The 57671-nt window shown below is 61.0% G+C and carries 49 protein-coding genes (2 of these 49 only partly in view); 23 read left to right on the top strand and 26 right to left on the bottom strand.

Translation table 11 applies throughout. The annotated features are described in order from the left end of the window. The 3 genes in view from BXA01_RS13905 to BXA01_RS13895 are tightly spaced (at most 44 nt apart) and all read left to right on the top strand, a layout consistent with a single transcriptional unit that may run on beyond the window. A protein-coding gene (locus BXA01_RS13905) for a putative bifunctional diguanylate cyclase/phosphodiesterase (protein WP_041476777.1) crosses the window boundary here: on the top strand, positions 1 to 406 show its end. It extends 1718 nt beyond the left edge of the window; 406 of the gene's 2124 nt are visible here — the last part of the coding sequence; the start codon falls outside the window, past its left edge; the stop codon is at positions 404 to 406. Positions 407 to 450: 44 nt separating this feature from the next. Then, entirely contained in the window at positions 451 to 945 is a 495-nt protein-coding gene (locus tag BXA01_RS13900; RefSeq protein WP_073476602.1) for a YgjP-like metallopeptidase domain-containing protein, read from the top strand. Between the two features lie 18 nt (positions 946 to 963). Next, the gene (locus BXA01_RS13895; RefSeq protein WP_016772794.1) at positions 964 to 1260 is read left to right on the top strand and encodes a winged helix-turn-helix domain-containing protein; all 297 of its coding nucleotides are present in this window, start codon (positions 964 to 966) and stop codon (positions 1258 to 1260) included. Positions 1261 to 1383: 123 nt separating this feature from the next. Here BXA01_RS13895 and BXA01_RS13890 read toward each other — a convergent pair whose 3' ends face one another. Next, the gene (locus BXA01_RS13890; protein ID WP_076564408.1) at positions 1384 to 1836 is read right to left on the bottom strand and encodes a GNAT family N-acetyltransferase; all 453 of its coding nucleotides are present in this window, start codon (positions 1834 to 1836) and stop codon (positions 1384 to 1386) included. A gap of 255 nt (positions 1837 to 2091) precedes the next feature. Between BXA01_RS13890 and BXA01_RS13885 the strand changes: the two genes are divergently transcribed. Continuing rightward, entirely contained in the window at positions 2092 to 2829 is a 738-nt protein-coding gene (locus BXA01_RS13885; protein WP_076564407.1) for a substrate-binding periplasmic protein, read from the top strand. 78 nt (positions 2830 to 2907) lie between these two features. Here the strand turns inward: BXA01_RS13885 and yccS are convergent, their stop codons facing one another. The 9 genes from yccS to betI all read right to left on the bottom strand — a co-directional run bounded on the left by yccS (position 2908) and on the right by betI (position 17018). Beyond that, on the bottom strand, positions 2908 to 5082 hold the full coding sequence (gene yccS, locus BXA01_RS13880; protein WP_076564406.1) for a YccS family putative transporter: 2175 nt from the start codon (positions 5080 to 5082) through the stop codon (positions 2908 to 2910). 262 nt (positions 5083 to 5344) lie between these two features. Beyond that, positions 5345 to 6523 carry an NAD(P)/FAD-dependent oxidoreductase gene (locus BXA01_RS13875; protein ID WP_041476773.1) on the bottom strand — a complete coding sequence of 393 codons (1179 nt, stop codon included), beginning with the start codon at positions 6521 to 6523 and terminating at the stop codon, positions 5345 to 5347. 153 nt (positions 6524 to 6676) lie between these two features. Next, on the bottom strand, positions 6677 to 8062 hold the full coding sequence (gene dbpA, locus BXA01_RS13870; RefSeq protein ID WP_024014613.1) for an ATP-dependent RNA helicase DbpA: 1386 nt from the start codon (positions 8060 to 8062) through the stop codon (positions 6677 to 6679). A gap of 292 nt (positions 8063 to 8354) precedes the next feature. Continuing rightward, complete coding sequence (mdtD, locus tag BXA01_RS13865; RefSeq protein ID WP_041476772.1) at positions 8355 to 9782, bottom strand: multidrug transporter subunit MdtD; 1428 nt, start codon at positions 9780 to 9782, stop codon at positions 8355 to 8357. 190 nt (positions 9783 to 9972) lie between these two features. Further along, positions 9973 to 11310, bottom strand: coding sequence for a TldD/PmbA family protein (locus BXA01_RS13860; protein ID WP_076564405.1), 1338 nt, complete (start codon positions 11308 to 11310; stop codon positions 9973 to 9975). Then, entirely contained in the window at positions 11310 to 12752 is a 1443-nt protein-coding gene (locus BXA01_RS13855; RefSeq protein ID WP_076564404.1) for a TldD/PmbA family protein, read from the bottom strand. Before BXA01_RS13855 ends, BXA01_RS13860 begins: the two co-directional genes overlap by 1 nt. Before the next feature lie 263 nt (positions 12753 to 13015). After that, complete coding sequence (gene betA / locus BXA01_RS13850; RefSeq protein WP_076564403.1) at positions 13016 to 14719, bottom strand: choline dehydrogenase; 1704 nt, start codon at positions 14717 to 14719, stop codon at positions 13016 to 13018. Between the two features lie 144 nt (positions 14720 to 14863). Then, positions 14864 to 16336 carry a betaine-aldehyde dehydrogenase gene (gene betB / locus BXA01_RS13845; protein WP_076564402.1) on the bottom strand — a complete coding sequence of 491 codons (1473 nt, stop codon included), beginning with the start codon at positions 16334 to 16336 and terminating at the stop codon, positions 14864 to 14866. Between the two features lie 88 nt (positions 16337 to 16424). After that, entirely contained in the window at positions 16425 to 17018 is a 594-nt protein-coding gene (betI, locus tag BXA01_RS13840) for a transcriptional regulator BetI (RefSeq protein ID WP_008085771.1), read from the bottom strand. 486 nt (positions 17019 to 17504) lie between these two features. Here betI and BXA01_RS13835 point away from each other — a divergent pair, with 486 nt between their 5' ends. Beyond that, positions 17505 to 19445: a BCCT family transporter gene (locus BXA01_RS13835; protein WP_231991047.1), complete on the top strand. Its 1941-nt coding sequence runs from the start codon at positions 17505 to 17507 to the stop codon at positions 19443 to 19445. Positions 19446 to 19698: 253 nt separating this feature from the next. Here the strand turns inward: BXA01_RS13835 and choV are convergent, their stop codons facing one another. The 3 genes from choV to BXA01_RS13820 all read right to left on the bottom strand — a co-directional run bounded on the left by choV (position 19699) and on the right by BXA01_RS13820 (position 22744). After that, positions 19699 to 20877: a choline ABC transporter ATP-binding protein gene (choV, locus tag BXA01_RS13830; RefSeq protein WP_016772804.1), complete on the bottom strand. Its 1179-nt coding sequence runs from the start codon at positions 20875 to 20877 to the stop codon at positions 19699 to 19701. Next, the gene (choW, locus tag BXA01_RS13825; RefSeq protein WP_016772805.1) at positions 20874 to 21719 is read right to left on the bottom strand and encodes a choline ABC transporter permease subunit; all 846 of its coding nucleotides are present in this window, start codon (positions 21717 to 21719) and stop codon (positions 20874 to 20876) included. The genes choV and choW overlap by 4 nt, the downstream gene beginning before the upstream one ends. Before the next feature lie 77 nt (positions 21720 to 21796). Continuing rightward, on the bottom strand, positions 21797 to 22744 hold the full coding sequence (locus BXA01_RS13820) for a choline ABC transporter substrate-binding protein (RefSeq protein ID WP_016772806.1): 948 nt from the start codon (positions 22742 to 22744) through the stop codon (positions 21797 to 21799). A gap of 435 nt (positions 22745 to 23179) precedes the next feature. On the opposite strand from BXA01_RS13820, the gene BXA01_RS13815 reads away from it, so the two are divergent. Together BXA01_RS13815 and BXA01_RS13810 are read left to right on the top strand one after the other, a co-directional pair. Beyond that, positions 23180 to 24556 carry an L-serine ammonia-lyase gene (locus BXA01_RS13815; protein ID WP_076564401.1) on the top strand — a complete coding sequence of 459 codons (1377 nt, stop codon included), beginning with the start codon at positions 23180 to 23182 and terminating at the stop codon, positions 24554 to 24556. A gap of 538 nt (positions 24557 to 25094) precedes the next feature. After that, a complete protein-coding gene (locus BXA01_RS13810) occupies positions 25095 to 26198 on the top strand; it encodes a GlxA family transcriptional regulator (protein WP_007949927.1) in 1104 nt (367 codons plus the stop codon). A 73-nt stretch (positions 26199 to 26271) separates the two neighbouring features. Here BXA01_RS13810 and BXA01_RS13805 read toward each other — a convergent pair whose 3' ends face one another. The 6 genes from BXA01_RS13805 to BXA01_RS13780 all read right to left on the bottom strand — a co-directional run bounded on the left by BXA01_RS13805 (position 26272) and on the right by BXA01_RS13780 (position 31822). Then, positions 26272 to 26535 carry a hypothetical protein gene (locus tag BXA01_RS13805; protein WP_016772808.1) on the bottom strand — a complete coding sequence of 88 codons (264 nt, stop codon included), beginning with the start codon at positions 26533 to 26535 and terminating at the stop codon, positions 26272 to 26274. A gap of 371 nt (positions 26536 to 26906) precedes the next feature. Further along, positions 26907 to 28070, bottom strand: a complete 1164-nt coding sequence (locus BXA01_RS13800; protein ID WP_076564400.1) for a gamma-butyrobetaine dioxygenase — start codon at positions 28068 to 28070, stop codon at positions 26907 to 26909. 23 nt (positions 28071 to 28093) lie between these two features. Then, positions 28094 to 28570, bottom strand: a complete 477-nt coding sequence (locus BXA01_RS13795) for a thioesterase family protein (protein WP_076564399.1) — start codon at positions 28568 to 28570, stop codon at positions 28094 to 28096. Between the two features lie 135 nt (positions 28571 to 28705). Then, the gene (locus tag BXA01_RS13790; protein ID WP_076564398.1) at positions 28706 to 29671 is read right to left on the bottom strand and encodes an L-carnitine dehydrogenase; all 966 of its coding nucleotides are present in this window, start codon (positions 29669 to 29671) and stop codon (positions 28706 to 28708) included. A 211-nt stretch (positions 29672 to 29882) separates the two neighbouring features. Beyond that, on the bottom strand, positions 29883 to 30770 hold the full coding sequence (locus BXA01_RS13785; protein ID WP_076564397.1) for a 3-keto-5-aminohexanoate cleavage protein: 888 nt from the start codon (positions 30768 to 30770) through the stop codon (positions 29883 to 29885). Positions 30771 to 30877: 107 nt separating this feature from the next. After that, positions 30878 to 31822: a choline ABC transporter substrate-binding protein gene (locus BXA01_RS13780; protein ID WP_076564396.1), complete on the bottom strand. Its 945-nt coding sequence runs from the start codon at positions 31820 to 31822 to the stop codon at positions 30878 to 30880. 191 nt (positions 31823 to 32013) lie between these two features. Here BXA01_RS13780 and BXA01_RS13775 point away from each other — a divergent pair, with 191 nt between their 5' ends. Further along, a complete protein-coding gene (locus BXA01_RS13775; protein ID WP_076564395.1) occupies positions 32014 to 33003 on the top strand; it encodes a GlxA family transcriptional regulator in 990 nt (329 codons plus the stop codon). Between the two features lie 143 nt (positions 33004 to 33146). Here the strand turns inward: BXA01_RS13775 and BXA01_RS13770 are convergent, their stop codons facing one another. From BXA01_RS13770 to BXA01_RS13755, 4 genes are all read right to left on the bottom strand, one after another. After that, entirely contained in the window at positions 33147 to 33563 is a 417-nt protein-coding gene (locus tag BXA01_RS13770) for a DUF3010 family protein (protein ID WP_016772815.1), read from the bottom strand. 28 nt (positions 33564 to 33591) lie between these two features. Next, entirely contained in the window at positions 33592 to 33915 is a 324-nt protein-coding gene (locus BXA01_RS13765; protein ID WP_042606630.1) for a helix-turn-helix domain-containing protein, read from the bottom strand. Further along, entirely contained in the window at positions 33899 to 34153 is a 255-nt protein-coding gene (locus tag BXA01_RS13760) for a type II toxin-antitoxin system RelE family toxin (protein ID WP_076564394.1), read from the bottom strand. Before BXA01_RS13760 ends, BXA01_RS13765 begins: the two co-directional genes overlap by 17 nt. 197 nt (positions 34154 to 34350) lie before the next feature. Further along, positions 34351 to 34752 carry a lysozyme inhibitor LprI family protein gene (locus BXA01_RS13755; protein ID WP_073476459.1) on the bottom strand — a complete coding sequence of 134 codons (402 nt, stop codon included), beginning with the start codon at positions 34750 to 34752 and terminating at the stop codon, positions 34351 to 34353. Positions 34753 to 34983: 231 nt separating this feature from the next. On the opposite strand from BXA01_RS13755, the gene BXA01_RS13750 reads away from it, so the two are divergent. The 6 genes from BXA01_RS13750 (at position 34984) to etfB (ending at position 42709) form a co-directional block, all read left to right on the top strand. Further along, positions 34984 to 35961 (top strand): dipeptidase, encoded by a 978-nt coding sequence (locus tag BXA01_RS13750; RefSeq protein ID WP_007962626.1) that lies wholly within the window; start codon positions 34984 to 34986, stop codon positions 35959 to 35961. 78 nt (positions 35962 to 36039) lie between these two features. Continuing rightward, complete coding sequence (locus tag BXA01_RS13745; protein ID WP_076564393.1) at positions 36040 to 36570, top strand: 4-vinyl reductase; 531 nt, start codon at positions 36040 to 36042, stop codon at positions 36568 to 36570. Positions 36571 to 36585: 15 nt separating this feature from the next. After that, a complete protein-coding gene (gene dgcA / locus BXA01_RS13740) occupies positions 36586 to 38646 on the top strand; it encodes a dimethylglycine demethylation protein DgcA (protein WP_076564392.1) in 2061 nt (686 codons plus the stop codon). Positions 38647 to 38759: 113 nt separating this feature from the next. Beyond that, on the top strand, positions 38760 to 40709 hold the full coding sequence (gene dgcB, locus BXA01_RS13735; protein ID WP_076564391.1) for a dimethylglycine demethylation protein DgcB: 1950 nt from the start codon (positions 38760 to 38762) through the stop codon (positions 40707 to 40709). Further along, positions 40709 to 41929 carry an electron transfer flavoprotein subunit alpha gene (etfA, locus tag BXA01_RS13730; protein ID WP_076564390.1) on the top strand — a complete coding sequence of 407 codons (1221 nt, stop codon included), beginning with the start codon at positions 40709 to 40711 and terminating at the stop codon, positions 41927 to 41929. Before dgcB ends, etfA begins: the two co-directional genes overlap by 1 nt. Positions 41930 to 41938: 9 nt before the next feature. Beyond that, positions 41939 to 42709: an electron transfer flavoprotein subunit beta gene (gene etfB / locus BXA01_RS13725; RefSeq protein ID WP_076564389.1), complete on the top strand. Its 771-nt coding sequence runs from the start codon at positions 41939 to 41941 to the stop codon at positions 42707 to 42709. 874 nt (positions 42710 to 43583) lie between these two features. On the opposite strand, the gene gbcA is transcribed toward etfB, so the two are convergent. Then, positions 43584 to 44879: a glycine-betaine demethylase subunit GbcA gene (gene gbcA, locus BXA01_RS13720; RefSeq protein ID WP_076564388.1), complete on the bottom strand. Its 1296-nt coding sequence runs from the start codon at positions 44877 to 44879 to the stop codon at positions 43584 to 43586. 296 nt (positions 44880 to 45175) lie between these two features. Between gbcA and gbcB the strand changes: the two genes are divergently transcribed. Then, positions 45176 to 46276: a glycine-betaine demethylase subunit GbcB gene (gene gbcB / locus BXA01_RS13710; RefSeq protein ID WP_016772824.1), complete on the top strand. Its 1101-nt coding sequence runs from the start codon at positions 45176 to 45178 to the stop codon at positions 46274 to 46276. 65 nt (positions 46277 to 46341) lie between these two features. On the opposite strand, the gene BXA01_RS13705 is transcribed toward gbcB, so the two are convergent. Both BXA01_RS13705 and BXA01_RS13700 read right to left on the bottom strand, forming a co-directional pair. Then, the gene (locus tag BXA01_RS13705) at positions 46342 to 46875 is read right to left on the bottom strand and encodes an REP-associated tyrosine transposase (RefSeq protein WP_076564387.1); all 534 of its coding nucleotides are present in this window, start codon (positions 46873 to 46875) and stop codon (positions 46342 to 46344) included. A gap of 444 nt (positions 46876 to 47319) precedes the next feature. Continuing rightward, on the bottom strand, positions 47320 to 48360 hold the full coding sequence (locus tag BXA01_RS13700; RefSeq protein ID WP_016772826.1) for a threonine aldolase family protein: 1041 nt from the start codon (positions 48358 to 48360) through the stop codon (positions 47320 to 47322). A gap of 126 nt (positions 48361 to 48486) precedes the next feature. Here BXA01_RS13700 and BXA01_RS13695 point away from each other — a divergent pair, with 126 nt between their 5' ends. From BXA01_RS13695 to fdhA, 8 genes are all read left to right on the top strand, one after another. Then, positions 48487 to 49197, top strand: a complete 711-nt coding sequence (locus tag BXA01_RS13695; RefSeq protein WP_076564386.1) for a TraX family protein — start codon at positions 48487 to 48489, stop codon at positions 49195 to 49197. Between the two features lie 250 nt (positions 49198 to 49447). Continuing rightward, a complete protein-coding gene (glyA, locus tag BXA01_RS13690) occupies positions 49448 to 50701 on the top strand; it encodes a serine hydroxymethyltransferase (protein ID WP_024014589.1) in 1254 nt (417 codons plus the stop codon). 21 nt (positions 50702 to 50722) lie between these two features. After that, positions 50723 to 51973 (top strand): sarcosine oxidase subunit beta, encoded by a 1251-nt coding sequence (locus BXA01_RS13685; RefSeq protein ID WP_016772829.1) that lies wholly within the window; start codon positions 50723 to 50725, stop codon positions 51971 to 51973. A 14-nt stretch (positions 51974 to 51987) separates the two neighbouring features. Then, positions 51988 to 52317: a sarcosine oxidase subunit delta gene (locus BXA01_RS13680; protein WP_016772830.1), complete on the top strand. Its 330-nt coding sequence runs from the start codon at positions 51988 to 51990 to the stop codon at positions 52315 to 52317. Beyond that, the gene (locus BXA01_RS13675) at positions 52314 to 55331 is read left to right on the top strand and encodes a sarcosine oxidase subunit alpha (protein ID WP_041476748.1); all 3018 of its coding nucleotides are present in this window, start codon (positions 52314 to 52316) and stop codon (positions 55329 to 55331) included. Before BXA01_RS13680 ends, BXA01_RS13675 begins: the two co-directional genes overlap by 4 nt. Before the next feature lie 142 nt (positions 55332 to 55473). Beyond that, entirely contained in the window at positions 55474 to 56106 is a 633-nt protein-coding gene (locus BXA01_RS13670) for a sarcosine oxidase subunit gamma (protein WP_041476747.1), read from the top strand. Positions 56107 to 56327: 221 nt separating this feature from the next. After that, positions 56328 to 57185 (top strand): formyltetrahydrofolate deformylase, encoded by an 858-nt coding sequence (purU, locus tag BXA01_RS13665; RefSeq protein ID WP_016772833.1) that lies wholly within the window; start codon positions 56328 to 56330, stop codon positions 57183 to 57185. 119 nt (positions 57186 to 57304) lie between these two features. Beyond that, positions 57305 to 57671, top strand: the 5' portion of a protein-coding gene (gene fdhA / locus BXA01_RS13660) for a formaldehyde dehydrogenase, glutathione-independent (protein WP_016772834.1). It continues 833 nt past the right edge of the window; 367 of the gene's 1200 nt are visible here — the first part of the coding sequence; the start codon lies at positions 57305 to 57307; the stop codon falls past the right edge of the window.

The raw sequence follows: 57671 nt of genomic DNA, 5'->3' as shown, positions 1-57671 counted from the left end.
AGTCACCGAAGAAGCGTTGATGCAAGACCCGGACGAAACCCGCAAGCAACTGCGGCTGCTGCGTCATCTCGGGGTGCGCGTGGCGCTGGATGATTTTGGTTCGGGGCCGTGCTCGCTGGCGCATCTGCGCGATCTGGAACTGGACACGCTGAAGCTCGACCGCCACTTGATCGCGCGCCTGCCGGACTCGCCACGGGATGCGGCGCTGGTGCGCATGGTCATCGACCTGTGCAAGCAATACGGTCTGCTGGTGATTGCCGAAGGAGTGGAAACCCTCGAGCAATATCAGTGGCTGCAAGCCCATGGCTGCGAATACGTGCAGGGCTTCCTCGTCGCGCGGCCGTTGATCGCCGAAGACGCGGTCAGCTTCGTTGAACCGTTTGACTGGAGCGCGCTGCCCGGTTGAATTCGCTACACTGGCGGACCTTTTTCGAACCGCGTCGCTTGTCCATGACTGTATTGAAGTACCTCCAAGCCTACCCCGCACAATTGCAGGATCAGGTGCGCCAACTGATAGCTGAAGGGCGCCTGGGTGAATACCTGAATCAGCGCTATTCAGGGCGACACGACGTGCAGAGCGACAAGGCCTTGTACAGCTACGCGCTGGATCTCAAACAGCAGTACATGCGCAATGCTCCGGCCATCGACAAAGTGCTGTTCGACAACCGCCTCGACCTGACCCACCGCGCGCTCGGTCTGCACAGCACGGTGTCACGGGTGCAGGGCGGCAAGCTCAAGGCCAACAAGGAAATCCGCATCGCCGCGCTGTTCAAGGACGCCGCGCCGGATTTTCTGAAGATGATCGTGGTGCACGAGCTGGCGCACTTCAAGGAATCGGATCACAACAAGGCGTTCTATAAACTGTGCGAGCACATGCTGCCGGGGTATCACCAGATCGAGTTCGATCTACGTGTGTACCTGACGTGGCGGGATATGCAGGCTTGACCAATCAGGAAGGTGTGGATGGACGTCAGCAAGACCAAGAGCAGTTTCTATCGCCGTTTGTACGTGGCTTATCTGATCGATAGCGGCCTGGCGCCGAGTGTGCCGACGCTGACCGAAGTCACCGGCATGCCGCGACGCACGGCGCAGGACACGATTGCCGCGCTGGCCGATCTGGACATCATCTGCGAGTTCGAACAGGAAGAGGGCGCACGCAATCATGCCGGGCGCTATCGGATTCGCGAGTGGGGAGCGATTGATCGCGGCTGGATCGAGCGCAATTTGCGGCAGATAAAAGCGGTGCTGGAATACCCCTGAATCCAGCCGCGCCTGAACTGACGCAATCGCTGGCAAGCCAGCTCCCACAGGGATCTCCAGCGAACACGGTTTTCGTGAACGAGCGATGAACCTGTGGGAGCTGGCTTGCCAGCGATGAGGCCCTCAAGAACGACGCATGCCGATATGTGGAATGTCATCCTCAAGATATTCCTCACCCACCACGACAAACCCGTACTTGCCGTAATACCCCTGCAGATGCGCCTGCGCCGACAAATAGATCGGCACCTGCGGCCAGTGCTTTTCGGCCTGCTTCAGCGCCTGTTCCATCATCGCGTGGCCCAACCCTTTGCCACGGCCGGCGGGCGCCGTCACCACGCGGCCAATCACCACGTCGCCGCCTTGGGATTCCGGGTCCAGCAGGCGCAGATAAGCCATCAGTTGATCATCCTCCCAGCCCATCAGGTGATGGGTATCGCCCTCCAGATCCTGGCCGTCGAGATCCGGATAGGCACACTTCTGTTCGACCACGAATACGTCAGAGCGCAGCTTCAACAAGGCGTACAACTGCTCTTTGCCCAGATCACGATGATGTTTGCAGATCCACTCGATTGTCATTTTTCGATTCCTTGACCATGTCGCCCGATACTAAGCGCAGCTGCGCCATATGTCTGTATGGCGCAACAGTCTGTGATAAAGGTCAAAATGCCACCATTCCTTTCTCGCGCCCGCCGAGACTTTGTGTAATCTGCTCAAGAGCACTGCGCACTGGTTCCCATGAGCTAATGTTCAATGCTTGGGTTTTGCCGGTAAGGGGCCTTGGGTTTTGACGTGAAACCACGTCGGGCGGTTGCCCGCTGAGGATGTTCAAGCATGCTGCGATTGCTTCAAGCCGTTGCTTTGATCGGACTGCTGGTGCTGGGCCAGGATGCTGCGGCGCAGAAGCTGCGGCTGGCGTTCGATAACTGGCCGCCGTTTACCGACGATGCACTGGTCAACGGTGGACTGGCCACCGACATTGTCAGCACTGCACTGGCTCGCGCCGGTTATGCCAGCGGTTACGAGCAAGTGCCGTGGGCGCGCGCATTGCTGGGGATTGGCGAGGGGCGATACGACGTACTGGTCAACGCCTGGTACAACGACGAGCGCACGCAGATCGGTCAGTTTTCCGGTGAGTACCTGATCAACCGCATCCGCTTCCTCAAGCGCAAAGACGCACCCATCGACTACAGCAACCTCGAGCAACTGCACACTTACCCGATTGCCGTGGTGCGCGGGTACGCCTATTCCGCACCTTTCGATGCCGATACGGCGATGCAGAAAGTCCCTGTGCACAACTTCGCCATGGGCGTGCGCATGCTCGCGGCGGACCGGGTCAAGCTGACGCTTGAGGATGAGTACGTAGCGAAGTATTACCTGGCACGGGAATCGGCCAAGGTGCGCAATTCGGTGGAGTTTTTACCCAAGCCGTTGAGTGAGAACAGCCTGCATATTCTGGTCAGCCTGAAGAACCCGCAGCATGAGCAGATCGTCGCCGGGTTTGACCGGGCGATTGCAGCGATGAAGGCTGACGGGACTTATGAGAAGTTATTGCGGCGGCATGGAATGTAGTGGGGAGCTACAAGTTTCAAGCTGCAAGCTTCAAGTTAGAAGCCGGGTTGCGTTCGGCTTGTAGCTTGCAGCTTGCAGCTAGACTTCTTTGATCAAATGCGCCGCCAACGTCCGAAGCGGCCCCAACTGCCGGCAAATCAGGGCCAGCTGCGTCTGCACCAACCGCTGCCCTTCATCGATTTCATCCGGCATCTGCTCCAGCTCATTGGCCAGCGCTTCTTCTTCATCACTCTGAATCGCAATCGGCTGCTTGCTCGCGAGGCCTTGGGCGATTTCGTCGATGCTGGTCGCCAATTTCACCCCGGCGCCTTCGATCAGATGCTCGCGCACATCCGCTGGCAACTGTGTTTCACGGTGCGCGCCGAGCCCTGACAAATAGCTGAGCAGGGTGTGCGACAGCACCAGGAAGCGGAAGCCGACATCCGCCTCCTTACGGAAGTGTCCCGGCTCCATGAGCATGTTCGCCAGTGTCGTCGACAGCGCCGCGTCAGCGTTATGGGCGTTGCGTCGGGCCAGGCGATAGGCGAGGTCATCGCTCTTGCCAGCGGCGTATTGCTGCATGATCTGGCGCAGGTAGATGCTGTTGCAGGTCAGGGTGTTGGCCAGCACTTTGTTCAGGCGCCGGCCCTGCCAGTCCGGCAGGAACAGGAACACCGCCAGACCCGCGATCAGGCTGCCGAGCAAGGTATCGAACAGCCGTGGCAGGAACAGCCCGTAGCCATCGCCGACCTGATTGAAGCAGAACAGCACCATGATGGTGATCGCCGCCGTTGCCAGGGTGTAGCGGGTGGTGCGGTTGGTAAAGAACACCACACCGGCAGCGATGGCGAAGCACGATTGCACCACCGGGTTGGGGAACAGATCGAACAGCGCCCACGCCACCGTCAGACCAATGGCCGTGCCGATGATCCGCTGGCCGAGTTTGCGCCGGGTGGCGCCGTAGTTCGGCTGGCAGACGAACAGCGTGGTGAGGATGATCCAGTAGCCTTGCGACGGGTGAATCAGGTGCACCATGCCGTAGCCAATGCTCAGTGCCAGCGGTAGGCGCAGGGCATGACGGAACAGCAGCGAGGTCGGCGTCAGTTGCGTACGCAGGCGAATCCATACGTCCTTGAGATTGCGCGGTGAGCGGTCGAGCAGGCTGCTGTCGGTGGCGTCCGCCAGGGCATCGGGGTTGCTGGCATCGCTGAGCAGGCGGTCGAGGGTGCCGAGGTTGGCCGCCAGTGCGCGCAGCGAGCGCAGCAGGCCGCGCCATGCCGGGTTGCTCTGGATGCGCAAGTGTTCGAGGGAGGCATGCAGGTCGTTCAGGGCTTCGGCGAAACTGGCGTCATAGATGAACGGCTGGCGCATCTGGATGGATTCGGCCAAGGCCCGGCAGGCCTTGCCCTGCTGGCGCAGCAGGCGCTGGCAGCGGAACAGCACGTCGCTGTGGAAGAACGCCTCGGCCAGCGCGTTATACGGGTAGTGCGAAGAGCTGGCGCGTTCGTGAATATCCTGCGCGAGGAAATACAGCTTCAGATAACGGCTGACTTTCGAGCCCGGTCGACCGTTGCCGACCCGGTGCAGGATGATTTCCTTGGCCGTGTTCAGGGCGGCGACCACCCGGCCATTCTGTTGCGCCAGTTCGAGGCGGCGGGCTTCGACGTCCATCTGCCGGATCGGCTCGAACAGCGAGGATTTCAGCTTCAGATACAGGCCCAGTTCGCGGAACAGCCGCGCCAGACTTTGCTGCACCGGTTGATTGGAAAACAGCGCCTGCCACAGCACCGAGAGCAAGCCATACCACGCCGCGCCGGCGACCAGCAGCATCGGTTCGTGCCAGAAATCAGTGACCGCGCCGCCGCGCTGATCAACGCCGATCATCGTGTACACCGACAGAATCAGCGTCGCCGAAGCGATCGCGCCGTAACGCTCGCCCAGCGCACCGAGCATGGTCAGGCCGAAACTGGCCAGTGCCAGGGCCACGGCGAAAATGATCGGGTAGGGAAACAGCAATTCCACCGACAGCGCGGCGATGCTGAAACACACCAGTGTCACCGCGAGGGCGTTGAGACGACCCTGCCAACTGTCGTCGGTCTCGGCCAGGGCGCTGGCGATGATGCCGAGGAACAACGGGATCAGCAGGCCCATTTCATCCTGATACCAGCACAGCGCCATGCTGCCGGTCAGGGCGATGAATACCCGCACGCTGTAGCTGAATTTATCCAGCGCCCACAGGCGCCGCAAAGACTGACGAAACGAGGTCGAGGACATGAAGTGCGAAGGCCTTCCGAGGCGATGCCGCTAAATTGAGCCAGTAATGACGCCGACGCAATGGCGCCGAGCACATCTGACAGCAAAAAGTGTTCCTGACTGCTTTTTTGCCGAACTCAATTTGGGAATTGGCACAAAACCTGTGGGAGCTGGCTTGCCAGCGATGGCGTCCTGGCATACAACATCGGTGTTGAATTTGCCGGCCTCATCGCTGGCAAGCCAGCTCCCACAGGGACTGCATTTCACATTTGAAAGACGTGGATCAAACGAACTGCGCCGCAGCGTAACCAGAGGCCCAGGCCCACTGGAAATTGAAGCCGCCCAGATGCCCGGTGACGTCGAGCACTTCCCCAATAAAGTACAGGCCCGGGCTTTTCAGCGATTCCATGGTCTTCGACGACACCTCGCGAGTGTCGACGCCACCCAGAGTCACCTCAGCCGTGCGATAGCCTTCAGTCCCCGCCGGCACAACCTTCCAGCTGCCGAGCTTTTCGGCAATCTCCGCCAGTTCAGCATGGGTGTACTGCTTCATCGGTTTGGAGACAAACCAGTTGTCCGCCAGCAGATTGGCCATCTTCTTGGTGAAGATCTCGCCAAGCAAAGTCTTCAGCTCGCTGTTCGGACGCTCGGCGACTTGCTGTTGCAGCCAGCTCGCGGCGTCGTGATCCGGCAGCAGGTTGATCTCCACCGTGTCGCCGGGTTCCCAGAACGAACTGATCTGCAAGATCGCCGGGCCACTGAGGCCACGATGAGTGAACAGGATGTTCTCGCGAAAGCTTTGCTCGTTGCAGCTGACCAGACAATCCACCGAGGTGCCGGACAGCTCTGTGCACAACTCCTTGAGCTGGTCGGTAATGGTGAATGGCACCAGCCCGGCGCGGGTCGGCAGCAGTTCATGGCCGAACTGTTTGGCGACCTGGTAACCGAAACCGGTAGCGCCCAGGGTCGGAATCGACAAGCCGCCGGTGGCGATCACCAACGATTGGCACTGGACCTGACCGAGGGTGGTGTCGAGCAGGTAGCCGCTGTCGGTTTTTTCGATGGTCTGGATTGAGGTGTCCAGGTGCAGCTCGACGCCGGCCTGATCGCATTCATCAAGGAGCATGCCGAGGATGTCGCTGGATTTGTTATCGCAAAACAGCTGGCCGAGTTTCTTCTCGTGGTACGGCACGCCATGTTTGCCGACCAGGCCGATGAAATCCCACTGGGTGTAACGCGCCAGCGCCGATTTGCAGAAATGCGGATTCTGCGAGAGGAAGTTGCTCGGTTCGGTGTACATGTTGGTGAAATTGCAGCGACCGCCGCCGGACATGAGGATTTTCTTGCCGGCCTTGTTCGCGTGGTCGAGCAGCAACACCTGACGCCCGCGCCCGGCGGCGGTCAGGGCACACATCAAGCCGGCGGCGCCAGCGCCAATGATCACGACTTCGGTAGAGCGCAAAACGGTGTCCTCTTGGTGGGTCGCTACAAAACAAACTGTGGGAGCGAGCCTGCTCGCGAAAGCGCTGTGTCATTCAACAATGATGTCGACTGACAGATTGCATTCGCGAGCAGGCTCGCTCCCACAGGGGATCTCCTCTGGATGGAAGATCGCTTACAGAATGCGTACGCGCAACGAGCGGCCCTTGATCTTGCCGTCGTTCAGGCGCTGCAAGGCCTGCATGGCCACGGTGCGTTCAACGGCGACGTAGGCCTGGAAATCGAAGATCGCGATCTTGCCGACCTGCGCACCGGGAATGCCCGCTTCGCCGGTCAGTGCGCCAAGAATGTCGCCCGGGCGCACTTTGTCTTTACGGCCAGCGCCGATGCACAGGGTGGTCATCGGCGGTTGCAGCGGCGCCAGGCCCTGGGACTTGAGGTTGTCGATCTGATCCCAGTTCAGCGGCGCTTTCTGCAGTTGTTCGATGGCTTGCGCACGATGCGCTTCGGACGGCGCGACCAGGCTGATGGCGATGCCTTTCTCGCCCGCGCGACCGGTACGGCCGACGCGGTGGATGTGGATTTCCGAATCGCGCGCCAGCTCGACGTTGATCACCATGTCCAGCGCATCGATGTCCAGACCACGGGCTGCAACATCGGTGGCGACCAGCACCGAGGTACTGCGGTTGGCGAACATTGCCAGCACCTGATCGCGATCACGCTGTTCCAGATCGCCGTGCAGTCCGACGGCGGAAATGCCTTTGGCGGTCAGGTGGTCGACGGTTTCCTGCACTTGCTGCTTGGTGAAACAGAACGCCACGCAGGACGCCGGACGGAAGTGATGCAGGACCTTGGTCACCGCGCTCATGCGTTCTTCCGGCGAGATCTCGTAGAAGCGCTGCTCGATCTGCGTGTCGTCGTGGAAGGCTTCAGCCTTGACGGTCTGCGGATCGCGCATGAATTTCGAGGCCAGTTGCTTGATGCCCACCGGGTACGTGGCCGAGAACAGCAGAGTCTGCCGGCGCTCCGGGGTCTTGATGATGATGTCTTCGATCGCGTCGTAGAAGCCCATGTCGAGCATGCGGTCGGCTTCGTCGAGGATCAGCGTGTTCAGGCCATCGAGCACCAGCGAACCCTTGCGCAGGTGCTGCTGAATGCGCCCCGGGGTGCCGACGATGATGTGCGCGCCGTGCTCCAGCGAAGCGATCTGCGGGCCGAACGACACGCCACCGCACAGGGTCAGGACCTTGATGTTGTCTTCGGCGCGGGCCAGACGACGGACTTCCTTGGCCACCTGGTCGGCCAGCTCACGGGTCGGGCAGATCACCAGCGCCTGGCACCCGAAGTAGCGCGGGTTGATCGGGTTGAGCAAGCCGATGCCGAACGCGGCGGTCTTGCCGCTGCCGGTCTTGGCTTGGGCGATCAGGTCCATCCCCTTGAGGATCACCGGCAAGCTCTGCGCCTGGATCGGCGTCATCTGGGCATAACCGAGTGATTCGAGGTTAGCCAGCATGGCGGCGGACAGCGGCAGAGTATTAAAAGCGGTGGCGATGGTGGTCACGGGACTGGCCTGCAAAACAAAATGTCGCGCAGTGTAGCAGCCCCTTGCCAGTTTGCTCGACAGTTCTGGACGAACAGCGATTGAACCCGAGGCAGGGATTACCTGTGGCGAGGGGATTTATCTGTGGCGAGGGGATTTATCCCCGATAGGGTGCGCAGCACCCCCAATACCTGCCACCTCGATTCATCCGGCTGACCGCATCCAACCTTTTTGGGGCTGCTGCGCAACCCAGCGGGGATAAATCCCCTCGCCACGGAAGTCCTTCAGCAGCCACAGAAGTTTTTCAGCAGAATCAGTGTTCGATGTGCTCCTGCGGCCGTTTCGCCCGGCGGCCGTCTTCCTTGGACAGCTGCGAGAAGATTGTCGCCGCCAGCATCGCCATCACACCGACCGTGACGAAGGTCAGCTGGAACGCGCCGAGTACGGTTTCCACGCCATCGTTGCCGACCTTCGCAGTGAAGCCACCCAGCAGCGCACCGGCGCAAGCCACGCCGAGGCTCAGCGACAACTGCGCGACCACCGACAGCAAACTGTTGCCGCTACTGGCGCTGGCATCGTCGAGGTCGATCAGCGTCACCGTATTCATCGCGGTGAATTGCAGCGAGTTGATCGCACCGAGCACCGCCAGCAGGCACAGCAGCAGCCAGTACGGCGTCTGCTCGCTGACCAGGCCCATGCTCGCCAGCATGATCCCCAACGCCAGCGTGTTGCCGGTGAGGACGATGCGATAGCCGAGGCGTTCGATCAGCGGCCGCGCGACCCACTTGGCGACCATCGCCGCAGCGGCCAGCGGCAACATGCTCATCCCGGCTTGCGACGGCGAATAGCCCAACGCGACTTGCAGCAGCAGTGGCACCAGAAATGGCAGAGCACCGCTGCCCAGTCGCGCAAACAGGTTACCGAGAATGCCGACGGCGAAGGTGCGGGTCTTGAACAGTGACGGCGCAAACAGCGGATTCTCGATATGCCCGGCGCGCAGCCAGTACGCCGCCAGACAGGCCATGCCGGCGAACAGCAGCAACATTACCCGCAAGTGCGGCAGGTGCAGTTCACCAAGACCTTCCATGGCAATGGTGATGAGGATCATCGCCGCGCCGAACAGCAGAAAACCGAGGCTGTCGAAGCGCGTGCGCTCCGTACCGCGCAGGTCTGGAATGAACTTCCACACCGCATAACAGCCGATCACCCCGACCGGCAGATTGATCAGGAAGATCCAGTGCCACGTCACGTATTCCACCATCCAGCCGCCCATGGTCGGGCCGATCAGCGGGCCGAGCAGGCCGGGAATGGTGATGAAACCCATGATCCGCACCAGTTCCGAGCGCGGGTAGGCACGCAGCACCACCAGCCGCCCGACCGGCAACATCAGCGCACCACCAAGGCCCTGAATAACCCGTGCACCGATGAGCATGCTCAGGCTGCTGGATAACGCGCACAGCAACGAGCCCAAGCTGAACAGCAGAATCGCGCCGAAGAAGATTTTCTTGGTGCCAAAGCGGTCGGCGATCCAGCCGGAGGCCGGGATCAGCAGGGCCACGGTGAGCATGTAGGCGATGATCACACCCTGCATGCGCAACGGGTCTTCGGCCAGATCGCTGGCCATGGCCGGCAGCGCGGTGTTGAGGATGGTCCCGTCGAGGGACTGCATGAAGAACGCAATGGCGACGACCCACGGCAACCAGCGGGCGGTGATGGCGTCGAGAGGCGGGCGGTTGGGCATGGAACCTCTAGTGGGTGGTTAATCCAGATTTTTGTTCAAACATGAAACCCTGTGGCGAGGGGATTTATCCCCGCTGGGTCGCGCAGCGGCCCCAAAAAAGCGGGACTGCTGCGCAGTCCATCGGGGATAAATCCCCTCGCCACAGTTTCTATTCCAACAGTTGATCCCCTGTGTGCCGGGGAGCTTTGTTTTACAGCGTTAGGGTCAACCGGCTGACCAGCGCCCCCGGCAACAGCGATGACGAGGTATTGCGCTGGCTGTACGTACTCGCCGAGAGCAGCAGCTCACGCTCGGTGGTCAACGCTTCCAACTGCGAACCGAGCAGGTTATAGGCGCTGTCGTCGAAGCGCATGGTGCTGACCGGCGCCTGGATTTCGCCGTTCTCGACCCAGAAGGTCGCGAAGCGGGTCATGCCGGTCATGCGCGCCGCCGGTTGATCCGAGTAGTTCAGGTACCACAGGTTGCTGATGTACAGCCCGGTGCCCAACTGCTTGAGGATCTGTTCTTGCGACAGATCACCGGCGGCCATGTTCAACGCACTGGGCATCTCGCCGCCGCCCGCGCCGTTCGCCGCCAGACCATATTCGGCGGCGCTGCGCGAGCCGACCAGTTGATCACCGGCCCGGCCTTCGATGATCAGACGCAGATCGCTGCGCGGATATCCCTCGGCGGAAAACGCCGGGCTCAGGGATTCGCTGACTTTCTCATCCAGCGACACCAGCGGACTGAACGCCTGATCGCCGACGTAGAGCTTCTGCAACGGGCTGCTCTTGCTGGCGATCGATTGCGCCGAGAACCCGCCCCAACTGAGCATGCCCATGATTTCTTCCAGTGCCGCCGGCGCCAGATAGGCGCGGTACTGTCCCGGTGCCAAAGTGCGTAACGGTCGGCCGAGAAACTCCAGCTGTTCGCGGGCCTGGGCGAAACGCCGGGCAAACCCTTCGTCGCTCCAGTCGTGCCCGGCGTAGCAGGCCTTCACCGCTTCGCCGTTTTCGTGGAACAGGCTGAAGTCGAAATTGAAGCTGTTGGCTTCATGCCAGCCGAACGCGCCGGCGGAGCTGGCGAACCCGCGACTGATCGGGCCGGCAGCATAGAAGCCGACCAGATCCAGACCTTCAGCGGCAGCGCAGATTTGCCCGACGACATCTTCGGTGTCCGGCAGCGGATGCGCTTGTACGTGCGTGCTCTGCCAGCTGTTGTGATTGAGCAGCAGGTACGGATCCTGCGGCAGCAGCGGCAGGGTTTCGCGCAGTTGTTGCAGGCCCTCGGCGAGCCGTTGCAGATCGGCTTCCTGATCCCCGGACAAGGTGATCTGCAGGTCGGCGTGGCGACCGTCGTCGATCAGTTTCAGGCCGACGTTGGCCTGCTGTACTTGCCCGGCCTGGCGCACCTTGGCGTGATTGAAGCGCACGAACGCCGAGGCTTCTGCGGCGTAGCTGAGCGTGAACTGTTCCGGCTCGCGCACGCTGTCGCGCAGCCAGTTGACCATGACCTTGAAGGCGTCGGACTGACGCTTCGAAATGCTCATCAGGCGTCTCCCCCAAACACATCAATGTTGCTGAATACGCAGGCCGGCGAAGCGTGGCCGACGCGAATCACCTGGTTCGGTTCGCCCTTGCCGCAGTTCGGCGTGCCCAGCACCTTGACGGTGTTGGCATCGCCGACGGCGCGCAGGCTCTTCCAGAAGTGCGCGGAAATGGCCCGGTAGTTGGGATTTTTCACCACGCCTTTAAGTTCACCATGCTCGATCAACTGGCCCCATTCGCAGCCGAACTGGAATTTGTTGCGCGCATCGTCGATCGACCACGAGCGGTTGGTGCTCATCAGAATGCCGTGCTCGATACCACCGATCATCTGCTCAAGCGTCTGATCGCCCGGCTCGATGTTGAGGTTGGCCATGCGGTCGATCGGTGGCCGGTTCCAGCCGCAGGCGCGGCTGTTGGCAACGCCTTCGAGGCCGGCACGATACTGCGACAGTGCCCCACCCAATGGGCGCAGCAACAGGCCGTCGCGGATCAGGAATTGTTTGCTCGCCGCAGTGCCGTCGTCGTCATGGCCGTAGCTGGCGAGTTCTTCCGGGATGCCCGGGTCGAAGGTTACGTTGAGCAGGTTGGAGCCGTATTGCAGGCTGCCGAAATCGCTGGTCTTGACGAAACTGGTGCCGGCGTAATTGCGCTCATCGCCGAGGATGCGGTCGAGCTCCAGCGGGTGACCGATGGATTCATGGATCTGCAGCATCATCTGATCAGGCATCAGCAGCAGGTCGCGCCGGCCTTGCGGGGTGTTCGGCGCGAGCAGCAGTTGCAGGGCCTGGTCGGCGACTTGCGGACCGGCACCGACCAGGCCGCAACGGCTGATGACATCGGCGCCACCCTGCTGGCCGAAGTTCTCCCGGCCGAGGCTGCGGGTCTGGCTGTCGTTGCCGTCGTAGGCGGTGACGTCGAGGCTTGGATAAACGAAGCGCTGGGCCTGGCGCAATTCGGCGCCGGCGCTGCTCAGGTAGATCTGCTCGACGTTAGTGATGCCGATGCTCACCTGCCAATTGACCAGGCGTTCATCCTTGGGCACCGAGGCGGACTCCGCACCGAGCAGATCGAAGCATTCGCTCAGGGACGGGAAGGGCTGTTCGAGGTTGGGTGAAAAATAATCAGCGCGGTCACTGGAAAGCGGCTGCTCGCGCAGATCGAGCAAGGCGTGCGGCTTGAGCCGGCGGGCCTGTTGCTCGGCGCGATCGAGGGCGGCTTGCAGGCCTTGTTGCGAGAGGTCATTGGTCGCCGCGTAGGCTTCGACGCCATTGACGCGCACGGTGAGCATCGCCCCTTCATCGCGGCTCAGGCTAGGCGGTTCGGCGACGTTCTTGCGCACCGACAGAAACTGTCCGGACTCGCGCACATACCGCAGGGAAAAAAATTCAGCGCCCGTGCGCAAGGCAGCAAAGCGCTGCTTGAGCTGGGGGTGGAAATCGAACATTCGGGAACCTCCTTGTAATGGAGTAGCGGCATGGCGACAGCGGGGAGGGGGGAAACGGTTGCGCGAGGTCTAGAGTAGGCCTGCGTGGGGGTAGGATCAAGTGAAGAGGGGTGTAGGCGGTTTTACTATGCCCGACAGCAGATCATTCCCACGCTCTGCGTGGGAATGCCGCCATGGACGCTCTGCGTCCGCTTTGGGACGCGGAGCGTCCCGGGATGCATTCCCACGCGGAGCGTGGGAACGATCAGGGGAGTTATTACGACTTACTGCGTAACCGGGGTGATATCCCGCATTGGCTTGCCTTTGACCGGTGCGCCGTTCGCGACGTAATAAGCAGCGGTGCTGCGCGGCAGCGGCTTGCGGCCGCGGATCTTGTCGGCGATTTTCTCGGCCATCATGATCGTCGGCGCGTTGAGGTTGCCGGTGGTGATGATCGGCATGATCGAGGCATCGACCACGCGCAGGCTCTGCATGCCGTGCACACGACCTTCGCCATCGACCACGGCCATCTCGTCGGTGCCCATCTTGCACGAGCAGGACGGGTGGAACGCGGTTTCGGCGTGCTCGCGGATGAACTTGTCGAGCTGCTCATCGGTTTGCACGTCGATGCCCGGGCTGATTTCGCGACCACGGAACGCGTCGAGGGCCGGCTGCTGCATGATTTCGCGGGTCAGGCGGATGCCGTCGCGAAATTCCTGCCAGTCCTGCTCGGTGGCCATGTAGTTGAAGAGGATGCTCGGGTGCTGGCGCGGGTCCTTGGATTTGACCTGGATGCGACCACGGCTCGGCGAACGCATGGAACCCATGTGCGCTTGGAAACCGTGCTCTTTCACACCGTTGCTGCCGTTGTAGTTAATCGCCACCGGCAGGAAGTGGTACTGGATGTTCGGCCACTCGAATTCCGGACGCGAACGGATAAAACCGCCGGCCTCGAACTGGTTGCTGGCGCCGATGCCGGTGCCGTTGAACAGCCACTCGGCACCGATCGCTGGCTGGTTGTACCAGAGCAGTGACGGGTACAGCGAAACCGGTTGGGTGCAGGCGTATTGCAGGTACAGCTCGAGGTGATCCTGCAGGTTTTCACCGACGCCCGGCAGATCGTGGACCACCGGGATGTCGAGGCTTTCCAGCAGTTTCGCCGGGCCGACACCGGAGCGCTGCAGAATCTGCGGCGAGGCGATGGCGCCGGAGCACAGCAGGACTTCCTTGCGCGCCTTGGCTTCAACACGTTCTTCAGCGTCGCCGATCAGGTAGCGCACGCCGACCGCACGCTTGCCTTCAAAGAGAATCTTGTCGGTCAGGGCGTGGGTGACGATGGTCAGGGTCGAGCGTTTTTTGGCGATGTCGAGGTAGCCACGCGCGGTGGAAGCACGGCGGCCGTTCGGCGTCACGGTGCGGTCCATCGGGCCGAAGCCTTCCTGCTGGTAACCGTTGAGGTCTTCGGTACGCGGGTAACCGGCCTGCACGCCGGCTTCAACCATGGCGTGGAACAGCGGGTTGTTGCCGGCTTTCGGTGTGGTCACGCTGACCGGGCCGTCGCCACCGTGGTAATCGTTCGGGCCGATGTCACGGGTTTCGGCTTTGCGGAAATACGGCAGGCAATCGAGGTACGACCAGTCTTCCAGGCCCGGCAGTTTCGCCCAGCCGTCGTAGTCCATCGCGTTGCCACGGATGTAGCACATGCCGTTGATCAGCGAAGAGCCGCCAAGGCCTTTGCCGCGACCGCATTCCATCCGGCGACCGTCCATGTGCGGCTCTGGATCGGTTTCGTAGGCCCAGTTGTAGCGACGACCCTGCAGCGGGAACGCCAGCGCAGCGGGCATCTGGGTACGGAAGTCGAGGCGGTAGTCCGGCCCCCCGGCTTCGAGCAGCAGAACGGTGACGCCTTCGTCTTCAGTCAGACGGGTGGCAAGTGTGTTACCTGCAGAGCCGGCGCCTATGATGATGTAGTCGTATTCTTTAGTCATAAATTCTCCTGCGGGAGCTACAAGCCACTAGCTTCTAGCTGCAAGGAAAAGCAGCGAGCGGTGGCTTCGAAATCGGGGAGGGCGGCAAGCCCAAACTGCTTTTACTTGCAGCTTGAAACTTGCCGCTTGCAGCTGATCAGCTAATCAAAATACCGAAACGTACTCACCCAGCTCGACTTGCACGGACTTGATGCGCGTGAAGTTATTGAGCGAGCTGATCCCGTTCTCACGGCCCACACCCGACTGCTTGTAGCCGCCGACCGGCATTTTTGCGTCGGACTCGCCCCAGGCGTTGATCCAGCAGATACCGGCTTCCAGTTGATGAATCACGCGGTGCGCGCGGTTCAGGTCTTTGGTGACGATACCGGCGGCCAGGCCGAAGTCGGTGTCGTTGGCGCGGCGGATCACTTCTTCTTCGGTTTCGTAGGAGAGGATCGCCATCACCGGGCCGAAGATTTCTTCGCGCACGATGGTCATGTCGTCGGTGCAGTCGGTGAACACGGTTGGCGCCACGAACGCGCCTTTGGCGAACTCGCCGTCGGTCAGTCGACCGCCGCCGCACAGCACGCGTGCGCCTTCTTCTTTACCCTTGGCGATGTAAGCCAACACGCTTTCCATGTGCGGGAAGCTGACCAGCGGGCCGAAGTTGGTGTTTTCGTCTTCCGGGTTGCCGACGCGGATGCGCGCAACGCGCTCAACGATCTTGGCCTCGAACGCGGCTTTCAGGTGCGCCGGTACGAACACGCGAGTGCCGTTGGTGCAGACCTGACCGGAGCTGTAGAAGTTGGCCATCATCGCCGTGTCGGCGGCGCGATCGAGATCGGCGTCGTCGCAGATGATCAGCGGCGACTTGCCGCCCAGTTCCATGGTCACGTCCTTGAGCGACGAAGCCGAAGCGCTGGCCATCACCTTCTTGCCGGTGTCGGTGCCGCCGGTGAAGGAGATTTTCTCGATGCGCGGGTGCTCGGTCAGCCAGGTGCCGACTTCGCGGCCGCTGCCGGTCAGGACGTTGAACACGCCGTTCGGTACGCCGGCTTCGGTGTAGATCTCAGCCAGTTTCAGGGTGGTCAGCGAGGTGACTTCGCTTGGCTTGAAGATCATCGCGTTACCGGCCGCCAGGGCTGGAGCGGACTTCCACAGGGCGATCTGGATCGGGTAGTTCCACGCGCCGATACCGGCGACCACGCCCAGCGGTTCGCGACGGGTGTAAACGAAAGAGGTGTCACGCAGCGGGATCTGCTCGCCTTCGATGGCGGGCACTAGGCCTGCGTAGTATTCCAGCACGTCAGCGCCGGTGACGATGTCGACGTACTTGGTTTCGGAGAAGGATTTGCCGGTGTCCAGGGTTTCCAGCGCGGCCAGCTCATCGTTGCGCTCGCGCAGGATGTCGACGGCGCGACGCAGGATGCGCGAACGCTCCATGGCGGTCATCGCGGCCCAGATTTTCTGGCCCTTTTCGGCGCTGACCACGGCGCGCTCGACGTCGTCTTTGGTCGCACGTTGCACCAGTGCGAGGACTTCACCGTTCGCCGGGTTGATGGCTTCGAAGGTGGCGTCGCTGCCGGCGTCGGTGTACGCGCCATCGATGTAGAGTTTTTGCAGTTCGAAACGGGCCATAGTGTCCTCGCAAGTGCATTGGTGGTTGGCGTTGACCACCGCGATCACGCTGCGGTGGAGTTCAGGGGCCGAGCATTTTCTGTGTGCTCTAGCTCACCTTCTTGGCCAATTGGAAATCCATGTATTCGTAAGCGATCTGTTGCGCCTGAGCGGTGTCGAAAGCGTCTCCCGACAGCGCGCCGCGCAACCACAAACCGTCAATCAACGCTGCCAGACCCCGGGCGGCGCTGCGCGCATCTTCGAGCGGCAGCACACGGCGGAACTGGCAGCACAGGTTGGAATACAGACGGTGATCGTTGATCCGCTGCAACCTGTGCAAAGACGGCTGGTGCATGCTGGTGGCCCAGAAGGCCAGCCAGGTTTTCATTGCCGGGCCATTGACCTGGCTGGCGTCGAAGTTGCCTTCGATGATCACCTGCAGATGCGCCCGTGGGCTGTCATCTGCCAGCGCCTGACGACGCGCGGTGACGCTCTCGCTGAGGGCGGTCATCAGGTACCGCATCGTGGCGGCGATCAGGCCGTTCTTGTCCTGAAAGTAATGACTGATGATGCCATTCGAGACGCCGGCCAAACGGGCGATCAGCGCAATGCTGGCGTCCCCCATTCCGACCTGATCGACCGCTTGCAAAGTGGCTTCGATCAATTGTTGGCGGCGGATGGGTTGCATACCGACCTTGGGCATCTTGCACATCTCCTTAGGCCTTCCGAGGGGCGAATGACGCCGATCGGATTGAGGGCCAGTCTATTTTGTTTTGATTGAACGTTCAATCAACAAAGAATAAGATCTGCGACAATTCGTCGCTGCCTACAGAAAATTCCTACGTGTAATGACGATAAAAACCGACACCTGAAACGGCTCGAAACCTGCGTGGGGCATGGCGCGGTTCGCGATTCGATGGACGTGTTGAAAGGGCAAGACGCTCGGGGCCAGGTTTCGGATGAACGTCCGTCGCCTCTGGCCACGAAAGCGAATACGCAACGCCATTTCGGCAGGTTCGGGCTTTTTTCGGAGTGTCTTTATATCACCCGCCGGTCGGCTGCCAACTAACCGATTGGTCGGGTTCCGTGATGCCTTGTGTTCTTCTCTCGCACTGCCTGGAGCATTTGTGCCATGAGTTCTGCCTCGCTAATAAAGACCCCGCCCGAGAAGGTGACGGTCAACGGTTGGGTGTTCTACACCTCGACCGCGCTGATTCTGTTGTTGACCGCCATTCTGATCATCGCCCCGCAAGAGGCCGGCAGAATGTTGGGCATGGCCCAGGCCTGGTTGTCGCGCAGCTTCGGCTGGTACTACATGGTGGTGATCGCCGCCTACCTGGTGTTCGTGGTCGGTCTGGCGTTTTCCTCGTACGGCAAACTCAAACTGGGCAGCAAGGACGACACCCCGGATTTCAGTTACGGCGCCTGGGCGGGGATGCTGTTCTCGTCGGGCATCGGCATTTCGCTGTTGTACTTCGGCGCGTCCGAGCCGCTGGATCACTACTTCAATCCGCCGGAAGGCACCTCGGCCAGCAATCTGGCCGCGCGTCAGGCAGTGCAACTGACCTTCCTGCACTGGGGCCTGCACGGCTGGGCGATCTACGCTTTGGTCGGCCTGGCCGTGGCGTATTTCGCCTATCGGCATAACCAGCCGCTGGCCCTGCGTTCGGCGCTGTATCCATTGGTCGGCGAGCGTTGGGTCAAAGGCGCGGCCGGGCACGCGGTGGATGGCTTCGGCATGTTCGTGACCCTGCTGGGGCTGGTGACCAACCTGGGGATTGGCTCGCTGCAAGTGTCGTCCGGGCTGGAAAACCTGTTCGGCATGGAGCACAGCAACACCAACCTGCTGATCGTCATCATCGTCATGAGCACCGTAGCGACCATCGCTGCCGTCTCCGGCGTGGAAAACGGCATCCGTCGTCTGTCCAACCTGAACATCGTGCTGTTCAGTGGTCTGCTGATTTTCGTGCTGTTGTTTGGCCCGACGTTGCACCTGCTCAACGGCTTCGTGCAGAACATCGGCGACTACCTCAACGGCGTGGTGCTGAAGACGTTCGACCTGTACGTCTATGAAGGCGACAACGCCAAGTCCGACCGCTGGTTGGGTCTGTGGACGCTGTTCTACTGGGCCTGGTGGATTTCCTGGGCGCCATTCGTGGGCATGTTCATCGCACGGATTTCCCGTGGCCGCAGCGTGCGTGAACTGGTTGCTGGCGTGCTGCTGATTCCGCTGGGCTTCACCTTGGCGTGGCTGTCGATCTTCGGCAACTCGGCGCTGGATCTGGTGATGAATCAGGGCGCGGTGGAACTGGGCAAGACGGCGCTGGAACAGCCGTCGATGGCGATCTATCAGTTGCTTGAGCATTATCCGGCGTCGAAAGTCGTCATCGGGGTGTCGATCTTTGTCGGCTTCGTGCTGTTCCTGACCCCGGCCGACTCCGGCGCGGTGATGATGGCGAATCTTTCCTGCAAGGGCGGCAACGTCGACGAAGACGCGCCGCACTGGCTGCGGATCTTCTGGTCGGTGGTGATCACCCTGGTGACCATCGGCCTGCTGTTCGCCGGCAACTTCGAAGCCATGCAGACCATGGTGGTGCTGGCCGGCCTGCCGTTTTCGGTGGTGCTGATCTGCTTCATGTTCGGCCTGCACAAGGCGATGCGCCAGGACGTGCAGATCGAACAGGAGCAAGCGCAACTGGCCGAGCGCGGACGCCGTGGTTTCAGCGAGCGCCTGACGCAACTGGATCTGCAGCCGAGCCAATCGGTGGTGCAGCGCTTCATGGACAAACACGTCACCCCGGCGCTGGAAGATGCAGCGGCGCAATTGCGCAATCAGGGCATTGAAGTGCAGACGCTGCTGGGCAAGGCCAAGCGTTGCATGGGTGTGCGGGTCGAGATGGAAGAGGGCAACCCTTTCGTCTACGAAGTGAGCCTGGATGGTTATCTGGCGACCCCGACCGAATCGGCGCAGTCGGATGAAGCGCGTCAGCGTTACTACCGTGCCGAGGTGTATCTGCACAATGGCAGTCAGGATTACGACTTGATGGGCTTCACGCCGGAGCAGATTACGCGGGATGTGCTGGATCAGTTTGAAAGCCATCGGCAGCTTCTTGGCCGGGTGTATAGCTAAACCTTGAGATTCAGCGGTGCAGTCAGCTGCACCGCTGAACCATTGTGGCGAGGGGATTTATCCCCGTTGGGCTGCGAAGCAGCCCTGAAACCGTCAAACGCGGTTTTACTCAATTACCGTGATTGACGACTTGGGGCCGCTTCGCGCCCCATCGGGGATAAATCCCCTCGCCACAGGTTCTCTGTTTGCAGTTGAATATCTGTACGAACAAAAACGCCGCGAGAGTATCGCGGCGTTTTTGTGTCTGCGGGGGTTACCCCAGATTCTTGCCCAACAGCGCGTGATACAACTCGCTGTCGCCGAGAATCCCCACCACATGATTGTTATCGTGCAGCACCAGCTTGTTGCCGGTCTGATAACGGATCTGCAGCGCATCACGCATGCCGATGTTCGAGTCCACCAGTGTTGGCTTGCGCTCCAGGCCTTCCACCGCTTGGCCAGGTGCCCAGTTCTGCAGGTTCAGCACCGAGCCGTTCTGCCGTGCGCCTTTGATGGTGTTGCCTTCGGCCAGGTCCAGCCACGAGTCGCCGCCCGGATCGAGGCACACCGAGCCGTTGATGCGTTTGCACTTGTCCAGCGTGCGCATCAGGCTGCGGCCGCAAAGTACGTTGAGCGGGTTGGTGTGGGCGACAAAGGTGCGCACATAGTCGTCCGCCGGGTTGAGCACGATCTCTTCCGGCACGCTGTACTGGATGATCCGGCCGTCTTTCATGATCGCGATGCGGCTGCCGAGTTTGAGTGCTTCATCGAGGTCGTGGCTGACGAACACGATGGTCTTGCTCAGCTTGCGTTGCAGCTCCAGCAGTTCATCCTGCAGACCCTGGCGGATCAACGGGTCGAGGGCCGAGAACGGTTCGTCCATCAGCAGAATGTCGGCGTCCATGGCCAGCGCGCGGGCGAGGCCGACGCGCTGCTGCATGCCGCCGGATAGCTCATCAGGCTTCTTGTTGCGCCATTGGGTCAGGCCGACCAGTTCGAGTTTCTCATCGACCAGTTTCTTGCGTTCCTTCTCCGGTCGACCCTGCATTTCCAGACCGAAACTGATGTTCTCGCGCACTGTCAGCCAGGGCATCAGGGCGAACTTCTGGAACACCATGGCAATGCGCTTGGTGCGCATCATCTTCAGCTCGGCGGGCGTGCAGGACGCGATGTCGATCTGGCGGTTTTCATGCTCGACGAACAGCTTGCCGCGGCTCACGGTGTTGAGGCCGTTGATGCAGCGCAGCAGGCTCGATTTGCCCGAGCCGGAGAGGCCCATCAGCACGCAGATCTCGCCCTTGTTGATGTCCAGCGTGGCTTTTTCCACGCCGACGATCTGACCGGTCTTCTTCAGGATCTCGTTGCGGGTCATGCCCTGATCGAGCAGCTTGAGTGCCTCGCGCGGGTCTTTGGAGAAGATTACGTCGACGTCTTCGAAGCGAATTATGCTCATGCGTCACCCCCTACTTTAGCGTCGGGTTGTTTGCAGATACGGTCGAGCATGATCGCCAGCAGTACGATTGCCAGGCCTGCTTCGAAGCCCAGCGCAATATCAGCAGTGTTCAGTGCGTTGACCACCGGTTTGCCGAGTCCGTCGGCGCCGACCAGTGCCGCGATCACCACCATCGACAGCGACAGCATGATGCACTGGGTGATGCCGGCCGCGATGCTCGGCATGGCGTGCGGCAATTCGATCCTTGAAAGCAATTGGCGACGCGAGCAGCCGAAGGCCTTGCCGGCGTCCATCAGTTCTTGCGGGACATCACGGATGCCCAGGTAGGTCAGGCGGATCGGCGCCGCGATGGCGAACACCACCGTGGAGATCAGGCCCGGAACCACACCCAGCCCGAAGAGGGTCAGGGTAGGAATGAGGTAAACGAAGGTCGGTACGGTCTGCATCAGATCGAGCACCGGCCGCATCATGGTGTAGAACATCGGTTTGTGCGCGGCGACGATGCCCAGCGGCACGCCGATCAACACGCAGACCAGGGTGGCGAACAGCACCTGGGCGAGGGTTTCCATGGTTTCCTGCCAGTAACCCAGGTTGAGGATCAGCAGGAACGAGGCGACCACGAACGCGGTCAGGCCCCACTTGCGTTGAATCAGATGGGCAATGATGGCAATCAGGCCAATCAGCACCAGCGGGTTGAACCAGGTCAGCGCAAACGTCACGCCGTGGATCATCGTTTCCAGTGTCACGGCGATTGCGTCGAAGGTGTTGGCGCCGTGTTGCGTCAACCATTCGACGAAGCCCGCGATGTACTGGCCTAAAGGTATTTTCTGATCAATCAGCATGGTAGTGAACGTCCGCATGCAAGGAAATTAACAGCCCGGGCAGGCACGCCTGCCCGGCATAAGCGGTGCCCCTCAAATCAAGGCGCGAGCTTGGCTTTCACGGCCTCCAGGCCTGGTTTACCGTCAATGGTGGTCACGCCAGCGAGCCAGGTATCGAGCACCTGTGGATTCTTTTTCAGCCAGGCCTTGGCGGCCGCGTCAGGCTTCATCTTGTCGTCGAGGATGTTGCCCATCAGTTCACTTTCCATGTCGACGGTGAACTCCAGGTTTTTCAACAGCTGACCGACATTGCTGCATTCTTCGGCGTAACCCTTGCGGGTGTTGGTGGCCACGGTGGCTGCGCCGAAATCGGGGCCGAAGAAGTCGTCGCCGCCGGTCAGGTATTGAATCTTGAAGCGCTTGTTCATCGGGTGCGGTGCCCAGCCGAGGAAGACCACGGCGGTGTCGCGCTTCTGCGCCCGGTCGACTTGCGAGAGCATGCCGGCCTCGGAGGATTCGACGATCTTGAAGCCAGCGGTTTTCAGGCCGAAGGCATCCTTGTCGATCATGCTCTGGATCAGCCGGTTGCCGTCGTTGCCCGGCTCGATGCCGTAGATCTTGCCGTCGAGCTCTTTCTTGAATTTGGCAATGTCGGCGAAGTCATGCAGGCCTTTGTCGTACAGGGCTTGCGGCACGGCGAGGGTGTATTTGGCACCCTTGAGGTTGGTGCGCACGGTGTCGACGGTGCCGGCATCGCGATACGGCTTGATGTCGTTCTCCATGGTCGGCATCCAGTTACCGAGAAACACGTCCATGTTCTTGCCGTCGGCCAGCGACTTGTAGGTCACGGGCACGGAGATCATGGTGGTCTTGGTCTTGTAGCCGAGGGCGTTGAGAACAACGGAAGTGGTAGCGGTGGTGGCGGTGATGTCGGTCCAGCCGACATCGGAGAAGTTAACGAGGCTGCACTGTGCCGGTTCTGCGGCTTGCGCCAGTAACGGCAGACTCAGCAGGGCGGCCAACAACAACGACGGGGAACCTTTCATGGATGGACTCCTTGGTGTTTTTTTTGGCAGTGTTCCGACTGTGGACCACCGCACTTATGGGTTGCGGTTGGTGGCGTTCTGACGACAGCTCTACCGCAGCGCCTTGCAATCGAGTCATCCCGATCATGTACCAGTGAAAATCTGACGCCTACAGGGAGGGTCGTATCCAGTACAGGGATGGTCGCTTCCAGTGTCGGTGACGTCGCTTACAGCTTTTTTCCGCCCCCGATGACCTGCTCGACTGCATAAAAACGGCGTATTTGCGGGGCGAAAACGTAACGACGCTGCTGGACATGACTGCGTCGGTGTCAGACGCCGAGCGCGCCGACAAAAGCCCGATGATGCCGGCATTCGGCGGATCGCAGCTTGAGCGTAGCAGCTCCGCCAGCGGGCGCTTTTGCCGCCCGGACCGGTATTCTCAGGAGCTTCGCAGCAATGGCTATCAGCGTTTTCGACCTGTTCAAAATCGGCATCGGCCCTTCCAGTTCCCACACCGTCGGGCCGATGCGCGCCGCCGCACTGTTCGTCGAGTCGCTGCGCGGCAAGCATCAGCTGGAGCAGGTGCGGCGTATCGAGGTGCAGTTGTTCGGATCGCTTTCCGCCACCGGCATCGGTCACGGCAGCGACAACGCGGTGATCATGGGCCTGATGGGCGAATGGCCTGACGCCATCGACCCGGCGCAGATCGGCCCGCGCATTCAGGCGCTGCGCGAAACCCATACGCTTTTATTGGATGGGCGCCTGTCGGTGCCGTTTATCTGGGCACGGGACATGCGCCTGATCGACGAAAACCTGCCATTCCATCCCAACGCCATGACGCTGGTGGCCGAAGGCGAGTTCGGTGAGTTGCACCGTGACACCTACTATTCGGTCGGCGGCGGCTTCGTCGTTGATGAGGCGCAAGCGGCCAGCGGTGTGGTCGATCTGGATCGCACCGAATTGCCTTACGACTTCTCCAGTGCGGTCGAGCTGCTGGAGTTGTGCAAAACGCACAACCTGCGCGTTGCCGAACTGATGATGGCCAACGAAAAGGTCTGGCGCAGCGAAGAAGAGATCCGTGCCGGGCTGATGAAACTGTGGCGGGCGATGCAGGATTGCGTCGAGCAAGGTCTCAAGCACGAAGGCATTCTGCCCGGCGGCCTGAACGTGCGGCGGCGGGCGGCGAAGTTGCACCGCAGCCTGCAAGAGCTGAACAAACCGAACGTCATCGGCTCGACCCTGAGCGCCATGGAGTGGGTCAACCTGTTCGCCCTGGCCGTCAATGAAGAGAATGCCGCTGGCGGGCGTATGGTCACTGCACCGACCAACGGCGCGGCGGGGATCATCCCGGCGGTGCTGCACTACTTCATGAAGTTCAGCGAAGCGGTCACCGACGCCAACGTCGTCGACTATTTCCTCGGCGCGGCGGCAGTCGGCATTCTGTGCAAGAAGAATGCGTCGATCTCTGGGGCCGAGGTGGGCTGCCAGGGCGAGGTCGGTTCGGCCTGCGCCATGGCAGCGGCGGGGCTGGCGGAGATTCTCGGCGCCACGCCCGAGCAATTGTGCAACGCGGCGGAAATCGGCCTGGAGCACAATCTGGGCCTGACCTGCGACCCGGTCGGTGGCCTGGTGCAGGTGCCGTGCATCGAGCGCAATGCAATCGCGGCAGTGAAAGCGATCAACGCGGCGCAAATGGCCCTGCGCGGCGACGGGCAGCACTTTATCTCGCTGGACCGGGTGATCCGCACCATGCGCGATACCGGCGCCGATATGCATGACAAATATAAAGAAACTTCGCGCGGTGGCTTGGCGGTCAGTGCTGTTGAGTGCTGAAACGGCGTTGCCCTTATCGCTGGCAAGCCAGCTCCCACAGGTTCTTCAGTGTTGATGCCATTTGGTTCACACCACAAATCCCTGTGGGAGCTGGCTTGCCAGCGATAGGGCCAGACCAGTCAAAACTGCTCGACAAAAGAACACCCCGATCGAGCCACGCCACCTTTTGGCGCGTCGCAATCAGACAAGCGTCACTGTCAGTCGTGACTTGTCAGTCGCTACTCGACCGTCCGTCGCCCGTGCTTGCGGTGACACTCTGTGCAAATCCTCTGCAGGCCAGTTCCCACAAGTGCTACCGATCTGCTCACGGGCTGCGCGGCAGGGCTCTCGCGGCATCTGATGGCAGTTTGAAATGGCGTGTTCCGAGGTCTCGTATAGACGCGTCGCGAGGTCGTTTTCAGGAGTTATTGAATGACCGTCCAATTTCAGGCACGGCAATTGCTCTGTCATAACAAAGCCTGCTTTCTCTGTGAGACGCGGGCAATAACAAGAGCCTCCGCCTGAGGCCGCCACCCGCTTTGTGTGAGGAGATACCGCGATGACGTCGTTCAACTCCGGGGCCCAACCCCAGAACCGTGCGCCTCAATCCATCGGCTTTCTGCTGCTGGACAATTTCACGCTGATTTCCCTGGCGTCCGCCGTTGAGCCGCTGCGCATGGCCAACCAGTTGTCCGGTCGCGAGCTGTATCGCTGGAGCACCCTCACCGTCGATGGCGGCCAGGTCTGGGCCAGTGACGGTCTGCAAATTACCCCCGACGCCTCCATGCACAAAGCCCCGCCCCTGGACACGGTGATCGTCTGCGGCGGCATCGGCATTCAACGTACCGTAACCCGTGAACACGTCTCGTGGCTGCAAAGCCAGGCGCGCCAGTCCAAGCGCCTGGGCGCGGTGTGCACCGGCAGTTGGGCGCTGGCCTGCGCCGGTCTGCTCGACGGCTTCGATTGCAGCGTGCACTGGGAATGTCTGGCGGCGATGCAGGAAGCTTTCCCGCGCGTGGCCATGAGCACACGGCTGTTCACCCTCGACCGTAACCGCTTCACCAGTTCCGGCGGTACCGCGCCGCTGGACATGATGCTGCACCTGATCAGCCGCGATCACGGTCGTGAACTGTCGGCAGCGATCTCGGAAATGTTCGTCTACGAGCGCATCCGCAACGAACAGGATCACCAGCGTGTGCCGCTCAAGCACATGCTCGGCACCAACCAGCCGAAGTTGCAGGAAATCGTCGCGTTGATGGAAGCCAATCTGGAAGAGCCGATCGATCTGGATGAACTGGCGGTGTATGTCGCGGTGTCGCGTCGACAGCTGGAGCGGTTGTTCCAGAAATACCTGCACTGCTCGCCGTCACGCTATTACCTGAAGCTGCGCCTGATCCGCGCCCGGCAACTGCTCAAACAGACGCCGATGTCGATCATCGAGGTGGCGTCGGTGTGTGGGTTCGTCTCCACGCCGCACTTCTCCAAGTGCTATCGCGAGTACTTCGGCATTCCGCCGCGTGACGAGCGCGTCGGCTCCAACACCACCCAGCAGGTGGCGATGTTGCCACTGCCGCAGGCCATCGTGATGTCCCCGCTGTCGGGGCCGATGTCGGCGCTGAGTCAGGCGCGCAATGAGTCGACGTTTGCCAGCGTAAGGCTGTAGACCGAGTCTGATCGTTCCCACGCAGAGCGTGGGAACGATCAGGTGGGAGCGAGCCTGCTCGCGAAGGGGTTTCTCAGGCGCTGTGAGACTGCTGGTAATCCGAGAGGGCCGGCAACAACTGCTTGTCGATCGCCTGACGCACCGCCGGCTGAATGCTGGCGCCGCTGGTGTACATGTCCTTGACCATCTTGCGCAGTTCGAATGCGCGAACATTATCCAGGCCACGCACCGCGCACTCACAGGCCTGCTCGGCGGTGGTACCGCTCGGCACCTGAATACCCAAGGCCTTGAGCTGGCCCAACAGATCTTCCTGGTCAATCAAATCGGCGTACATCATTACGCAAATCCTTCTGTGGCAACGGAGGTCTTGGCTCGATTCTGGTGGCCCCGACCGGACGCGGCAAGGGCGTTTTGTCGCGGTGGCCGGGACGACTATGAACAGGTCGTTTTCGGCTAACCGACTGAATGGACGACTAGGCAAACTGGCCCCAGCTCGCTTCACGAAGGTTTGGTCACCCTCGCCTGGCAGCTCCTCAACAGTACCCTCCTCAGCTCCGATCCTGTCACGGCTTGATCGGAGTTTTTTTTGCTCGTGAATCAGCCAGAGATTTGTTGCTCCCAATGACGCTTTCGCGAGCAGGCTCGCTCCCACTTTGCAATGCGTACCTTTCTGGGAACGAGCCTGCTCGTGAAGAACGATGACGCGGTTCAACGTTGCAACACCAGAACCCGCGACAACAACTCATCCCGGTCGACATAGCAGCCCTGAAAATGCCGCGCCCCGGTCGCTGGATCAAAGGCATTGCGTGCATGCAGCGTGCGGCGGTTGTCAAAGCACCACAACTCGCCCGGCTTGAGCCGCTGCATCAGCCGAAATCGCGGCTCGCGGGTCATCGCAATAAAGCGCCGATAGGCTCGATACAGCAACGGCATCTGCGCCACCGACGTATCGAACGCCCCGCGCAGAAAGTTGGCCATGCGAATCTCCGCCACCCGGCCCAGCGCATCCACAGCGATGATCGGCGCCAGGCAGCGATAGTCGCTGTGCCGGTCCTTGTTGCGAAATTCCACGGGGATTTCACACAGGGCCTCAAACAGCTGCGGCTCCTCCTGACGCAAGGCCTCGGCGATCGCAAGACCATCGACGAAAATACTCTCGCCACCCTCGGCATCATTCACCAGACAATGCAGAAATTGCAGCCCCGGTTGCAGCTCGCGAGTCGGCAGATCCGTGTGCAATGGCAGGTTGAAGGCGGTGTAGGCGTTGCTGTCGGCGTCGGCTTTGGATTGCACATTGAACAGCACGCCGAAGTTGCTTTCGCGGATGAAGGCAATCCGCTGCGCGATGAGCTTCAGCGAGCCCGGCTCGGTGGGCACGCCGCGCACTTGGGTCAGGCCGATGTCGCGCACGGCGAGCAACCATTGCAGCAGCGCGGCGTTGTCGTTCATCAGCGCGGTGTAGTCGAACACCGGCAACTGCAGATCGCTGTGCCACAAACGGGGCTGCGGTTTGCCGGCCAGGCGTTCGGCGCGGGATTCATCGTCATAGGCATGTGCGCGCAGCCAGCCCGGATCGAAGCGGCTGAGGTGACCGTCCTGCCAGTCGATGCGCAGGCAGCCATCGGTGTCGATGCGCGTGGCCAGCGGTTGCAAATCCTCGGCGGCATCGACGCTTTCGAAGACTTGCTCGCGAGTAACGCTGTAGACACATTGATCACACGGGCAATTGTCGCGCAGCCATATGTGGTGAAACGGGCTGACACGTCCGTCAGCCCATTCGATGACAACGCGATCCGCCAGACCCTGCACGCCACCGAGCGCGCTGATCAACGGATAAGTACGAAAATCGGCAACAGCGACGGCGGTGTTCATGGCGGCTCCTTGGCAGTGGGGATTTACCGAGCGGGTGGCAGCGCGATCACGCGGCCGATGTAAGCGGGAGCGGGCAGGTCGGTCTGATCGGCGACGATGGCTTGCAGGCGATGCAACGTATCGGGGCTGAACGGCGCCGAGCGCGGGCCGGCGAGGTCGACGTGCAAAAGCATCTGTTCGTTGCCGGCCAACTCTTGCTCATCGCCGATTTTGTGCAGGCTGTGGTAGAGGTGCAGGCGCTTGCTGTCGTGGTCGATGATTTGCGTGCGCACTTCCACCTCAGTGTCGATCTTCACTTCGTGCAGGTAATTGAGGTGCAGCTCAAGGGTGAACAGCGAATGGCCACTGGCCTCGCGGTTGCTGCTGTCCATGCCGAGGCGGTCCATCAGCGCGTCGGTGGCGTAGCTGAAGATCAGCAGGTAGAAGGCGTCGCGCAGGTGGCCGTTGTAGTCGACCCAGTCGGGGATGATGGTGGTTTGGTAGGTGGTGAGGTGGGGCATGGTTTCTCCTGGCGGCGATCGTTCCCACGCTCTGCGTGGTAACGCCTCCTGTGACGCTCTGCGTCACGCTTCTGGGACGCGGAGCGTTCCCGGGCTGCATTCCCACGCAGAGCGTGGGAACGATCAGGTGGCGGATTATTCGCTGAAACTCATTCCGTGCTTTTCCTTGGTGGTCTTCACCGCGTCGAGCACCGCCAGCAAACAATCATCACGATAGCGCTCCAGCGCCGAAATGCTGTGCCGACCGAGCTGATCAGTGGTGCCATCGACCACATCATCGATCAACTTGTCGGTCAGCTCCGGTGCCGGCAAATATGTCCACGGCAACTGCAACGCCGGACCGAATTGCGACATGAAGTGGCGCATGCCGGCATCGCCGCCGGCCAGGGTGTAGGTCAGGAAAGTGCCCATGAACGACCAGCGCAGACCAGCGCCAAAGCGAATCGCATCGTCGATTTCGCCGGTCGTCGCGACACCGTCGTTGACCAGGTGCAACGCCTCGCGCCACAGCGCTTCGAGCAGGCGATCGGCGATGAAACCCGGCACTTCCTTGCGCACATGCAACGGGCGCATGCCGAGGGATTGGTAGACTTGCATCGCCGCTTGCACCGCCTCCGGCGCGGTGTTTCTGCCGCCGACGACTTCGACCAGCGGCAACAGATAAACCGGGTTGAACGGATGCCCGACCACGCAGCGTTCAGGGTGCGTCGAACTCTCGTAGAACTCGCTGGGCAAAAGGCCTGAAGTGCTGGAGCCGATCAGCGCATCGGGCTTGGCGGCGGCGCTGATCTTGCTGTGCAGGTCGAGCTTCAGTTCCAGCCGTTCCGGGGCGCTTTCCTGGATGAAATCGGCGTCACGCACACATTCCTCGATGGTTGCGACAAAGCGCAGACGATCCTGCGAAGCACCCGGCGCCAGGCCGTTTTTCTCCAGCGCGCCCCACGCATTGGCCACGCGTTGGCGCAATGCCGCTTCGGCGCCGGGCGCCGGGTCCCAGGCCACTACATCGAGGCCGTGGGCGAGGGCGCGGGCGACCCAGCCACTGCCGATGACACCGCTGCCAAGAGCGGCGAAAGTTTTGATTTCGGTGATAAAGCGCATGGCGATGTCCTGAAGAGTTCGGTGATCCCTGTGGAAACTCTGTTCTCGTGGCGAGGGGATTTATCCCCGATCGGCTGCGAAGCAGTCGTAAAACCTGTGCTCTCGGTCTATCTGATGCCGCGGCTTGTCAGGTTTTGGGGCGGCTTCGCCACCCATCGGGGATAAATCCCCTCACCACAAAATTTATGTTCACAGGGAGAAAGGGTGAGGTTCAGCCGCGCTGAATCAGGCCCATTTTTTTGCGACCTTCTGCCGGTGTGAGCACCCGGGCACCGAGGCGGCTGAGGATTTCCGTGGCGCGTTCGACCAGTTGGCCATTGGTCGCCAGCACGCCTTTGTCCAGCCACAGGTTGTCTTCGAGGCCGACCCGCACGTTGCCGCCCAGCAGCACCGCTTGCGCCGCCATCGGCATCTGCATGCGGCCGATGCCGAAGCCGGCCCAGACCGCGTCGGCGGGCAGGTTGTCGACCATGGCTTTCATCGTGGTGGTGTCGGCCGGCGCGCCCCACGGGATGCCCAGGCAGAGCTGGAACAGCGGGTTGTCGAGCAAGCCTTCCTTGATCATCTGCTTGGCGAACCACAGATGCCCGGTGTCGAAAATCTCCAGTTCGGCCTTCACGCCCAGTTCGGTGATGCGCTTGGCGCCGGCGCGCAGTTGCGCCGGGGTGGAGACGTAAATGGTGTCGCCATCGCCGAAGTTCAGCGTGCCGCAATCGAGGGTGCAGATTTCCGGCAGCAGTTCTTCGACGTGGGCGAGACGGGTCAGCGGACCGACCAGATCGGTGTTCGGGCCGAACTCCATCGGGTTCTCGCCAGGGCCGATTTCCAGGTCGCCGCCCATCCCGGCGGTGAGGTTGACGATGATGTCGACGTCCGCCTCGCGGATGCGCTCCATCACTTCGCGGTACAGCGCCACGTCACGGCTGAACTTGCCGGTCTGCGGGTCGCGCACATGGCAGTGCACGACGGTGGCGCCGGCCTTGGCCGCTTCCACCGCGGCAGCGGCAATCTGTTTCGGGGTGACCGGCACGTGTGGGCTCTTGGCGGTCGTGTCGCCAGCACCGGTGAGTGCGCAGGTGATGATGACGTCGTGGTTCATGGTGCGTTTCCTTCAGGCGTGATGGGTCTGTCCGCAGCCCGTGGCGGGGCTGCGAAGCGTGGTTCAGTGGCCTCTCCCATCTGGGAGAGGGGGGGTTCAATAAAGGGTTATTTGCTGGTCAGCTGGAGGTTTTCAGCAGCCGGTTTGCCATCGAAAGTCGTCACACCTTCAAGCCAGCGCTGTTTGTCTTCGGGGTGATCCTTGAGCCACTGCTTCGCCGACTCGAAGGCATCTTTATGATCGAGCAACGGCTGCATCATCCGGCTCTCGGATTCGGCGGTGAAGGTCAGGTTGGCCAGCAGGCGGCCGATGTTCGGGCATTGCTCGGCGTATTTCGGCGCGGTGACCGTCCACACCGTGGCCATGCCTTCGTTCGGGCCGAGGGCGTCTTCGCTGCCGGTCAGATAGGTCATCTGGATGTTGACGTTCATCGGGTGCGGCGCCCAGCCGAAGAACACTACGGCTTCCTTGCGGCGCACGGCGCGATCGACGGCGGCGAGCATGCCGGCCTCGCTCGATTCGACCAGTTGGAATTTACCCAGACCAAACTGGTTCTTGGCGATCATCGCTTTGATCTGCGTGTTGGCACCTGAGCCTGGCTCGATGCCGTAGATCTTGCCCCCCAATTCCTTCTCGAATTTGGCGATGTCGGCGAAGGTTTTCAGCCCCTTGTCGGCCAGGTACGTCGGCACGGCGAGAGTGGCGCGGGCATCTTTCAGGCTCGGTGCTTCGAGCACTTTCACCTGATTGGCCTCGACGAATGGCGTGATGGTCTGCGTCATCAGCGGGTTCCAGTAGCCGAGGAACAGGTCCAGGCGCTGATCGCGAATCCCGGCGAAGATGATCTGCTGGGAGGCGCTGGTCTGTTTGGTGTTGTAGCCGAGGCCGTCGAGCAGGACCTGGGTCATGGCACTGGTGGCGATCACGTCAGTCCAGTTGACCACGCCCATGCGTACGTTCTTGCAGGAGGCCGGTTCGGCCGCCATTACGCCGGTGCTGAAAAAAGCGGTACCGCTGAGTGCAAGAACGCAGCTGCTGATCAGTCGTTTCATGTCGGGTTCCTCGGCAGTTCGATTATTGTGGTTCCCGGCATCTGCGCGCCGGTGAGGCCAAGTTACGCAGCTATACGCCCGTGAAAGCGCACTGCGGCGACTGGCATTTGCACTGTAGCGACCTGCACGCTTGAACGCCGCCGATAATCGGCGTATCAACGAGCCACGCGACCCGCCAACCGAGTGCGCCCATGTCCCAGGATTTCTACTTTTTGCTGATGCCGGGGTTCTCCGCCATCGGCTTTATTTCCGCGATCGAACCGTTGCGCGTGGCCAACCGCTTTCGCGGCGAGTTGTACCGCTGGCATGTGCTCAGCGCCGATGGCGGCGCGGTACTGGCCAGCAACGGCATGTCGGTCAACGCCGATGGCGGCGCGGTACTGGCGAGCAACGGCATGTCGGTCAACGCCGATGCGGCACTGGAGCCGCTGAAGAAAGGCGCGACCTTGCTGGTGGTGGCCGGCTTCGAACCGCTGAAGTTCATCACGCCGACGCTGGAGCACTGGTTGCGCAGGCTGGACAAGGACGGCGTAACCCTCGGCGCCATCGACACCGGCAGCTTCGTCCTCGCCGAAGCGGGCCTGCTCGATGGCCATCGCCTGACCCTGCACTGGGAGGCGATCGATGCGTTCAAGGAGTCTTATCCACAGCTCAGCGTGACCCAGGAGCTGTTTGAGATCGACCGGCGGCGGATCACCTCGGCGGGAGGAACGGCCTCGATTGATCTGATGCTCGACCTGATCGCCCAGGCCCACGGCCCGCAACTGGCGATTCAGGTCAGCGAGCAGTTTGTGCTCGGGCGCATACGCCCGCGCAAGGATCACCAGCGCATGGAAGTCGCCACGCGCTACGGCATCAGCAACAAGAAACTGGTGCAGGTGATCGGCGAGATGGAGCAGCACAGCGAACCGCCGCTGACCACGCTGCAACTGGCGGAGTCGATCAAGGTGACCCGGCGGCAACTGGAGAGGTTATTCCGGCTGCATCTGAACGATACGCCGAGCAACTTCTATCTGCGGTTAAGGCTTGAGAAGGCCCGGCAATTGCTGCGCCAGACCGATATGAGCGTGCTCGAAGTCAGCATTGCCTGTGGTTTTGAATCACCGTCGTATTTCACCCGCAGTTATCGCGCGCGTTTCGCCCGCTGCCCCCGGGAAGACCGGCGTACCGCGCAGGCGTGAATGGTTTCAGCAACACCCTAGAACCCTGTGGGAGCGGGCTTGCCCGCGATGAGGCCAGCACATCCAACATTGTTATTGCCGGACACACCGCCATCGCGGGCAAGCCCGCTCCCACAGGTTCGAAGGTGATTTCGGGAATCGGGTTATTTCTTCACCAACGCCGAACACGCCGCTTTGTAAGCCTCATGCTGATACTTGTTCAACGTCCCCGGCAGCTCGAAATTGTGCTTCTTGGCCTGGGCATTGATCGTCTGTGGCGACAGCAGCGTCACCTCACAGCCATCAAGCAACTGAAACACACCCTCGATCTTGAACGTCGTCGGCCCACCGGCAAACTCGCCCTTTTTGCTGCGTTTCTTGATCGCAATCCGGTCCACCGAGTTCTCCCGCACAAACGATGCCACCTGCGCCGCGAACCGCCGCACGTTCGCCGCCTCGTCGTCGTCATCCAGAGCAATCTTCTTCGTGGCGAGAGGGACGTGGCTCAACGTCGAACCATCGAGCGCCGCCACGGCGATGATCGCTTCGCTGCCTTTGATTTCAATGCCGCAGATGTTCATGGGAATTCCTTTGAATAAAGAGGGCAGCCTACAGCTCAAGCTGACTGGCTGTGATGCCGAACGCGGCGGCGATTTTCTCGCGGGTGGCCTTGCGGGGTTTGGCGACTGTTTCCTGCTGGGCAAACGCCGGTTGCGAGATGCCCATGCGCTTCGCCACTTCTTCCTGAGTCAGGTTGAGATGTTCGCGCCAGGCGCGGATCGGTGTTGCGCCATCAACGATTCGACTTACTACCTCATGGGGAATCAGATCGGGCTGTATTTTCTGTGCGACATATTGAGCGTAGGGGATAACCACGAACGCAGGATTACCCTCGGCGTCATTGATTATTTGAACGTCAGTAGGTGCGTTCATCACGTTTTTTGACCTCTTGAATACTGACCACTTTGATTGCGCCATCCCAGTCGAACATGACTCGATAATTGCCTACACGCAGTCGGTAAGCGTAGTCATGACTAACCAATGCTTTTACGTTGCCAACATCGGGCATGTCGGCAAGCGCCGTGACGGCGTCGCGAACCTTCCCTTGGTGCACGGAATGCAATTTCAAAAGCTGCTTAACAGCTTTGCGAGTCCAGTGGATGCTGTTCATAGAAGAATATAAGTCTTTTATAAGATTCGCGAATCTTTGCTTATATTTTTCCAGTGGCCAATAAACAACGCGTGTCGGCATGTTGCGCGTTTGTGTCGCTACTGGCCATCAAGTCGCAGCCTGTCGGCTCGATCGCAATATGGTGGTTGAGGACGAGGTTACGCCGATGAAGCCGCAACAGCCGTCCAGACTTTCTATCACTCCTGCCCGATCGACTCCAAAAACTCCGACCGTTCATCACTCATCCGCGCGACACAATCATTCTGCGCAATGGTGAAAGCCTTGCTCCCCGCCGTTGCCGGGAACGCTTCCACCGCGCAATCCGCATCCCGCGTCTTCAACCATTGTTGCTGGGCGGTTTTCAGTTTGGCGGTGATGTCGGCCAGTTGCGTCGGGTTCTTGCCGTAGGCGGTCTGCATGCGTTCGTTGAGGCTGGCGTAGTTGTCTTTGAGCAGGTCTTCGGCGGTGCTGCGGCTGTAGGCGGAGCATTCCAGGGTCTGGATGTCGTTTTCCACCGCGTCGCACGGGTTGTTCTCGGATTCTTCGGCGGCGTGGGCGCCGGTCGCAATCAGTGCCAGGGCGAGGAAGATCGATTTCATTGGGGTCGCTCTAATCCGTTGGTAGGTGCAGGCTGCGGCAGATTCTGGCGTAAGCGCGCGGGCTTGAACAGCCAGCCGAGGAGGGCGGCTGACGACCCTTTGTCGCGGATTGACGCTTTCGGCAATTCCCCTGTCGTTTTTGCACCCGGGCGCCCCGGCACCGAGGCATATGCTGGCCCCAAAGCGCCGGCAGACGATTCGGCGCATGAATCGCCAATAAGGGGACGCCTGATGAGCCCAGCCGAACTACACGCCGACAGCATCGTTATCGACGGTCTGATCATTGCCAAATGGAACCGCGAGCTGTTCGAAGACATGCGCAAGGGCGGTCTGACGGCAGCCAACTGCACTGTGTCGGTGTGGGAAGGCTTTCAGGCGACCGTGAACAACATTGCTGCCAGCCAGAAACTGATCCGCGAAAACAGCGACCTGGTGATGCCGGTGCGCACCACCGCCGACATCCGTCGCGCCAAGGAACAAGGCAAGACCGGCATCCTCTTCGGCTTCCAGAATGCCCACGCTTTCGAAGACCAGATCGGTTATGTCGAGGTGTTCAAGCAGCTCGGCGTCGGTATCGTGCAGATGTGCTACAACACCCAGAATCTGGTCGGCACCGGTTGCTACGAACGTGACGGCGGCCTCTCGGGTTTCGGTCGCGAAATTGTGGCTGAAATGAACCGTGTTGGCGTCATGTGCGACCTGTCCCACGTCGGTTCCAAGACCTCCGAAGAAGTCATTCTCGAATCGAAAAAACCGGTCTGCTATTCGCACTGCCTGCCGTCGGGTCTCAAAGAGCATCCGCGCAACAAGTCCGATGCAGAGCTGAAGTTCATTGCCGACCACGGCGGTTTCGTCGGCGTGACCATGTTCGCGCCGTTCCTCGCCAAGGGCATCGATTCGACCATCGACGATTACGCCGAAGCCATCGAATACACCATGAACATCGTCGGCGAAGACGCCATCGGTATCGGCACCGATTTCACTCAGGGTCACGGCCAGGACTTCTTCGAATACCTGACCCACGACAAGGGTTACGCCCGCCGCCTGACCAGCTTCGGCAAGATCATCAACCCGCTGGGCATCCGCACCGTCGGCGAATTCCCCAACCTCACCGAAACCCTGCTCAAGCGCGGCCATTCCGAGCGCGTGGTGCGCAAGATCATGGGCGAGAACTGGGTCAACGTCTTGAAAGATGTCTGGGGCGAGTAAGCCGCCGCACTTCTGAATCCTTTCCCCCGGCCATTCGCGTCGGGGGCAACACACAAAATTTTCTGGAGTTAAGTTTCCATGGCCAAGATCGCCCCGCAATTGCCAATCGAAGTCGACAGCGAGACCGGTGTCTGGACCTCCGACGCCCTGCCAATGCTGTATGTGCCGCGTCACTTTTTCGTCAACAACCACATGGGCATCGAGGAAGTGCTCGGCGCTGAAGCCTATGCCGAGATCCTCTACAAGGCTGGCTACAAATCCGCCTGGCACTGGTGTAAAAAGGAAGCCGAATGCCACGGCCTGGAGGGCGTCGCGGTGTTCGAGCACTACATGAAGCGCCTGTCGCAGCGCGGCTGGGGCCTGTTCAAGATCCAGGACATCGACCTCGACAAAGGCACCGCCAGCGTCAAGCTCGAGCACTCGGCATTCGTCTATGTCTACGGCAAGGTCGGGCGCAAGGTCGATTACATGTTCACCGGCTGGTTCGCCGGCGCCATGGACCAGATTCTCGAAGCCCGTGGCAGCAAGATCCGTACTGTCGCCGAACAAGTCTACGGAGGCTCCGAAGAGGGCCACGATGACGGCTTGTTCATCGTCAAGCCGTTGTAAGCCGAGGACCGTGCCATGGCTTTCGAAGCAATGTTCCAGCCGATCCAGATCGGCAAACTGACCATCCGCAACCGCGTGCTCAGCACCGCGCACGCCGAGGTCTACGCGACTGACGGTGGCATGACCACCGACCGCTACGTCAAATACTACGAAGAGAAAGCCAAGGGCGGTATCGGCCTGGCCATCTGCGGCGGTTCGTCCGTCGTGGCGATCGACAGCCCGCAGGAATGGTGGAGTTCGGTCAATCTGTCCACCGACCGGATCATTCCGCACTTCCAGAATCTGGCCGACGCCATGCACAAGCATGGCGCCAAGATCATGATCCAGATTACCCACATGGGTCGTCGCTCGCGCTGGGACGGTTTCAACTGGCCGACCTTGATGTCGCCCTCGGGCATCCGTGAACCGGTGCACCGCGCCACTTGCAAAACCATCGAGCCGGAAGAGATCTGGCGAGTGATCGGCAACTACGCCCAGGCTGCGCGCCGGGCCAAGGCTGGTGGCCTCGATGGCGTCGAACTGTCGGCCGTGCACCAGCACATGATCGACCAGTTCTGGAGCCCGCGCGTCAACAAGCGTACCGATGAATGGGGCGGCACCTTCGAAGGCCGAATGAAGTTCGGCCTGGAAGTCCTGAAAGCCGTGCGCGCCGAGGTCGGTGACGACTTCTGCGTGGGCATGCGCCTGTGCGGTGACGAGTTCCACCCGGACGGCTTGTCCCACGAGGACATGAAGCAGATCGCCAAGTATTACGACGACACCGGCATGCTCGATTTCATCGGCGTGGTCGGCTCGGGTTGCGACACCCACAACACCCTGGCCAACGTTATTCCGAACATGAGTTATCCACCGGAGCCGTTCCTGCATCTGGCCGCCGGGATCAAGGAAGTGGTCAAGGTGCCGGTGTTGCACGCGCAGAACATCAAGGACCCGAACCAGGCCACGCGCATTCTTGAGGGCGGTTACGTCGACATGGTCGGCATGACCCGCGCGCACATCGCCGACCCGCACCTGATCGCCAAGATCAAGATGGGCCAGATCGACCAGATCAAGCAGTGCGTCGGCGCCAACTATTGCATCGACCGCCAGTATCAAGGCCTGGACGTGCTGTGCATCCAGAACGCCGCGACCTCCCGTGAGTACATGGGCGTGCCGCACATCATCGAGAAATCCACCGGGCCGAAACGCAAAGTGGTAATCGTGGGTGCCGGCCCGGCCGGGATGGAAGCCGCACGCGTGGCTGCCGAGCGTGGCCACGACGTGACCCTGTTCGAGAAAAAAGACTTCATCGGCGGGCAGATCACCACCGCATCGAAAGCACCGCAGCGTGACCAGATCGCCGGCATCACCCGCTGGTTCCAGCTGGAACTGGCGCGCTTGAAAGTCGATCTGCGCCTGGGCACGGCGGCGGATGCCGACACCATCATGGACCTGCGTCCGGACGTAGTGGTGCTGGCGGTTGGCGGTCATCCGTACCTTGAGCAGAACGAGCACTGGGGCGCGGCCGAAGGGCTGGTGGTCAGCAGCTGGGACGTGCTCGACGGCAAGGTTGCGCCGGGCAAGAACGTGCTGGTCTACGACACCATTTGCGAGTTCACCGGCATGTCGGTCGCCGACTTCCTCGCCGACAAGGGCAGCCAGGTCGAGATCGTCACCGACGACATCAAACCGGGCGTGGCCATCGGCGGCACGTCGTTCCCGACCTACTACCGCAGCATGTACCCGAAAGAAGTGATCATGACCGGCGACATGATGCTGGAGAAGGTCTACCGCGAGGGCGACAAGCTGATCGCAGTGCTGGAGAACGAATACACCGGCGCGAAAGAGGAACGGGTGGTCGATCAGGTGGTCGTCGAAAACGGCGTACGCCCGGACGAGGAAATCTACTACGCGCTCAAGGACGGCTCGCGCAACAAGGGCCAGATCGACGTCGAAGCGCTGTTCGCGATCAAGCCGCAACCTTCGCTGAGCGAAGCGGGCGACGGCTACTTGCTGTTCCGCATCGGCGACTGTGTGGCGCAGCGTAATACACACGCCGCCATTTACGACGCACTTCGGCTCTGTAAGGATTTTTGACGGCTCAGCTGCAAGCCACAAGCTTCAAGCTGCAAGTAAAAGCACAGCCGATCCATGCTGCTCTTTCTTGCCGCTTGTAGCTTGCAGCTTGCCGCTCGCCAGAGGTGACTCTGATGTTGAACACCCTTCTTCCAATCCTGTTGTTCGCAGCCCTGGGCCTTGCTGTCCTCGGCGCGTCGCGGCGGATGAACATGTGGCGCCGGGGGCGGGCGGCGAAGGTCGATCTGCTCGGCGGTCTGCTGGCCATGCCCAAGCGCTACATGGTCGACCTGCACCACGTCGTGGCGCGGGACAAATACATTGCCAACACCCACGTCGCCACGGCCGGCGGTGCGGTGGCGTCGATTGTGCTGGCCATTCTGGTGCACGGCTTCGGCCTGCATAACCGCATCCTCGGCTACGCCCTGCTGTTGATGTCGGCGGTGATGTTCGTCGGCGCGATCTTCATGTACCTGCGCCGGGTCAATCCGCCTGCGCGTCTGTCGAAAGGCCCGTGGATGCGCCTGCCGAAAAGCCTGCTGGCCTTCTCCGCGTCGTTTTTCCTGGTGACCCTGCCGGTGGCGGGGATCCTGCCGGAAAACTTCGGCGGCTGGGTGCTCGCCGCCATCCTCGGTGTTGGCGTGCTGTGGGGCGTGTCGGAACTGTTTTTCGGCATGACTTGGGGCGGGCCGATGAAGCACGCCTTTGCCGGTGCCCTGCACCTGGCCTGGCACCGTCGCGCTGAACGCTTTGGCGGTGGCCGTTCCACTGGTTTGAAACCGCTGGATCTGAACGATCCATCCGCGCCGCTGGGCGTGGAAAAACCCAAGGATTTCACCTGGAACCAGTTGCTCGGTTTCGACGCCTGCGTGCAGTGCGGCAAGTGCGAAGCGGCGTGCCCGGCCTTCGCCGCCGGCCAGCCGCTGAACCCGAAAAAACTGATTCAGGACATGGTCGTCGGCCTCGCCGGCGGCACTGACGCGAAGTTCGCCGGCAGCCCGTATCCAGGCAAACCGATCGGCGAGCATGGCGGCAACCCGCACCAACCGATCGTCAACGGTCTGGTCGATGCCGAAACCCTGTGGTCGTGCACCACCTGCCGCGCCTGCGTCGAGGAATGCCCGATGATGATCGAGCACGTCGACGCGATCGTCGACATGCGCCGGCATCTGACCCTGGAAAAAGGCGCGACCCCGAACAAGGGTGCCGAAGTTCTCGAGAACCTTATTGCAACCGACAACCCCGGCGGTTTCGCCCCGGGCGGGCGGATGAACTGGGCAGCGGACCTGAACCTCACTCTGCTCAGCGAAAAGAAATCCACCGACGTGCTCTTCTGGGTCGGCGACGGCGCCTTCGACATGCGCAACCAGCGCACCCTGCGTGCCTTCGTCAAAGTGCTGAAGGCAGCGAAAGTCGACTTCGCTGTACTCGGTCTTGAGGAACGCGACAGCGGCGATGTGGCCCGCCGTCTCGGCGACGAAGCAACGTTCCAGCAGCTCGCCAAACGCAATATCCAGACGTTGGCCAAATACAGCTTCAACCGCATCGTCACCTGCGATCCGCACAGTTTCCATGTGCTGAAAAACGAGTACGGCGCCTTCGACGGCAACTATCTGGTGCAGCACCACAGCACTTACATGGCCGAGATCATTCAGGCCGGCGCGCTCAACCTCGGGCAGCACAAAGGCAACAGCGTGACCTATCACGATCCGTGCTACCTCGGCCGCTACAACGGCGAATATGAAGCACCGCGTGAAGTGCTGCGTGCACTCGGTATCGAGGTCAAAGAGATGCAACGTTCCGGCTTCCGCTCACGCTGCTGCGGCGGCGGTGGTGGCGCGCCGATCACTGACATTCCGGGCAAGCAGCGGATTCCCGACATGCGCATGGAAGACATCCGCGAGACCGGCGCCGAACTGGTGGCGGTGGGTTGTCCACAATGCACGGCGATGCTCGAAGGCGTGGTCGAACCGCGTCCGCTGATCAAGGACATCGCCGAACTGGTCGCCGACGCGTTGCTCGAGGACGCCGCGCCAAGCAAGCCTGCCAGCCCGGCCAAACGTGAACCTGCGGAGGTGCACTGATGAGCGACATTATCCGCCGCGACCCGCGCGCCGAATGGATTGCCCGTAACCGTTTGCACCCGCTGCACGCGGCGATGCAACCGGCGCAGCACAGCTGGATGGGTCCCAACGGCGTCATCCGCAAGAATCTGCACGGCATGGGTTTTATCGGCCCTAACGGCATCAAACGCATTGACCGCAGCGGTGCGCAGCAGGGTGGGGCGGTCAAACGATCGGCTGCTGCTGAAGTGCAATTGCCCTTGCATCAGGTTCCGGCCCCGGCGTTCTACATCAGCGTGGTGCCGGATATGGTCGGCGGTCGCCTGAGCAGCCACGACCGTGATCTGCTCGGCCTTGCTCACCAACTGGCCGGCACCGATGGTGCGGTGCTCGCCGTGGTGTTCGGCGAGCACAAGGAAAGCGCTTTCGAAACCGCGGGCGTTGATCGCTTGCTGGTGCTTGAAGGCGAGGAGTTCAGCGGTTATGCACCGGAGCAGCGGGTGCAGGGTTTGCGCGCTGTGGATAACCAATTCAACCCGCGTCACTGGTTGCTGCCGGACAGCCGCAGCGGTGGCGGCGAACTCGGCCGGCGCTTTGCTGCTGCACTGGGCGAGCGTCCGGCCACGCGGGTCTGGCAGGTCAAGGATCAGGAGTGCATCGGCCGCGCCGGGGCCGGATTGCAAGACCTGGCGCGTCCAGTGGCGCGGTTGATTCTCGCCGCTGCCGAATGCGCAGAACCGGTCAGCGAAACCCGTCACGAAGCGTTGCCAGTGGAGTTATCCACAAGCGTCGCGCGCAGCTTGTCGCGAATCGAAGATCTTGGTGCCGTGGCGGTGGATCCGGCAGCGATTCCGATGGCCGAAGCGGAATTCATTTTCTCCGGCGGCAACGGGGTCAAGGATTGGCAGCTGTTTCACGAAACAGCGGCGGCCCTCGGCGCCACCGAAGGCGCTTCGCGGGTTGCGGTGGACGATGGCTTCATGGCCCGAGATCGTCAGGTCGGCGCGTCCGGCACCTGGGTCACCGCGCGGGTCTATGTGGCTGTGGGTATCTCTGGCGCGATCCAGCACCTGCAAGGCATTGGCGCCTGCGACAAGGTGGTGGCGATCAACCTCGATCCGGGTTGCGACATGATCAAGCGTGCCGACCTTTCGGTGATCGGCGAAAGCGCAGAGATTCTGCGAGCGTTGATCGAAGCGGTCGCGGCTTACCGCAACGAAGCCAAGCGCGATGCGGCTTAAGGAAACCCTATGAACACGAACGTTATCAGTCTGGTTTCAATCGGCGCTCACCCGACTTCGGGTCGGCCACGGCGCGCCGATCAGGATGCGCGCGCGGTGGAACTGGGCCTGCAACTGGCTGGGGATAACCTGCAAGTGCTGCACGCCGGTGATGTTGCCGAACCGGCCCTGCGTGCCTATCTGGGCATGGGCCTGGAACAGCTGCATGTGCTGGAACAACCCGCTGGCGCCGACGCCTTGCCGGCGCTGACCGCGTACCTGCGCGACGCCGGGGCGCAAGTGGTGCTGACCGGCAGCCAAGCGGAAACCGGTGAGGGTTCGGGGATGTTGCCGTTCCTCCTGGCCGAAGGCCTGGGCTGGCCGCTGGTGGTGGGCCTGGCGCAGGTCGAATCGATCGCTGACGGGACGGCGCTGGTTCTACAAGCGTTGCCGCGTGGGCAACGACGCCGCTTGAAGGTCAAACTGCCGTTTCTGGCCACTGTGGATAACGCCGCGCCGAAGCCTCGGCAAAGTGCGTATGGTCCGGCACGACGGGGCGAATTGGCCGCCGATGACGTTGAAGTGGTTGAGGACCAATTGTTGGCCGTGGCCACGCTGCAACCGGCCAAGCCACGACCGAAGCGCTTGAAGGTGATCAAGGCCAAGAGCGGTGCCGACCGGATGAAGGCCGCGACGGCCAAGGCCAGTGGCGGCGGGGGGCAGGTGCTTAAGGGCGTTACCGCGCAGGCTGGGGCGGAGGCGATTCTGAAGTTGCTGATTGAAGAGGGCGTTGTCCGCTAGTCACCTCTTCCTGGCATGGAATAACCCCTGTGGGAGCGAGCCTGCTCGCGAAAGCGGACTGACAGCCGACACATGCATCGACTGACCCGACGCCTTCGCGAGCAGGCTCGCTCCCACATTTGGTATTCACTCACCGCCAATCTTTACTGTTTACCCACAATCCCTGTTGGCGAAGCTGTGGATAACGTGTTCGCCCTTGCTCGCACCCCACGCCATTCAAGCCTTTCAGCCATAAGATCAAAAAATGATCAGCGTAACTCACGGATTTCTCGGGCTTTTACTTCGGTATAAATCGACAAGTTGCCCCCAATCTCTGTTGGCGCTTCTGTGGATAAGATGTTCGCTACCAGCTGTAGGCCATATGGAGCAGGGCGTACATGGGTTTGATCAATTATTGATCAAGTGTGATCCCAGGGCGCCGAGAGCTGTCAACGCGACGGGTTTTCCCCAGTCATAGGTGTTTTTCCACAGGAGATTGAAAGTTGTCCCCGATCTCTGTTGGCGCTTCTGTGGATAACGTGTTCGCTACCCGCTACAGGCCTTTGAATCCGTGCTGTGTACGAGCGTGATCAAAAAATGATCAATTGTTTTGAGAAACCGCGATTCAGCATAAGTCACGATTTTTCTTTGCAAATCAGCAGGATATTTTTTGAGTCATCCACATTTACCCCCATTTGCTGTGGGCGGGTATGTGGATAACTTGTTTGCGGAAGGCTGGAGGGCTTGGTGGGTATGGGGGCGGGCTGGTTGATCGGAAATTGATCAATCAGCTGGCTAGTGTGTTGAATGAGAAGTCGCTATCGCGAGCAGGCTCACTCCTACAGGGGAACGCATTCCAAATGTAGGAGTGAGCCTGCTCGCGATGCTTTTGCTTTTAGCCCTGAACCGGTACACCTTTGAGGTAAGGCGCAGGCTCTGCCCCGAGGTTGTTCAACATCCGCTCGCTGTACCAATCGACGAAGTTGACCACGCCGAATTCATAGGTCTTCGAGTAAGGCCCCGGCTGGTAAGCGGTGGAGTTGATCCCGCGCTGGTTTTCCTCGGCCAGACGCCGGTCCTGATCGTTGGTCGCGTCCCACACCTGGCGCATGCGCTCGACGTCGTAATCGACACCTTCCACCGCATCCTTGTGCACCAGCCACTTGGTGGTGACCATGGTTTCCTGAGCGCTGATCGGCCACACGGTGAAGACGATGATGTGGTCGCCCATGCAGTGGTTCCACGAGTGCGGCAGGTGCAGGATGCGCATCGAGCCCAGGTCCGGGTTCTTGATCCGGCCCATCAGTTTCGCGCAGCCTTGCTTGCCGTCGAGGGTCATCGACACGGTGCCCTTGAGCAGCGGCATGCGCACGATACGGTTGCGCAAGCCGAAACTGGCGTGGGCGTAAGGGATCTTTTCCGCTTCCCAGGCAGCGGCGGAGGCGGCGACGTGATCCTTGAAGGCCTGATCGGCGCGCGGGTCGGTGACGTCGTCCCACTCCAGCAGAGTTTTCAACAGCTCCGGGTGCGACGCGTTGCAGTGGTAGCACTCGCGGTTGTTTTCCAGCACCAGTTTCCAGTTGGCCTTTTCCATCAAGGTGGTGGTGATCGCCACCTTGGTGTTCTCCATGTCGTACGGTTCCATGTAATGGTTGAGCGTCGACAGGAAGTCATCGATGGCCGGCGGGTTCTCCGCCAGGCTGATGAAGATGTAGCCGCCAGCGGTTTTCACGTTCACCGGTTTCAGGCCGTATTGCTTCATGTCGAAGTCGGCGCCCATCTCGGTGCCGGCGAACAGCAGGCGACCGTCCAGTTCGTAAGTCCACTGGTGGTAATGGCAGACCAGTTTGGCGACTTTGCCTTTTTCATTGGTGCACAGGCGCGAGCCACGGTGGCGGCAGACGTTGTGGAACGCGTGCACCACGCCCTCGGCGCCACGAATGACGATGATCGGGTTCTTGCCGACCTGCAGGGTCAGGTAGTTGCCCTTGGCCGGGATCTCGCAGGTCATGCCGGCGATCAACCATTCCTTCTGGAAGATCTCCTGCATATCGATATCGAACAGGCGCTCGTCGCTGTAGAACGGCTGTGGCAGCGAAAAAGTGCGCTCGCGCTCCTGGAGCATTTGTGCGGTGGCCTTGCGTGCGGGTTCCAGCGGATCGCCCAGGCTGATTTTTGCGGTGACGTCCATCGATGTAATCCTCATGGCCCTCTGCGTGGCCGGCGAAAGTGGCTGATCAGGTGTGCTGCAAAACGGTTGCTACGCAAGGTGTAAAGAAGTCGTCTTGTGTTGGGGCGAGTGTGGGGCCGGCGCTGGGGGGAACCTTATCCATGCGCGACATGGCGCAATCTGTTCCCGACGCGCAAGCCCCGGTGTTCAAGGGCTGGTCGCGATAAGTATGTCAATGTCGCGGATAGGTAAACGCACGGTCTGCGCTATACGCAGAATCGCCGACAAGAGGCCGACAGTCGGCCGTGGAGAACAGCATGTCCAACAGCTTCCTGAATCCGGTCACCACCCAGACCTGGGCCAATGGCCGACACATTGTCCGTTGCGTCAAAGTCATCCAGGAAACCTGGGATGTGCGCACCTTCTGCTTTATGGCCGACCAGCCGATCCTGTTCTTCTTCAAACCGGGGCAGTTCGTCACGCTGGAGCTGGAAATCGAAGGCCAGCCGATCATGCGCTCGTACACGATTTCCAGCTCGCCGTCGGTGCCGTACAGCTTTTCGGTGACGATCAAACGCGTGCCGGGCGGCAAGGTCTCGAACTGGTTGCACGACACTTTGCATGAAGGTCAGGAGCTGGCGGTGCACGGCCCGGTCGGGCTGTTCAACGCGATCGACTTCCCGAGCCCGAAGGTCCTGTATCTGAGCGGCGGCGTCGGCATCACGCCGTGCATGTCGATGGCGCGCTGGTTCTACGACACCAACGCCAATGTCGACATGACGTTCGTGCACAGCGCGCGGTCGCCGAAAGACATCATTTACCACCGCGAGCTTGAGCACATGGCGTCGCGGATCGACAACTTCAGCCTGCACCTGATCTGCGAAAAACACGGCCTCGGTGAGCCATGGGCCGGTTATCGCGGTTACCTGAACCACAAGATGCTCGAACTGATGGTTCCGGACTTCCTCGAACGCGAAGTGTTCTGCTGCGGCCCGACGCCGTACATGACTGCGGTCAAACGCCTGCTGGAAGCGGCCGGCTACGACATGTCGCGCTACCACGAAGAATCCTTCGGCGCCACGCCACCCGAGGCCCGCGCCGACGCGGTGGAACAGGCCGAACAAGCCGCCGATGCGCCGGAAATCGACGCTGCGGATCTGCATCAGGTGGAATTCACCGCCTCCGGCAAAAGCATTCGCGTCGGCCCGGGCGAAACCGTCCACGCAGCCGCCGCCAAACTCGGCCTGATGATCCCGAAAGCCTGCGGCATGGGCATTTGCGGGACATGCAAGGTGATGAAACTGGGCGGCGAAGTGGAGATGGAGCACAACGGCGGGATTACCGAGGACGACGAGGCTGAAGGGTTTATCCTGTCGTGCTGCAGCGTGCCGAAGGGGGATGTGCGGATTGAGTTTTAATCAGTAATTATGATCGTTCCCACGCTCCGCGTGGGAATGCCGCCCGGGACGCTCCGCGTCCCATTTCAATACCAGCGCTGAACCTCGATCAGTCCCTCAGTTCCCGCGTAGTCCCTGGCACTCGAATAACGCCAATGCTCCGGTAAATCCACATACCCGCGTTTCACCGGGTTGTTGTGGATATATTCAAGCTTCTGACGCATCACCGATTCGCTGTAGACCATCTCCGCGTGCGCACCTTCTTGCCACAGCTGATAAACCCGATCCTGTTTGTGTGCACGCTTATTGAAGCGCAGGCGTTGCAAGGCTTTGTCTGCGCCTTTGGTTTGTAAGTCGTTGATGATCTGTCGCGCAGTGAAAGACTTGAACTGGCTGAGACATTTGCTCAGGTCAGGCGCTTGGGCGACAAAGTGAAGATGGTTTTCCAGAATCACGTAGCCGTATAGCTTCAAGTCATGATGTGTCTGCTGATATCGCCAGCAGTTGAGCAGGTGCTCAACGATGTACGGGCGGATGAATAACGGTAACCACTCCATTACGGTGCAGGTCAGGAAATGCGGTTTGTCGGCTTCGGTAATCGTATAGCGGCTGCGGCCCATGGGATTCGATCCTTGAATCTTGCGGTGCGAAGGAGATGGAACGCGGAGCGTCCCGGGATGCGTTACCACGCGGAGCGTGGGAACGATCAGAATGGGGCGGGCGACATAATTGCGCTAGAAGAGGCTTCTGGTACCACGGTGGGAAAAGTCATTCCGGTCCAAAGATCGTTTCCACGCTCTGCGTGGGAATGCAGCCACTGACGCTCTGCGTCATAGCGGTTTTCAGCCTGTCGCCAAGGGTGAAGCTGGAACGCGGAGCGTCCCTGGAGGCGTTACCACGCGGAGCGTGGGAACGATCAGGGTGGGGCAGATGTGGAGATAAAGATCGTTCCCACGCTCTGCGTCATAGCGGTCTTGACCGTGTCGATAATGGTGAGGCTGGAACACGGAGCGTCCCGGGAGGCGTTCCCACGCGGAGCGTGGGAACGATCAATGCGGTGGGGATCAGGCCGACATGACCTCGCGAATATCGCGCGCCAGTTCGCGCACGCGCTCTTCTTCGGTGTCCCAGGAGCACATGAAACGTGCGCCGCCCTTGCCGATGAAGGTGTAGAAGCGCCAGTTCTTTGCAGTCAACGCAGCGATGGCCGGCTCGGACAGTTGCAGGAACACGCCGTTGGCCTGAACTGGGAACATCAGTTCGACCCCGGGAATGTCGCTGACCAGTTCTGCCAGCAGTTGCGCGCAGTGGTTGGCGTGGCGGGCGTATTTGAGCCAGGCGTCGTTTTCCAGAATGCCGACCCACGGTGCCGACAAAAAGCGCATCTTCGACGCCAGTTGCCCGGCCTGCTTGCAGCGGTAGTCGAAGTCTTCGGCCAGTTTGTGGTTGAAGAACAGGATCGCTTCACCCACCGCCATGCCGTTTTTCGTGCCGCCGAAGCACAGCACATCAACGCCGGCTTTCCAGGTCAGGTCGGCGGGCGAGCAGCCGAGGAATGCGCAAGCGTTGGAGAACCGCGCGCCGTCCATGTGCAGGTGCAGGCCCAGTTCTTTGCAGGTGGCGCTGATGGCGCGGACTTCTTCCGGGGTGTAGACACTGCCGACTTCGGTGGCTTGAGTCAGGGTCACCACGCGCGGTTTCGGGTAATGGATGTCCTGACGCTTGAGCGCGACTTCGCGGATCGATTGCGGGGTGATCTTGCCGTTTTCAGTGCCGGCGATCAGCAGCTTCGAGCCGTTGGAGAAGAATTCCGGAGCGCCGCATTCGTCGGTTTCGACGTGGGCGGTTTCCGAGCAGATCACGCTGTGGTAACTCTGGCACAGCGACGACAGGGCCAGCGAGTTGGCGGCGGTGCCGTTGAAGGCGAAGAACACTTCGCAGTCGGTTTCGAACAGTTTGCGGAAATGATCCGCCGCGCGGGCGGTCCATTCATCGTCGCCGTAAGCGCGCTGGTGGCCGTGGTTGGCCTGTTCCATGGCGGCCCAGGCTTCCGGGCAGATCCCGGAATAGTTGTCGCTGGCGAATTGTTGGCTCTTGTCGGTCATGGCCGGCTTCCGTAATCGAGACTCTTGTGAAGGCTCGTGGTCAATGAGGATGCGCACTTTACCGAAGATCTTCCGGGGAGCACATGCGATGTCGGGTGGGGAAAATTACCAGTTTATGGGCCGATTATGCACCTGAGCCAACGCGACGGTGCCCTGGATCTGCTGAAGTGGCTGGCGTTGCTGAGCATGTTGCTCGATCACCTGCGATATGTCGGCTTCTCCGCCGATTGGTTGTATGTGCCCGGGCGATTGGCGTTTCCATGGTTTTGCCTGGCGATGGCGGCGAATCTGGCACGAGACGGTTCGCGCAAGATGGAATGGCGCTATCTGGGCTGGCTGTTGCTGTTCAGTGCAATCAGCGAAATCCCTTATCGCTTTTATATCCCCGACCCTGACACGTTCAACGTGATGCCGACGCTGGCGCTGGGCTTGCTGGTGGCGCGCGGCTGGCAGGACTCAGCGTCGGTGCCACGGTTGCTCGCGCTGGCCGCGCTGGTGGTTGCGGCGGTTTTTTCAGAACGACTGATGTTCGGTTTCTTCGGCGTATTTTTGCCGTTGGCGCTGCTGCTGGTGTTTTGCCGACCCTGGTATTTCAGCCTGTTGCCGGGGCTGGTGTGTCTGGCGGCGAACCAATGGCAGGTGTTGCTCGAATCGGCGCGCTTCGGCAACAGCGTGGCCATTCTCGGCCTGGCGACATGTCTGTTTGCGCCGATGCTGGGAATGTTCTTGTTGCGACATGGGCGACATCTGCAGCCACCACCGATGCGGCGCTGGGCGTATGCGCTGTATCCCGCGCATTTCCTCCTGCTGCTACTTATCCGCCAGCTCGCCGCTTAACCCTGTGGGAGCTGGCTTGCCAGCGATAGCGGTGGTTCAGCCACCATCCATGCCAGATGTGCCGCCGCCATCGCTGGCAAGCCAGCTCCCACAAGGTCATTTCCAGCCATGTCGTAAACGCACCTTTGCGTGGCGTCCGCAGGCATTTGAGCTGTCTGTGCCGGTCATACCATCGCATCAAAGGGCACTGCCATCATTGCCAGTGCCTTACCGAGACGAATGGCGCACAGATGCCGCTGGGAGAGACGCGATGTTCAGCAAGCAAGACCAGATCCAGGGTTACGACGATGCACTGCTGGCGGCGATGAATGCCGAGGAGCAACGTCAGGAAGATCACATCGAGCTGATCGCGTCGGAGAACTACACCAGCAAGCGCGTCATGCAGGCGCAAGGCAGCGGCCTGACCAACAAATACGCCGAAGGCTATCCGGGCAAGCGCTACTACGGCGGCTGCGAGCATGTGGATAAAGTCGAAGCGCTGGCCATCGAACGCGCCAAGCAACTGTTCGGTGCCGACTATGCCAACGTCCAGCCGCACTCCGGCTCCTCGGCCAACAGCGCCGTGTACCTGGCGCTGATCCAGCCGGGTGACACCATCCTCGGCATGAGCCTGGCCCACGGCGGTCACCTGACCCACGGCGCGAAAGTGTCGTCCTCGGGCAAGCTCTACAACGCCGTGCAGTACGGCATCAACACCGACACCGGGCTGATCGACTACGACGAAGTCGAGCGTCTGGCGGTCGAGTGCAAACCGAAAATGATCGTTGCCGGTTTCTCCGCTTACTCGAAGACTCTGGACTTCCCGCGCTTCCGTCAGATCGCCGACAAGGTCGGTGCGCTGCTGTTCGTCGACATGGCTCACGTCGCCGGTCTGGTCGCTGCCGGCCTGTACCCGAACCCGCTGCCGTACGCCGATGTGGTCACCACCACCACGCACAAGACCCTGCGCGGTCCGCGTGGCGGGCTGATCCTGGCCAAGTCCAACGAAGAGATCGAGAAGAAGCTCAACGCCGCCGTGTTCCCCGGTGCCCAGGGCGGTCCGCTGATGCACGTCATCGCCGGTAAGGCGGTGTGCTTCAAGGAAGCGCTGGAGCCTGGCTTCAAGGCCTATCAGCAACAAGTGATCGACAACGCCCAGGCGATGGCCAGCGTGTTCATCAAGCGTGGCTACGATGTTGTGTCCGGCGGTACCGACAACCACTTGTTCCTGGTCAGCCTGATCCGTCAGGGCCTGACCGGCAAGGACGCCGATGCCGCGCTGGGCCGTGCGCACATCACGGTGAACAAGAACGCCGTGCCGAACGACCCGCAGTCGCCGTTCGTGACCTCGGGCCTGCGCATCGGCACCCCGGCGGTGACCACGCGCGGCTTCAAGGTCAGCCAGTGCGAAACCCTCGCCGGCTGGATCTGCGACATCCTCGACAACCTCGGCGACGCCGATGTCGAGGCCAATGTCGCCCAGCAGGTCTCGGCCCTGTGCGCAGACTTCCCGGTTTATCGCTGAGTCGGTTTTGGAGTAATGACTATGCAACGCTATTCCGGCTTCGGCCTGTTCAAACACTCGCTCAGCCACCACGAAAACTGGCAGCGCATGTGGCGCACCCCCACCCCGAAAAAAGTCTACGACGTGGTCATCGTCGGCGGCGGCGGGCACGGCCTGGCGACGGCCTACTATCTGGCCAAGGAGCACGGCATCACCAATGTCGCCGTGGTCGAGAAAGGCTGGCTGGGCGGCGGTAACACCGCGCGCAACACCACCATCGTGCGTTCCAACTACCTGTGGGACGAGTCGGCGCACCTCTACGAACACGCGATGAAATTGTGGGAAGGCCTGTCGCAGGATCTCAACTACAACGTGATGTTCTCCCAGCGTGGCGTCTACAACCTGTGCCACACCCTGCAGGACATCCGTGATTCCGAGCGTCGGGTCAGCGCCAACCGCCTCAACGGCGTCGACGGCGAATTGCTCGACGCCAAGCAGGTTGCGGACGAGATTCCGTACCTGGACTGCTCGAAAAACACCCGCTACCCGATCATGGGCGCGACCGTGCAGCGTCGCGGCGGCGTCGCCCGTCACGATGCCGTGGCGTGGGGCTTCGCCCGTGCCGCCGATGCCTTGGGCGTGGACCTGATCCAGCAGACCGAAGTGATCGGTTTCCGCAAGGAAAACGGTGTGTGCATCGGCGTCGAAACCAACAAGGGTTTCATCGGCGCCAAGCGCGTCGGCGTGGTGACGGCCGGTAACTCCGGGCACATGGCCAAGCTTGCCGGTTTCCGCCTGCCGATCGAATCCCACCCGCTGCAAGCGCTGGTGTCCGAACCGATCAAGCCGATTATCGACAGCGTGATCATGTCCAACGCTGTACACGGTTACATCAGCCAGTCCGACAAGGGCGACCTGGTGATCGGCGCCGGTATCGACGGCTACAACGGCTACGGCCAGCGTGGTTCGTACCCGGTGATCGAACACACCATCCAGGCCATCGTCGAGATGTTCCCGGTGCTCTCGCGGGTACGCATGAACCGCCAGTGGGGCGGTATCGTCGACACCACCCCGGACGCTTGCCCGATCATCTCGAAAACGCCGGTACCAAACATGTTCTTCAACTGCGGTTGGGGCACCGGTGGCTTCAAGGCCACACCCGGCTCGGGCAACGTGTTTGCCGCGAGTCTGGCCAAGGGTGAAATGCACCCATTGGCTGCACCTTTCTCCATCGACCGTTTCCACAACGGTGCGTTGATCGATGAACACGGCGCTGCTGCGGTTGCCCACTAACAGGAGAAATCCCTATGTTGCACATCTTCTGTCCTCACTGCGGCGAACTGCGCTCCGAAGAGGAATTCCATGCATCCGGTCAGGCGCACATCCCGCGTCCGCTGGATCCCAACGCCTGCACCGATGAAGAGTGGGGCGACTACATGTTCTTCCGCGATAACCCGCGCGGTCTGCACCATGAGTTGTGGGACCACGTTGCCGGTTGCCGCCAGTACTTCAACGTCACTCGCGATACCGTGACCTACGAGATTCTCGAGAGCTACAAGATCGGCGAGAAGCCGCAATTCACCGACAAGGCTGGCACTGCGAAAACAGCCACGACGGCGCTGGGAGAGAAGGTATGAGCCAGACCAATCGCCTGTCCAACGGTGGACGGATCGACCGCAACAAAGTGCTGAGCTTCACCTTCAACGGCCAGACCTACAAAGGCTACGAAGGCGACTCGCTGGCCGCTGCCCTGATCGCCAACGGCGTCGATATCATCGGCCGCAGCTTCAAGTATTCGCGTCCTCGCGGCATCTTCGCCGCCGGTTCCGAAGAGCCGAACGCGGTGCTGCAGATCGGTGCCACCGAAGCCACGCAGATTCCCAACGTGCGCGCCACGCAACAGGCGTTGTATCAGGGCCTGGTCGCCACCAGCACCAATGGCTGGCCGAGCGTCAACAACGACATGATGGGGATTCTCGGCAAGGTCGGCGGCAAGCTGATGCCGCCGGGTTTCTACTACAAAACCTTCATGTACCCGCAATCGTTCTGGATGACTTACGAGAAGTACATCCGCAAGGCTGCCGGCCTCGGCCGTTCGCCGACCGAGAACGATCCGGATACCTACGACTACATGAATCAGCACTGCGACGTGCTGATCGTCGGTGCCGGCCCGGCCGGTCTCGCCGCAGCCCTGGCCGCTGCGCGCAGCGGTGCCCGAGTGATTCTGGCCGATGAGCAGGAAGAGTTCGGCGGCAGCCTGCTCGACTCGCGCGAAAGCCTCGACGGCAAACCGGCGATGGAATGGGTCGCCAGTGTCATCGCTGAATTGAAGAACACCCCGGACGTGCTGCTGTTGCCGCGCGCCACGGTCAACGGCTACCACGACCACAACTTCCTGACCATTCACGAACGCCTCACCGATCACCTCGGTGACCGCGCGCCGATCGGTCAGGTGCGTCAGCGCATCCACCGTGTCCGCGCCAAGCGCGTGGTGCTGGCGACCGGCGCCCACGAGCGTCCGCTGGTGTACGGCAACAACGACGTGCCGGGCAACATGCTCGCTGGCGCGGTGTCGACTTACGTGCGTCGTTATGGCGTAGCGCCAGGCAAGAAACTGGTGCTCTCGACCAACAACGATCACGCCTATCGCGTCGCTCTGGATTGGCTCGATGCCAGTCTGCAAGTGGTAGCGATCGCTGATGCACGCAGCAATCCGCGCGGTGCATTGGTCGAAGAAGCGCGCGCCAAAGGCATTCGCATCCTCACCGGCAGCGCGGTCATTGAAGTGCGTGGCAGCAAGCGCGTGACCGCTGCACGCGTCGCCGCGATTGACGTAAAGGCCCACGCCGTGACCAGTCCGGGCGAATGGCTCGACTGCGATCTGGTTGCCAGCTCCGGTGGTTACAGCCCGGTGGTTCACCTGGCTTCGCACCTTGGTGGCAAACCGGTCTGGCGCGAAGACATTCTCGGTTTCGTGCCGGGCGAAGCACCGCAGAAGCGCGTGTGCGTCGGTGGCATCAATGGCGTCTACGCGCTCGGCGATTCGCTGGCCGACGGTTTTGAAGGTGGCGTGCGCGCTGCTGCCGAAGCCGGTTTCCAGACCGTCGAAGGCGTGTTGCCGAAAGCCCTGAGCCGTCTCGAAGAGCCGACCCTGGCGCTGTTCCAGGTGCCGCACGAGAAGAACTCGGCGCGTGCACCGAAGCAATTCGTCGACTTCCAGAACGATGTCACCGCCGGTGGTATCGAATTGGCGACCCGTGAAGGTTTCGAGTCGGTCGAGCACGTCAAACGCTACACCGCGCTGGGCTTCGGCACCGATCAGGGCAAGCTCGGCAACGTCAACGGTCTGGCCATTGCCGCCCGTTCGCTGAACGTGACCATCCCGCAGATGGGCACCACCATGTTCCGTCCGAACTACACGCCGGTGACCTTCGGCGCCGTGGCCGGTCGGCATTGCGGGCACATCTTCGAACCGGTGCGCTACACCGCGCTGCATGCCTGGCATGTGAAGAACGGCGCCGAGTTTGAAGACGTCGGTCAGTGGAAGCGTCCCTGGTACTTCCCGAAAAACGGTGAAGACCTGCACGCGGCGGTCAAGCGCGAATGCAAAGCCGTGCGCGACAGCGTTGGCCTGCTCGATGCTTCGACCCTCGGCAAGATCGACATTCAAGGCCCGGATGCCCGCGAGTTCCTCAACCGCGTGTACACCAACGCCTGGACCAAACTCGACGTGGGCAAGGCTCGCTACGGTTTGATGTGCAAAGAAGACGGCATGGTCTTCGACGACGGTGTGACGGCTTGCCTGGCCGACAACCATTTCGTCATGACCACCACCACCGGCGGCGCCGCGCGCGTGCTGCAATGGCTGGAGCTGTACCACCAGACCGAATGGCCGGATATGAAGGTGTACTTCACCTCCGTTACCGATCACTGGGCGACCATGACCCTGTCCGGGCCGAACAGCCGCAAGCTGCTCAGCGCCGTGACCGACATTGATCTGAGCAACGAAGCGTTCCCGTTCATGACCTGGAAAGAAGGTCTGGTCGGCGATGTGCCGGCGCGGGTGTTCCGTATCTCGTTCACCGGTGAGCTGTCGTACGAAGTCAACGTGCAGGCCGATTATGCGATGGGCGTGCTGGAGAAAATCGTCGAGGCCGGCAAGCAGTACAACCTGACGCCGTACGGCACCGAAACCATGCACGTGCTGCGGGCCGAGAAGGGCTTCATCATCGTCGGCCAGGACACCGATGGCTCGATGACCCCGGATGACCTGAACATGGGCTGGTGTGTCGGTCGCACCAAACCGTTTTCGTGGATCGGTCAGCGTGGGATGAACCGGGAAGACTGCGTGAAAGACCAGCGCAAACAACTGGTGGGCCTCAAACCGATCGATCCGACCAAGTGGCTGCCGGAAGGTGCGCAGCTGGTGTTCAACACCAAGCAGGCGATCCCGATGACCATGGTCGGCCACGTGACCTCGAGTTACGCGCACAACTCCCTCGGTTATTCGTTTGCCATGGGTGTGGTCAAGGGCGGTCTCAAGCGCATGGGCGAGCGGGTGTTCGCACCGCTGGCCGATGGCAGCGTGATCGAGGCGGAAATCGTGTCTTCGGTGTTCTTCGATCCGAAGGGTGATCGCCAGAACATTTGACGGCCTCGAGAACTGTGGGCGGGCGGCTATTCGCGAGCAGGCTCGCTCCCACATTCGATCGCGTTCCCCTGTGGGAGCGAGCCTGCTCGCGAAGGCGGCGGCACAGCTACCACAGGAACCAACAGAATTCAGAAGGTGCTTTATGACCACAGCCAATGTTTACCAACAACGCCCGACCACTGGCGCCAAGGCCGAATCGTCGCTGCACCATGCCGACCTCGCCAGCCTGGTCGGCAAGGGCCGCAAGAACGCCGGCGTGATCGTGCGGGAAAAGAAACTCCTCGGCCACCTGACTATTCGTGGCGATGGCCACGACGCGGCGTTCGCGGCCGGTGTGCACAAGGCGCTTGGCATTGAATTGCCCGGCGCGCTGAGCGTGATCGTCAAAGGCGAAACCAGCCTGCAATGGATGGGCCCGGACGAGTGGCTGCTGATCGTGCCAAGCGGCGAAGAATTCGCCGCCGAGCAGAAACTGCGTGAAGCGCTGGGCGATCTGCACATTGCCATCGTCAACGTCAGCGGCGGCCAGCAGATCCTCGAACTGAGCGGGCCGAACGTGCGTCAGGTGCTGATGAAATCCACCAGCTACGACGTGCACCCGAACAATTTTCCGGTCGGTAAAGCGGTGGGCACGGTGTTCGCAAAGTCGCAGCTGATGATTCGCCACACGGCCGAAGACACCTGGGAACTGCTGATCCGTCGCAGCTTCTCGGATTACTGGTGGTTGTGGTTGCAGGATGCTTCGGCCGAGTACGGCCTCAGCGTTCAGGCCTGACACTGAATGGCCAGTGCCTGCATTTGTGGTGAGGGGATTTATCCCCGTTGGGTGGCGAAGCCGCCCCAAAACCAATCACCTCGGTTCATCAGGTAGATCGAATTCACAGGTTTTGCGACTGCTTCGCAGCCGAACGGGGATAAATCCCCTCACCACAAAATCCGTGCAGCGCAGGTCAGCCTGGTTTTGCTCACCGTTGTTGTAACAGGAGTCACCGCACCATGAGCCGCGCCCCAGACACATGGATTCTGACCGCCGACTGTCCCAGCGTCCTCGGCACGGTGGACGCGGTCACGCGTTTTCTGTTCGAGCAGGGCTGTTATGTCACCGAGCACCATTCGTTCGATGACCGCCTCTCGGGGCGTTTCTTCATTCGCGTAGAATTCCGTCAGCCCGACGGCTTCGACGAACAATCCTTCCGCGCAGGTTTGGCCGAGCGCGGGGAGGCGTTCGGCATGCTCTTCGAGCTGACCGCGCCGAACTACCGGCCGAAAGTGGTGATCATGGTCTCCAAGGCCGATCACTGCCTCAACGACTTGCTCTACCGCCAGCGCATCGGCCAGTTGTCGATGGACGTCGCGGCGGTGGTGTCCAACCATCCGGATCTCAAGCCGTTGGCCGACTGGCACCAGATTCCCTACTACCATTTCCCTCTCGACCCCAATGACAAACCGGCGCAGGAGCGTCAGGTCTGGCAGGTGATCGAAGAGGCCGGTGCCGAACTGGTGATCCTCGCCCGCTACATGCAGGTGCTGTCGCCGGAGCTGTGCCGCAAGCTCGACGGCAAGGCGATCAACATTCATCACTCGCTGTTGCCGGGCTTCAAGGGCGCCAAGCCTTATCACCAGGCCTACAACAAGGGCGTGAAACTGGTGGGCGCGACGGCGCATTACATCAACAACGACCTCGACGAGGGGCCGATCATCGCCCAGGGCGTCGAGGCGGTGGATCACAGTCATTATCCCGAAGACCTGATTGCCAAGGGCCGGGATATCGAAGGCCTGACCTTGGCGCGGGCGGTTGGGTATCACATTGAGCGACGAGTGTTTCTCAACGCCAATAGAACAGTCGTTCTTTAGCTTCAAGCTCCAAGCTTCAAGCCGCAAGAAAAAGCGGTCAGCACACTTCTTGCGGCTTGTAGCTTGCCGCTTGAAGCTCAATCAACTCTCTACCCAACAACAAATATAGAGGTGATGGCATGTCTGGCAATCGTGGTGTGGTGTATCTCGGCGCTGGCAAGGTCGAAGTACAGAAAATCGACTATCCGAAAATGCAGGACCCGCGTGGTCGCAAGATCGAGCACGGGGTCATTCTCAAAGTGGTTTCCACCAACATCTGCGGCTCCGACCAGCACATGGTGCGCGGTCGGACCACAGCGCAGACCGGTCTGGTGCTGGGTCACGAAATCACCGGCGAGGTGATCGAAAAGGGTTCCGACGTCGAAAACCTGAAGATCGGCGATCTGGTCTCTGTTCCGTTCAACGTAGCTTGCGGGCGCTGCCGTTCCTGCAAAGAGCAACACACCGGCGTCTGCCTGACCGTCAACCCGGCCCGTGCCGGCGGCG

It is taken from the genome of Pseudomonas sp. B10 (assembly GCF_900156235.1).
Lineage (GTDB): Bacteria > Pseudomonadota > Gammaproteobacteria > Pseudomonadales > Pseudomonadaceae > Aquipseudomonas > Aquipseudomonas siliginis.
Note: the sequence above shows the minus strand (reverse complement) of the source record. Positions and strands in the feature narration are given on the sequence as shown.

Coding starts and splice junctions, on each gene's coding strand:
- BXA01_RS13670 (WP_041476747.1), top strand. CDS start 55,474: ATGACCACAGCCAATGTTTACCAACAACGCCCGACCACTGGCGCCAAG.
- BXA01_RS13900 (WP_073476602.1), top strand. CDS start 451: ATGACTGTATTGAAGTACCTCCAAGCCTACCCCGCACAATTGCAGGAT.
- choW (WP_016772805.1), bottom strand. CDS start 21,719: ATGCTGATTGATCAGAAAATACCTTTAGGCCAGTACATCGCGGGCTTC.
- yccS (WP_076564406.1), bottom strand. CDS start 5,082: ATGTCCTCGACCTCGTTTCGTCAGTCTTTGCGGCGCCTGTGGGCGCTG.
- BXA01_RS13780 (WP_076564396.1), bottom strand. CDS start 31,822: ATGAAACGACTGATCAGCAGCTGCGTTCTTGCACTCAGCGGTACCGCT.
- BXA01_RS13895 (WP_016772794.1), top strand. CDS start 964: ATGGACGTCAGCAAGACCAAGAGCAGTTTCTATCGCCGTTTGTACGTG.
- BXA01_RS13890 (WP_076564408.1), bottom strand. CDS start 1,836: ATGACAATCGAGTGGATCTGCAAACATCATCGTGATCTGGGCAAAGAG.
- dgcA (WP_076564392.1), top strand. CDS start 36,586: ATGGCTTTCGAAGCAATGTTCCAGCCGATCCAGATCGGCAAACTGACC.
- BXA01_RS13810 (WP_007949927.1), top strand. CDS start 25,095: ATGACGTCGTTCAACTCCGGGGCCCAACCCCAGAACCGTGCGCCTCAA.
- betI (WP_008085771.1), bottom strand. CDS start 17,018: ATGCCCAAGGTCGGTATGCAACCCATCCGCCGCCAACAATTGATCGAA.
- BXA01_RS13760 (WP_076564394.1), bottom strand. CDS start 34,153: ATGAACAGCATCCACTGGACTCGCAAAGCTGTTAAGCAGCTTTTGAAA.
- gbcA (WP_076564388.1), bottom strand. CDS start 44,879: ATGGACGTCACCGCAAAAATCAGCCTGGGCGATCCGCTGGAACCCGCA.
- BXA01_RS13855 (WP_076564404.1), bottom strand. CDS start 12,752: ATGTTCGATTTCCACCCCCAGCTCAAGCAGCGCTTTGCTGCCTTGCGC.
- BXA01_RS13695 (WP_076564386.1), top strand. CDS start 48,487: ATGCACCTGAGCCAACGCGACGGTGCCCTGGATCTGCTGAAGTGGCTG.
- betA (WP_076564403.1), bottom strand. CDS start 14,719: ATGACTAAAGAATACGACTACATCATCATAGGCGCCGGCTCTGCAGGT.
- betB (WP_076564402.1), bottom strand. CDS start 16,336: ATGGCCCGTTTCGAACTGCAAAAACTCTACATCGATGGCGCGTACACC.
- BXA01_RS13820 (WP_016772806.1), bottom strand. CDS start 22,744: ATGAAAGGTTCCCCGTCGTTGTTGTTGGCCGCCCTGCTGAGTCTGCCG.
- BXA01_RS13790 (WP_076564398.1), bottom strand. CDS start 29,671: ATGCGCTTTATCACCGAAATCAAAACTTTCGCCGCTCTTGGCAGCGGT.
- BXA01_RS13785 (WP_076564397.1), bottom strand. CDS start 30,770: ATGAACCACGACGTCATCATCACCTGCGCACTCACCGGTGCTGGCGAC.
- BXA01_RS13755 (WP_073476459.1), bottom strand. CDS start 34,752: ATGAAATCGATCTTCCTCGCCCTGGCACTGATTGCGACCGGCGCCCAC.
- BXA01_RS13680 (WP_016772830.1), top strand. CDS start 51,988: ATGTTGCACATCTTCTGTCCTCACTGCGGCGAACTGCGCTCCGAAGAG.
- BXA01_RS13885 (WP_076564407.1), top strand. CDS start 2,092: ATGCTGCGATTGCTTCAAGCCGTTGCTTTGATCGGACTGCTGGTGCTG.
- BXA01_RS13765 (WP_042606630.1), bottom strand. CDS start 33,915: ATGAACGCACCTACTGACGTTCAAATAATCAATGACGCCGAGGGTAAT.
- BXA01_RS13860 (WP_076564405.1), bottom strand. CDS start 11,310: ATGAGCATTTCGAAGCGTCAGTCCGACGCCTTCAAGGTCATGGTCAAC.
- mdtD (WP_041476772.1), bottom strand. CDS start 9,782: ATGCCCAACCGCCCGCCTCTCGACGCCATCACCGCCCGCTGGTTGCCG.
- glyA (WP_024014589.1), top strand. CDS start 49,448: ATGTTCAGCAAGCAAGACCAGATCCAGGGTTACGACGATGCACTGCTG.
- choV (WP_016772804.1), bottom strand. CDS start 20,877: ATGAGCATAATTCGCTTCGAAGACGTCGACGTAATCTTCTCCAAAGAC.
- gbcB (WP_016772824.1), top strand. CDS start 45,176: ATGTCCAACAGCTTCCTGAATCCGGTCACCACCCAGACCTGGGCCAAT.
- BXA01_RS13770 (WP_016772815.1), bottom strand. CDS start 33,563: ATGAACATCTGCGGCATTGAAATCAAAGGCAGCGAAGCGATCATCGCC.
- dgcB (WP_076564391.1), top strand. CDS start 38,760: ATGTTGAACACCCTTCTTCCAATCCTGTTGTTCGCAGCCCTGGGCCTT.
- etfB (WP_076564389.1), top strand. CDS start 41,939: ATGAACACGAACGTTATCAGTCTGGTTTCAATCGGCGCTCACCCGACT.
- BXA01_RS13685 (WP_016772829.1), top strand. CDS start 50,723: ATGCAACGCTATTCCGGCTTCGGCCTGTTCAAACACTCGCTCAGCCAC.
- purU (WP_016772833.1), top strand. CDS start 56,328: ATGAGCCGCGCCCCAGACACATGGATTCTGACCGCCGACTGTCCCAGC.
- BXA01_RS13800 (WP_076564400.1), bottom strand. CDS start 28,070: ATGAACACCGCCGTCGCTGTTGCCGATTTTCGTACTTATCCGTTGATC.
- BXA01_RS13745 (WP_076564393.1), top strand. CDS start 36,040: ATGGCCAAGATCGCCCCGCAATTGCCAATCGAAGTCGACAGCGAGACC.
- BXA01_RS13805 (WP_016772808.1), bottom strand. CDS start 26,535: ATGATGTACGCCGATTTGATTGACCAGGAAGATCTGTTGGGCCAGCTC.
- BXA01_RS13795 (WP_076564399.1), bottom strand. CDS start 28,570: ATGCCCCACCTCACCACCTACCAAACCACCATCATCCCCGACTGGGTC.
- BXA01_RS13675 (WP_041476748.1), top strand. CDS start 52,314: ATGAGCCAGACCAATCGCCTGTCCAACGGTGGACGGATCGACCGCAAC.
- BXA01_RS13815 (WP_076564401.1), top strand. CDS start 23,180: ATGGCTATCAGCGTTTTCGACCTGTTCAAAATCGGCATCGGCCCTTCC.
- etfA (WP_076564390.1), top strand. CDS start 40,709: ATGAGCGACATTATCCGCCGCGACCCGCGCGCCGAATGGATTGCCCGT.
- BXA01_RS13750 (WP_007962626.1), top strand. CDS start 34,984: ATGAGCCCAGCCGAACTACACGCCGACAGCATCGTTATCGACGGTCTG.
- BXA01_RS13700 (WP_016772826.1), bottom strand. CDS start 48,360: ATGACCGACAAGAGCCAACAATTCGCCAGCGACAACTATTCCGGGATC.
- BXA01_RS13705 (WP_076564387.1), bottom strand. CDS start 46,875: ATGGGCCGCAGCCGCTATACGATTACCGAAGCCGACAAACCGCATTTC.
- BXA01_RS13775 (WP_076564395.1), top strand. CDS start 32,014: ATGTCCCAGGATTTCTACTTTTTGCTGATGCCGGGGTTCTCCGCCATC.